Here is a 57,671-nt window from a genome sequence, read left to right as displayed (position 1 = left end):
ACGCCCTGGTGGCGGCGAGCATGTGGCCAGCCTGGTCGATGCTGCGGTACGGCCTCGATCTCGGTGTGGACCAGGCTCGCGCGGTGATGACCCGGACGGTGGGCGCCCTGTTGGCGGAGGTCGCGGCCGACTGAGATCGGCTTGGTTCGATGTCGCAGCCTCTTTCCATCCGGATCCCAATGGGTGACACTGGCAGGCATGGTTACTGCATCAAGAGTGCAACTAACCGTGCTGCGTGGCCGGGACGACGAGTGCCGGTCGGTCCGGAGCCTGATCGACGACGTGACAAGCGGTGGCGGTGCGGTGCTGCTGCACGGCGAACCCGGATCGGGTCGGACGGCGCTGGTCGGGTACGCCCACCGGCACGCCCAGCACTGCACCGTGCTCGCCGGTAGCGGACTCGCCGAGGAGGCCGCTCTCCCGTACGCCGGCCTGCAACGTCTGGTCGATCCAGTGCTCGACCGGGCCGCCGCCCTGCCGGAGGAGCAGCGCCGGCTGCTGTGGCGCGCGCTCACCGGCGACGGCTGCCCGGCCGACCGCCGGCTGACGCTGTCGATGGCGGTGCTCGGGCTGCTCGGCGCCGCTGCCGGGGACCGTCCGCTGCTCGTCACCATGGACGACGTCGACAGGGGTGACCCGCAGACCGCCGAGGTGTTGGCCTTCGTCGCCCGCCGGTTGCGGCCACTGCCCGTCGCCGTCCTGCTCACCGCGGGCGTCACCGCCGCTGTCGACGGGATACCCGCGTACCGACTGCGCGCGTTGACCGAGCAGGAGAGCGCGGCCGTCCTCACCGACCGGCTGCGGTCGTCCGCCGGATCGGAGGCGGCCGCCCGCTTCCCCGAGCGACCCGCCCCGTCGGTCCTGACCGCGTTGGCCGTCGTCGGAGGCGGCAACCCGCAGGCGTTGGTGGACCTCGTCGCGGTCCTCACTCCGGGTCAGTGGCGCGGGGAGGAGGCGCTGCCCGCGGCGCCACCGGCGGACGGCGTCCTGGGCCGTGCGTACCGGGCCCGACTGGACCGACTGCCGCCGGAGACCCGACGGGTGCTGCTGCTCGCCGCGCTCGACGAGGGCGGCGGGCCGGGAACGGTCCGGGCCGCCGGTGGCGAGGTCGAGGCGCTCGCTCCGGCGGAGATGGCCAACCTGGTCCGCGTCGAACCCCGAGGCGTCACCTTCCCCCAGCCGCTGGTGCGCACGATGATCGCGGCCAGCGCGCCGCTCGCCGAACGACGCGCGGCGCACCGACTGCTCGCCGGGGCGCTGGTCGCCGACGGGCAGCGGCTGCGCCGGGCGATGCACCTCGCCGCCGCCGCGGCGGGTGTGGACCCGGCCCTCGCCGACGAGCTGGAAGAGGCGGCGGCCGGTGGCGTCGACGGCTGGGCCACCGCGTCGGCGGCGCTGTGCTGGGCCGCGGAACTCAGCGACGACCCGACCCGTACGGCCGCCCGGCTACTGACCGCCGCCCGCTATGCCTGGGCCGGGGGTCAGCCCGACGTGGCTCGACTCCTCCTCGACCGCCTCCGCCCGTTGTGCACCGACCCGGACGTCCGGAGTCGCGCCGACCTGCTGCTCGGTGAGCTGGAGCTGCGGTGCGGCGACGCGGCACGGGCGTCGGCCAGGATGCTCGCCGCCGCGGCGGCGGTGGCCGGCACCGACCGCGTGCTGGCACTGTCCGGGTTGGTCCGAGCCGGCGAGGCGGTCTGCTTCGCCGGCGACCAGTACCGCTACGCCGAGGTCGGCCGGCGGGCGTCGGCGTTGCGCCGGCCGGACGACCCTCCCGCCACCGAGTTGATGAGCAGCCTGGTCGCCGGGGTGGCGGCGACCCTGCGCGGGGACCACGAGCGGGCCGGTCCCGCGCTGCGTCGCGCCGTCGTGCTGGGTGGACGGCTGACCGGACCGGCGTCGACCCCCACCGCGCTCAGCTGCGCCGCGGCAGCGGGCCTGGTGGTCGCGGTGGATGGCGCGGCACATCGACTCGCGGACCGTGCCGCCACCGTGGCCCGGGATCGGGGCGAGCTGTCCATGCTGTCCCGGGCGCTGGAGTTGCGGGCGGTCGCCGAATACTGGCTGGGTCGACACGAGGCGGCGGCGGAAACCTCCCGTGACGGGCTGCGGGTCGCCCGGGCCACCGGCCAGGTCAACTGCGCCAACGTCCATCTCGGCATGCTCGCCGTGCTCGCCGCCGTACGGGCCGACCGGGACGCCACCCTGGCGCGGATCCGCGAGATGGGCGAGGCGCCGACGGCGGGCAGCCGTCCGCACGCGCTCGCCGGTTGGGCACTGGCCGTGCTCGACCTGGTCGACGGCCGACACGCCGAGGCCGCCGACCGGTTGGCGTCGTTGGCCCGGCTCGGCACCGGGCGGGGTCAGGTGCTCGTGCAGGTGATGGCCACCCCGTACCTGGTGGAGGCGGCAGCGCACCTGCCCTGCCGACCGGCGGCGACGGCGGCGCTCGCCGTGTTCGACAGGTGGGCCAGCAGCACCGCGAGCCCGTTGCGTCGGGCCCTGTCCGCCCGGTGCCACGCGTTGCTCGCGCCTCGCGGCGGACCCGAGGCCGAGCAGGAGTTCCAGCGGGCGCTGCGGCTGCACCCGACCGATGCCGGCACGTTCGAGCGGGCACGCACCGAGCTGCTGTTCGGTCAGGAGTTGCGTCGCCGTCGACGCCCGCGCGACGCGCGGACGCACCTGCACCAGGCCCGCGAGATGTTCACGTTGCTCGGGGTCGGTCGCTGGGCCGAGCAGGCCACCACGGAGCTGCGGGCGGCCGGCGAGTCGGTCGGTCCACCGGACCTGCCGGCGGCGCGGTTGCTGACCGGGCAACAACTACGGATCGCCGAGCTGGTCGCGGAGGGCGCCACCAACCGGGAGGTCGCCGCCCGGATGTTCCTCTCCACCCGTACCGTCGACCACCACCTGCGCAACGTGTTCCACCGACTGGGCATCCGTTCACGTACCGAGTTGGCCCGTGCGTTCGCCACCGAGCGGCACGTCGGGCTGGTCTCCGACCGGTGACGGTCCGGTCTGGACGCCGTTAACTATCACCGCTAGTTTAATGGCCATGGAGCTCACCCTCTCCGCCGAGCAGGCTGCGGTCCGCGAACTGGCCGCCGACTTCGCCGACCGGGAGCTGTTACCGCACGCGGCCACCTGGGACCGACGCGAGTCGGTCGACCCCGCCGTGGTCGGCATGCTGGGAGACCTGGGCTTCCTGGGGTTGACCATCGCCGAGGCCGAGGGCGGCTCCGGTGGCGACCACCTCGCGTACTGCCTGGTCCTGGAGGAACTCGGCCGGGGCGACTCGGCCGTGCGCGGCATCGTCTCGGTCTCGCTCGGCCTGGTCGCGAAGTCGATCGCCGCCCACGGGTCGGCCGGCCAGCGGGCCGAGTGGTTGCCCCGACTGTGCGCCGGCACCGCGCTCGGCTGCTTCGCGCTGACCGAACCGGACAGCGGCTCGGACGCCGCGGCGCTGCGGACCCGCGCGGTCCGCGACGGCGCCGACTGGCTGCTCACGGGCACGAAGACGTTCATCACCAACGGCACCACCGCCGACGTCGCGCTGGTCTTCGCCCGCACCGGCGGCCCCGGGCACCGAGGGATCACCGCGTTCCTGGTGCCCACCGACAGCCCAGGGCTGACCCGACAGGAGATCCACGGCAAGCTGGGCCTGCGCGGCCAGGCCACCGGCGAGTTGCGCTTCGACGGGGTACGCGTGCCCGACGCGGCTCGCCTCGGGCCCGAGGGCGGCGGGTTCCGCCTGGCCCTGGCCACCCTCGCGAAGGGTCGGATGTCGGTGGCCGCCGGGTGCGTCGGCATCGCCCAGGGCTGCCTCGACGCGGCGGTCGGCTACGCGGGGCAGCGGACCCAGTTCGGCAAACCCATCGCCGGGCACCAACTCGTCCAGCAACTCCTCGCCGCCATCGCGGTCGACACCGCCGCCGCCCGGCTGCTGGTGTGGCAGGTCGCCGACCTGATCGACCGTGACCAGCCGTTCGCCACCGAGGCGTCGATGGCCAAGCTCTTCGCCAGCGAGGCCGCCGTCCGCGCGGCCAACAACGCGGTCCAGGTGTTCGGCGGGTACGGCTACATCGACGAGTACCCGGTCGGCAAGTACCTGCGGGACGCGCGGGTCGCCACCCTCTACGAGGGCACCAGCCAGATCCAGCAACTCCTCATCGGACGCGCACTCACCGGCGTCAACGCCTTCTAGCTGCAGGGAGAGCAGGCATGAGAGTCTTCAGCTCGTTCGAGGAGTTGGCCGCCGCGGTCGGCGAGACCTTCGGGCCCGGGCCGTGGCGACCTGTCGAACAGAAGCGCGTCGACCTCTTCGCCGACGCCACCGACGACCACCAGTGGATCCACCTCGACCCGGCCCGAGCCGCGGCGGGACCGTTCGGCGGCACCATCGCCCACGGGTACCTGACCCTGTCGCTGCTACCGACGCTGGCCGGCCAGCTCTACCGGGTGGACGGGGTGACGATGGGGGTCAACTACGGCCTGAACCGGGTGCGCTTCCCCGCGCCGGTCCGGGTCGGCACCGCCGTCCGGGCCACCGCCACCATCGCCGAGGTGACTCCGGTGAGCGGCGGGGTCCAGGTGGTCGCGACGGTCACCGTGGAGAGCGACGGCGGCGGCAAGCCCGTCTGCGTCGCCGAGACCGTGAGTCGTCTCTACCGCGCCCCGGATCAGTGATCGGCTAGACGGTACGTCCTCGCTCAAGACAGGGCTGCGGGCACAGCCGAGGGCTCTCGCCATCCGCGTCGGCCGGTCCGCCAGGTCGATGTGTTGTTGAGCGATATACCTCAGAGTCATAGTTATGACCCTGAGGTATATCGCTTTCCGCCGCGATCCGCCCCGGCCGCGCACAGCCCGCGCTCACCACCGCAGTCGTACTTTGGGACGATCTGGGTTCGCACCACCGTTCGTACGATGGCCTCATGCTCTCCCGCCTGCGCGCTGTGTTGGCCGAGCCGCGCGTCCCAACCACCCCGCCCCGGGGGTGGCGTGACTGGGTGTTGATCGCGGTCCTCGCGCCGGCGGCCCTGGTGGAGGCGCTCCTCCGGCCCGATTTGCCGTGGTCTGTGGGTTGCCTCGTCGTCGTGCTCGCCCTGCTACCCACGCTGCTGTGGCGGCGTACGCGGCCGTTGACGATGGTGGCGATCGCATTCGGTTCCGCCACGGTGGGCCCGTTCGTGCTGCCCGGCGATCCCTGCCAGATGTTCACGGCGAGCTTTCTGGTCCTGCTGGTCTCCGCGCTCTTCCGCTGGGGTTCCGGCCGGGATGCCGCGATCGGTTCGGTACTGGTGGTGGCCAAGGTGACCGCCGCCGGTCTGGCCGGTTCGGTCGACGGCGGTGAACTGGTGGCCGGCTTCGCGGTGATGTTCGCCGCCGCCACACTGGGCACCGCGACCCGCTTCCGCGCCACCGCGCGGACGCGCGAGCTCGACCAGGTGAAGCTGTTGGAGCGTGAGCGGTTGGCCCGCGACCTGCATGACACGGTGGCCCATCATGTGTCGGCGATGGCGATCCGCGCCCAGGCCGGTATCGCCGCCTCGGCGAGCCAGCCGAACGCCGCCGTCGAGGCGCTGCGCGTCATCGAGGCCGAGGCGTCGCGCGCGCTCGCCGAGATGCGCGCGATGGTCCACGTCCTTCGCCGCGACCAGACCGCCGACCGGGTGCCCGTCCCACGGGTCGCCGATATCGAGAGCCTCGCCGGCCGCTTCCGCAGCGGGCCGGAGGTCGACGTGGATCTCCGCGGCGACCTTGGCGACCTGCCGCCCGCGGTCGGCTCCGCGCTCTACCGCCTGGCGCAGGAATCGGTCACCAACGCCCGACGCCACGCCCGCCACGCCACCCGCATCGAGGTCAGCGTCACGGCTGACGAGCGTTCGGTGCGGCTGCGGGTCAGCGACGACGGCGAGGCCGGTGCCGCACGACCGAACGGCTCGTCCGGGTTCGGCCTGGTGGGCATGTCGGAGCGCGTCGACCTGCTCGGCGGCACCTGCGAGGCGGGCCCCAATCCCGACCGGGGATGGACCGTCACGGCCGTGCTCCCGCGCGAGGGGGTCGGCGCGTGACCATCCGCGTGCTCGTCGCGGACGACCAGGAGATCGTCCGTACCGGTCTCACCATCATCCTGAACACGCAGCCCGGCATCGAAGTCGTCGGTGGCGCCGGCGACGGACGCCGGGCGGTCGAACTCGCCCGGCGGCTCCGCCCCGACGTGTGTCTCTTCGACATTCGGATGCCGGGCATGGACGGCATCGAGGCCACCCGCGCGCTCGCCGGGCCCACTGTCGCGGAGCCGCTCGCGGTGGTCGTCATCACGACCTTCGACCTCGACGAGTACGTGTACGCAGCTCTGCGCGCCGGCGCTCGCGGCTTTCTGCTCAAGGAGGCCGGTCCCGACCTGCTCGGCCAGGCCGTTCGCGCGGCTGCCAACGGGGACGCGCTGATCGCGCCGAGCGTCACCACTCGGCTGCTGAAGGCGTTCGCGGACACGGGTCCCGCCGCGCCACGTCAGCAGCCCGTCGAGCCTCTCACCGACCGGGAGGAACAGGTGCTCGTCGCTGTCGCGCGGGGGCGCACCAACAAGGAGATCGGCGACGAGTTCCACATCACGTTGAGCACCGTCAAGTCGCACGTCACCAGCCTCATGACCAAGCTGGGAGTGCGTAACCGGGTCGAGGTGGCGATGTGGGCGTACGAGACCAACCGCATCGGGACGCGGTGGTGACGACTGCGCTGACCGGCGGAAGTACGACGACGGCGTCCGACCATGGGCCGACACGATCGCGGCCCATGTGCCGATGAGCCGGGGCGGGTGCGGCACCCACCATCGGTGGCATGACGTTCCGCGAATGGCGGCTACCGGCCGCGTTGATCCTCCTGGGCCTGATACCGATGGTCGCCGGTGCGGGGCGGCTCACCGAGTTGAGCACCGGACCGGTTGTCACCCCGGCGAATGCTCGCTTCGTCGCCGATCCGCTGCCGGTGATGCTGCACGTCGTCGGCGCGGTGGTCTACACGATCCTCGGCGCGTTCCAATTCGTGCCCAGCCTGCGCCGCCGCCGATGGCACCGTCGCGCCGGCCGGTTGCTCGTGCCCTGCGGACTGACTGTCGCGTTCACCGGGCTCTGGATGGCCTTCGCCTACGACCTGCCGGCGCATGACAACGACGTGCTCGCCGGTCTGCGGCTCGTCTTCGGCTCGGCCATGGCCGTCTCGATCCTGCTCGGCCTGGCCACCGTGCTCCGCCGCGACATTGCCCAGCACCGCAGGTGGATGGTGCGCGGCTACGCGATCGGCCTCGGTGCCGGCACGCAGGCGTTCACGCACGCGCCGTACCTCATCGCGGTCGGCGAGCAGCCGGACGGGAACGTCCGGGCCGGGCTGGTGCTCGCCGGCTGGATGATCAACCTCGCCGTGGCCGAGTGGTACCTGCGTCGTCCGGACCACACCACGCGTTCTCGACCGGCTCGGCAGCCGAGTGCTGACGCCCGCTGAGAGCACGCGGCGCCGGGCCACCGAGACCCGGCACCGCGCGGTTGCTCTCAGGCGACCGTGCAGGCGGTGCCGTTGAGGGTGAACGCGGACGGGCGGCCACTGTTGCCGGTGTGGGTCGCCTGGAAGCCGATGTCGACCGACGTGTTCGGCGCGATGGTCGCGTTGTACGAGACGTTGCGGGCGGTGACCGCGCCACTGGACGGGGAGTAGCCCGCGTTCCAGCCGCTGGTGATGCTCTGCCCGCCGGGCAGCGTGAATGCCAGGGCCCAACCGTTGACCGGCGTGCTGCTCGTGTTGGTCACCGAGATCGAGGCGGTGAGACCACTGTTCCAGGCGTTGACCGTGTACGCGACGCGGCAGTCACCCGACGGCGGCGGCGTCGTCGGCGGGGGAGTGGTGGGTGGGGGAGTGGTCGGAGGTGTGTCGCCGCCGATGCTGCCGGGCACCGTCCTGAGTGCGTCGTACCAGGCTGCGGCCATCTTGCGGTAGCCGGTGGCGTTGGGGTGCACGCCGTCGGCCAGGTCGCTGAGCGTCAGGGCACGGTACATGTCGACCAGGTGGACACGCTTTCCGGCGGCGGCGCGGCTCTGCACGATCCCGGGGATGGCGTTGTTGTATCCCCGGACCTGGTTGTCCGCACCGGACTTCGGGATGATCGTCGCGACGAACACGTCCGCGTTCGGGGCGGTGCTGGTGATCCGGTCGACGAGGGTGGCCAGTCGACCCGGTGCGCCGGACGTGTCGCCGTACATGTCGTTGGTGCCGATGTGCAGCAGCACGGTCCGGGGGTTCGTGGCCCGCAACCAGTTGACCACGTTGGCGTCGATCTGGGCGATCGTCCAGCCGGAGTGCCCCTGGTGGTCGTGGTCGCCGAGGCTTGCCGGGCCGTTGAACTGCGAGCCGACGAAGTCGATCCGGTAACCGCCGGCCGTGAACCGTTGCCACAGCTCGATCCGGTAACCGCCGGGGACGTTGAACCCGTCGGTGATGGAGTCACCGAGCGGCATCACGCGTACTCCGCCGTTGGACTCTGCGCTCGCCGGACCGGTCGCGATCGGTATGGCGGCGATCAGGGCGGCGACGGCGGTCAGGGCGACCCACCACAGGCGGGCGCGTCGGGGCCGCGACGTCGTAGCGATGGCGGTGGGTGCGGGAGGGACGGGAGTGGCGAGCATCGAACTGCTCATGGGACTTCCTCTGGTGGGGTGCGCGACAGGCAGCGGCCGCCGAGGGGACGGCTGCTGCCCTGACGCGGCACGCGGAGGTGGGCGTCGCGTTACGACCAGGAGCCCGGACATCGTCACTGGTGGTCGTGGCGCGGTGGCTCGCATCGGTCGGGTGCGGCGAACCGGTGAGCCGTGGCGGAGGTGTGCCCTGCACCTCGCCGACGCACCATAGCGTGTTGTCGCTAACAGCAGCAATGCGCCGCCGAGCCGGCTGAAAGCTCGCGCGACGGAGTCGTGGCTGCCTATGTCAGAGGGCGGAAGTAGTGCCGGACCGCATAGCGGTAGACCTCCTCGCCGATCTTCGCCCCCTCGACGTCGGCGGTCCGGAAGTGGACGCCGCCCCAGACCCGCGCGCCGATGAGTTCGTCGAGCGCTTGCGAGAAGCTGGTGAACCGCCTGGTCGTGCCGGAGTCGGCGCTGGACCCGCTGAACGCGATGTCGTCCCGGCCGAAGAAGTGTCGGTACAGCGACATGCGCGCCCCGGTGCCGCAGGCGTGGCCGGAGGGGTACTCGGGGAAGGGCGGCGTGACGAGCAGCGACTGCCAACCTGGGTCGGCGGCCGTCCTCGGGTTGCCGTCCGTGTCGGCCTGGTGGATCGCGGTGACCGGACGCCAGTAGCTCCAGAAGTCCTTCTGGCTGAAGCACGCCACGCCTGAGTCGGCCACGATGAGGTCGGTCATCGCGAAGAAGCGCGCGGTCTGCAGGGCGTCCAGCTGTTGGGTGGTGGCGAGCTGTCGCTTGATCTCCCAGGAGCCGGATCGTCGGTCGTGCCACCAGATCGCGGCCTCCGTCTGGTCCTGCGTGCGCGCCGTGCTCGTCGCCGAGCCGAACTCCTTCACCTCGTTGAGGTCGCGGGTGTAGGCGCTGCTGGTCAGCCGGGGCGGCTCGGGTGTGCGGAACATCGAGGCACGGGGGACGAGGAACGGCCGCATGTGGCCGGTCCATGCGCCCTGGGACAGGAACAGCGGCGGTGTGGGTCGCCACTGGCCGGGCCCTGTCCCGTGGCTCCACTGCTGATCCCCGAACGCGCCGTCGTCCTGCCGTGCGGCGACCATCGCGGCCGCGGCTCGCGCCCCGATCCTGATGCCGCCCTGCTTCGACCGCCCGTCGCGAATCGTGGCGAGAGCCGCGTCGTACTGTGCCCGAAGCCGCTCCCGCTGATCGGGGAAGAGAGCGGCGAGTACGTCATGGGCGGCGGTGGCGACGGCAGCGTCCACCGACTCGGTCCCGCTCGACGGCGGTGCGGCGAGGTACGGCTGGTACGGGGTGCCGGCGATCGCGTTCAGCGCGTCGTAGACGGCCCCGTTCACCATCGCGAAACTGCGCACCTGCTCGTTCGGTTGCTGGGCCGCGACATCCCAGATTGCCGTCTGGGCGTTCAGGTCCCAGGTGACCACCGGATTGGCGCGACCGGTGCCGGAGGCCGCAGCTGCGGGTGCCGGCCCGGTCATCGTGGAGACGACCAGCGTGCCGAGCGCGATGGTTGCGGGAATGGTGCGTAACCAGATCAGGCGACGTGATTGCTGACGACTCGTCATGATCTCCCCGTCAGTCGAGTGTCGATGCTGGCTGCCGTACGCAGGCGGCGTACGAAGCGCAACCGATGACGACCGAAAGTAACATTGTTGAGCCTCGATGGGTGGTGCCTACACCGTGGACGCGTGAGCTGGATGGAGTGCCGAGTCGAGCCAGCGCAGCTGACGTCGGACGTGGACCGCTTCGCCGCCCTCGTGGCCGTTGAACGGGTACACGTGGATCTCCCGCTCGGGCGGGACGGGCCGACCGTTCGCGGCGCCGTAGTGGTTGTAGGCGGCGAAGGCGGTTCGTGGCGGGCAGACGGTGTCGCGTCGGCCGACCCCGAACTGCACCGGTGCCGTCGCCCGTCGGGCGAAGGTGACCGCATCCACGTAGGACAACGTGCGCCACACGGCCTCCTCGCCCTCCCGGTGCACGGCGAGGTAACGGGCGATCTCGCCGTACGGCGCGAGGTCGGTGAGCTGGACGGCGCGTCGCATGTCGCAGAGGAACGGCGCGGTGGTCAGCACCGCGGCGAGGTCGTCGACGAGGCCGGCCACCGCCAGGGCGAGGCCGCCGCCCTGGCTGTTGCCGACCACGCTGACCCGGTCACTGTCGACCCCGGGCAGAGCGCGGACCGCCTCGACCGCCCGGACCGCGTCGGTGACCAGACGACGGTAGTGGTAGTCGTGCGGGTCGAGGATCCCCCAGGTGACCGGCGAGGGCCCGCCGGGGGCGCCGTGCGGGTCGGGGGTGTCCCCGGCGCCGTACTGCCCGGCCTGACCCCGGTTGTCCATCAACAGGTGCGCGTACCCGGCCACCGGCCAGGTCAGCCGCTCGTGCGGCAGGCCGCGGCCGCGACCGTAGCCGGCGTACTCGACCACGGCCGGCAGAGGTTCCCGAACGCCGGCCGGGCGGGTGTACCAGGCCCGCACGGGGTCGCCGCCGAAGCCGCTGAACGTGACGTCCCAGGAGTCGAGCAACAACAGGTCTGTCGGCTCCGGGCGGACGTCGACGAGCACCGGGCGGGCCGCCGCGTCGACGAGGGTGTCCCGCCAGAACTGGTCGAAGTCGTCGGGCTCGGCGACGTCCGGGGCGTACCGCTGAAGTTCGTCGATGGTGGGGGCGGAGTCAGGCACGGGTCCTCGCAGGGGCCGGGGTCAGCGCGGGTCGGTGGGTGGCGCGGTGCTCTCCCGGACGACCAACTCGGTCACCAGGTCGATCCGGCTGGTCGCCGGCTCGTTGCCTCTGGTCAGGTCGAGCAACATCTGGGTGGCGATGCCGGCCATGTCGCGTAACGGCTGGTTGATCGTGGTGAGGGCCGGGTCGGTCCAGGCGGAGACCGGCAGGTTGTCGTACCCGATCACCGACAGATCCTCGGGCACTCGGAGGCCGCACTGGCGGGCGGCCCGGAGCACCCCCATGGCCTGGATGTCCGAGCCGGCGAAGATCGCCGTGGGTCGGTCCGGTCGGCGCAGGAGTTGCAGGCCGTGAGCGTGGCCGGCGCCGGCGGAGAAACTGCCGTAGCGGACCAGTTCCCGGTCGACCACGATCCCGGCCTCGTCGTGGGCCGACTGGAAGCCGGCCGCCCGGGCGCGGCTGCACAGCACGTCGGGCGGCCCGGAGATGACGGCGATCCTCCGGTGCCCGAGATCCAGGAGGTGCCGGGCGGCGAGCAGGCCGCCGTTCCAGTTGTTCGAGCCGACGGTGGGCACGGAGGCCGAGGTCGCGCTGTCGGTGTCGACGACGACGAACGGTATGCCCTGGCGGCGCAGGTGCTGTTGCTGGGCCTCGGCCAGGTGGGAGAGGACGAACACCACACCCAGGGGCCGGTCGGCGAGCAGCGCCTCCAGCCATCGGGCCGGCGGGCGGTGGGCGCCGTCGAGTTGGGCCACCGACAACCCGACGCCGGCCGCTGTCGTCGCCGCCTCCACACCGCGCAGGATCTCCATCGCCCAACCGGTGTCGAACTCGTGGAACACGAGCTCGATGCGACCGCTGCCGGTGGAGGATCGCCGGGCGCGGCGCTGGTACTGGTGGCGGTCGAGGCTCGCCTCCACGCGGGCTCTGGTGCCGGGGGCGACATCACCACGTCCGTTGAGGACCTTGGACACCGTCGCGACCGAGACGCCGACGTCGTTGGCGATGGTCGCGATGGTGGTGGAGGCGGGTGGGTCGAGTGGGCGGTGCTCCGTCATCGCAGCCTCACGCAACATCCGAAAGTTTCGGCAGACCCTAACACGATCATCCATTCTCGCCAGTCGATGCTGCCCCCCGCCTCGTCGGCTCCGCTCGCCATACGGCTGATGCGCTGGGATGACTCGGGGGTGCCGGCGACGATCGGCGGAGGTCCATGCAAGCCCTTGACACTCATCGATGGGGCACTTAGGTTGCCGAAAAGGTTACGCGGGATTCCGGAAAGTTTCGGATCGTGGGAAAAGTCGGCTGCGAACCGGGCGCGGGATGTGGCCGGAGCTGAGGGGTCTTGGCATGAGAAGTCAGTTGCCCGGGGACAGCGGCGACGCGCCATGGCGCGATTCACGGTTGTCGCCGACCGAACGGGCCGAGGCGCTCGTGCCGATGATGTCGCTGGAGGAGAAGATCGCCCAGCTCGTCGGGGTCTGGGTCGGCGCCGAAGCGACCGGTGAGGGCGTCGCACCGCACCAGTCCGACATGATCAGCGAGACGCCGCAGTGGAGCACCGTCATCCGGTACGGGTTGGGCCAGCTCACCCGACCGTTCGGCACCGCGCCGGTCGACCCGGTGCTCGGCGCCCGGTCGCTGGCCGCCTCGCAGGCGCAGATCGTCGCGGCCAGTCGGTTCGGCATCCCGGCGCAGGTGCACGAGGAATGCCTTACCGGGTTCGCGGCGTGGCGGGCCACCGTCTACCCGACTCCGCTCAGCTGGGGCGCGTCCTTCGACCCCGAGCTGGTCGAGGCCATGGCCGACCGGATCGGGCGCTCCATGCGGGCCGCCGGTGTGCACCAGGGCCTCGCCCCGGTCCTGGACGTCACCCGCGACTACCGCTGGGGGCGCACCGAGGAGACGATCGGCGAGGACCCCTATCTGGTGGGGACGACAGGAGCCGCCTACGTGCGGGGCCTGGAGCGGGCCGGCGTGGTGGCCACGCTGAAACACTTCGCCGGTTACTCGGCCTCCCGTGGGGGACGCAACCTCGCGCCGGTGCCGATGGGCCCCCGGGAGTTGGCCGACGTCATCCTGCCGCCGTTCGAGATGGCGCTGCGCCACGGTGGTGCCCGCTCGGTGATGAACTCCTACGCGGAGATCGACGGTCTGCCCGTCGCCGCCGACCCCGGGTTGCTGACCGGCCTGCTACGCGACGAGTGGGGCTTCACCGGCACCGTCGTCGCCGACTACTTCGCCGTCCGTTTCCTGGAGACGCTGCACGGGGTCGCCGCGGACGCCGCCGACGCCGCCCGGCTCGCCCTGCGCGCCGGCATCGACGTCGAGCTACCCACGGTGGACACCTTCGGTGCGCCGCTGGTGGAGGCGGTACGTCGCGGCGACGTCGATGAGGAACTGATCGACTGCGCGCTGCGGCGGGTCCTGCGCCAGAAGATCGAGCTCGGTCTGCTCGACGAAGGCTGGAAGGAACTGCCCGACGACGTGGCGTCCCTGCGGTTCGACGACGACGTCAGCCAGGACGTGGCCGTACGCCTCGCCCGGCAAGCCGTCGTCCTGCTGCGCAACACCGGTGTCCTTCCGCTGGCCACCGGCGGGCGGGTGGCCCTGGTCGGCCCGCTCGCCGACGATCCGATGGCCATGCTCGGCTGCTACTCGTTCCCCAACCACGTGGGCGTGAACCACAGCGAGTTCGGGATGGGTCTGGACATTCCCTCGCTGCGCGACGAGTTGGCCCGACGCGTCCCGCTGCTCACCCACGAACCCGGCTGCGCCATCACCGGCGAGGACACCTCGGGCATCCCGGCCGCGGTCGCCGCGGCGGCCGACGCCGACGTGTGCGTGCTCGCCGTCGGCGACCGCGCGGGGATGTTCGGCCGGGGCACGTCGGGTGAGGGCTGTGATGCCGCCGACCTGCGGCTACCCGGTGTGCAGGCCGACCTGGTCCGGGCCGTCCTCGCCACCGGCACCCCGGTCGTCCTGGTGCTGATGGCGGGCCGCCCCTACGCGCTCGGGCCGGAGTTCGACGCCGCTGCGGGCGTGGTGCAGGCGTTCTTCCTCGGCCAACTCGGCGGGCAGGCGCTCGCCGAGGTGCTCACCGGCGCGGTCAACCCGTCCGGGCGGTTGCCGGTCAGCGTGCCCCGCGACGCGGGCGGCATGCCGAGCACCTACCTGGCGCCGCCGCTCGGTCGACGCAACAAGGTCTCCTCGATCGACCCGACGCCGAGCTACCCGTTCGGCCACGGGTTGAGCTACACCACCTTCGAGTGGTCCGACGCCAGCATCGTCGAGGCGGCGGACGACGAGCCGGCGGCCTGGCCGGTCGACGGCGAGGTGCGGGTCCGGATCACCGTGGCCAACACCGGTGACCGGGACGGAGCCGAGGTGGTGCAGCTCTACCTGCATGATCCGGTCGCGCAGACCACCCGTCCGGTGGTCCGGCTGGTCGGCTACGCCCGCCTGCCGTTGGCGCCCGGCGAATCGGCACACGTGACGTTCGGGGTGCCGGCCGACGTCGCGTCGTTCACCGGGCTCTCCGGCCGGCGCATCGTCGAGCCCGGCGACGTCGAGCTGCGGTTCGGTCGGTCCAGCGGCGACGTGGTGGCGAGTCTGCCGCTGCGGTTGACCGGCGCCGAGCGCGAGGTCGGCCACCAACGGGAACTGCTCACGTCGGTGCGGATCGAGCCTCTCGTGGCCGTTTCGCAGTCCGCGTAGGGGGCGGCTGTGACATCCACGTTGCGGCCACCCCCGCCGGCGTCGCCGCGCTCGCCGGCGGTTGCCAGCCCCGCCCCCCGCTCGCCGCGCCGCGGCCGGACCTGGCGGCAGGCGCTTCGCCGAGACTGGCAGCTCTACTCTCTGGCGGTCCTGCCGCTACTGTTCTTCCTGATCTTCCGGTACCTGCCGATGCTCGGGAACGTCATCGCCTTCCGGCGCTTCAAGCCGGGCGGCAGCATCTTCGGTGAGTACTGGGTCGGGCTGCGCTACTTCCGGATGTTCCTCACCGACCCGACGTTCTGGGAGGTGTTCACCAACACCCTGGTGCTCGGGGCGCTGACCCTGCTGTTCTGCTTCCCGCTGCCCATCGTGCTGGCGCTGCTGCTCAACGAGGTACGCGCCCGCCGGTTCAAGCGCTTCGTCCAGTCCGTCTCCTACCTGCCGCACTTCCTGTCGATCGTGATCGTGGCGGCGATGATCATGCAGTTGACCTCGATCGAGGGCACGGCCAACCAGATCGTCAGCCTGTTCGGTGGCGACCCGGTGGCGTTCCTCCAGCAACCGGAGTGGTTCCGCAGCATCTACGTCTCGTCCGAGGTCTGGCAGACCGTCGGCTGGGGCACGATCCTCTACCTCGCCGCACTCACCACCATCGACGAGGACCTGTACGAGGCCGCCCGGATCGACGGCGCCGGCCGGCTGCGCCAAACCTGGCACATCACGTTGCCCGGCATCCGCCCGACGATGATGACCCTGCTGATCCTCAACATCGGCAGCTTCCTTGCCGTCGGGTTCGAGAAGATCCTGCTGCTCTACAACCCGTTGACGTACCCGACCGCCGACGTGGTCTCCACCTACCTGTTCCGGATGGGCTTCCAGTCGAGCAACTTCAGCTACGCGGCGGCCATCGGTCTCTTCGAGGCGGTGATCGGGCTGATCCTCGTCCTGTCGGCGAACCTCATCTCCCGTCGCACGGTGGGGACGAGCCTGTGGTGACCTTCGGTACGAAGATCGACGCCCCGAAGACCCGCGGACCCGACGACAGCCGGGGTTACCGGATATTCCGCGTCGTCAACACTGTCGTCCTGCTCGGCGTCGTGGTCGTGACGCTGTACCCGTTCCTCAACATCGTGGCTCGCTCGCTCAGCGAAGAGGCGTACATCATCGCCGGAAAGGTGACCATCGTCCCGCGCGGGTTCGACCTGACCGCGTACAAGCTGGTGATGTCGGACGATCTGTTCTGGACGAACTACCGCAACACAGTGGTCTACACGGTGGTCGCCACGCTCATCTCCATCGTGCTGACCACCTGTTACGCGTACGTGCTGTCCAAGCCGCAGCTCAAGGGGCGCGCCTTCCTCGTCGGGGTCGCGCTGTTCACCATGTTCTTCTCCGGCGGTCTGATCCCCAACTACGTGCTCGTCACCAGCCTCGGCATGAAGAACACCATCTGGGCCGTGGTGATCCCCAACGCCATCAGTGTGTTCAACCTGCTGGTCATGAAGGCGTTCTTCGAGAGCCTGCCGACCGAGTTGGAGGAGGCGGCAGCGGTCGACGGGCTGAACACGTACGGCATCCTGTGGCGGATCGTGCTGCCGCTCTCGAAGGCGATCATCGCGACGATGGTGCTCTTCTACGCGGTCTCCTTCTGGAACTCGTGGTTCGCCGCGTTCCTCTACATGGACCAGCAGGACCTGCTGCCGGTCACCGTCTACCTGCGCAACCTGATCGCGGGTGCCACCGACGCACAGCAGTCAGGCGCGGCCGCGGCCGACGTCGTGCAGGCCGCGGCCACACTCCAGGCCGTGACGATCGTGCTCACCACCCTGCCCATCCTGGCGGTCTACCCCTTCGTCCAGCGGTACTTCGTCCGCGGCGTGATGCTCGGCGCGGTAAAGGGATGACGTCGGACTCCGCACCGCTTCCACCGAAACCCCACCACCGAAAGGACGAGCCATGCTCCACAAGCCGTGGCGCCGCGTGGCGGTAGCCACCGCGGGTCTGCTCGCGCTCACCCTCATCTCCGCCTGTTCCGAGGACCCCGGCGAGTCGAAGGACCTGTCCGAGAACCGGGTCGGCGCGATGGAAAAGTACGGTGTCGGCGACCAGTTCAAGGCCACCGAGGCGCTCTCCTTCTCCACCCTCTACAACAACCACACGTTCTACCCGCTCAAGGAGGACTGGCTGTTCTGGTCCGAGTTGACCAAGCGGACCAACGTCAAGATCGATCCGGTGGCGGTACCGCTGAGCGACTACGAGCAGAAGCGCAGCCTGCTGATCGGCGCCGGCGACGCCCCGCTGATCATTCCGAAGACCTACCACCCGCAGGAGGACGCGTTCGTGTCCTCCGGGGCGATTCTCCCGGTGAGCGACTACCTGGACCTGATGCCCAACCTCAAGGACAAGATCACCAAGTGGAGCCTCCAGCCGGAGATCGACAACCTGCGGCAGGCCGACGGTAAGTTCTACCTGCTGCCCGGCCTGCACGAGAAGCCCACCCAGGACTACACGGTGCTGGTCCGCACCGACATCATGCAGGAGCTCAACCTGCCGACCCCGAAGACCTGGGACGACCTGTACGCGGTGCTCAAGGCGATGAAGGCGAAGTACCCGAACGTCTACCCGTACTCCGACCTCTTCAGCAAGCCCAACCCGACCGGCGCCCTGCTGGGCATCCTCGGCTCGTCGCACGGCACCTACGCGGGCTGGGACTTCCAGCACGCCACCTGGGACCCGACGGCGAAGAAGTTCACCTACACCGGCTCGTCGGAGCAGTACAAGCAGGTGGTCACGTACCTGCACAAGCTCGTCTCCGAAGGGCTGCTCGACCCGGAGAGCTTCACCCAGACCGACGACCAGGCACGCCAGAAGCTCGCCAACGGCAAGTCCTTCGTGGTCACCGGCAACGCGCAGACGCTTGTCAACAACCACCGTCCCGACCTGGCCAAGACCCTGCCGAACGCGAAGATGGCCAAGATCCCGTTGCCGATCGGCCCGGCCGGCGAGGTCAACCCGTTCCCCCGGTTGGAGAACGGCATCATGATCTCCTCGAAGGCCCGGGAGAGCAAGAACTTCGTGGCCATGATGCAGTTCATCGACTGGTTGTGGTATTCGGATGCCGGCCTGGAGTTCGCCCGCTGGGGCATCGAGGGCACCACCTTCACCAAGGACGCCTCCGGCAAGCGCACGCTCGATCCCGGCATCGACTTCCTCGGCCTCCACCCGAAGGCGCCCAAGCACCTGCAGAAGGACTTCGGCTTCCACAACGGCGTCTTCGCCTACGGCGGCACGCCCGACCTGGTCCGTGGGTTCTTCTCGCCGGAGGAGCTGGAGTTCCAGAAGGTGATGGACGCCCGCAAGCCGAGGGCGGTCCCGCCGCCGCGCCCGTTCACCGACGAGGAGCGCGAGCAGGTGTCGCTCTGGGAGACCCCGCTGAAGGACTTCGTCACCCAGAACACGTTGAAGTTCGCCCTCGGCCAGCGGCCCCTCAGCGAGTGGGACGCGTACGTGGCCGAGCTGAAGTCCAAGAACTCCGAGCAGTACATCGACCTGGTCAACAAGGCATACGAGAGGTTCCAGAAGAACAACGGCTGATCGACGCGGTGTCCGGTCGGGCGGTGTCACCCGCCCGACCGGACACCCGGCGACCACCGGCCGATGCGAGGGGCGTGGCCCGCCCGCTCCCCGGCGGAACGACCAGAAGGAGCGACAGTGAGTGGGGCGGCCCAGACCTGGCGACAGTTCGGCGACGGACCACTGTCGCGGATCACCTCACGCGTCTACATCCTGCTCGTGGTCGAGCTGCTCCTGCTGCTGACCACACTGCCCGGCCTGCTTCCGCTGCTGGTACTCGGTCGCGACCCCAGCAACCTGCCCCTGGCCGCGCTGTTCCTGGTGCCGGTCGGCCCGGCGATCTCCGCAGCCCTGTACGCACTGCGGCACCAGCGGACCGACCTCACCGACCTGCGTCCCGCCGCACTGTTCTGGCGCGGTTACCGGACGAACGTGTCCGGCGTGCTGCGCGTCTGGGTGCCGACGCTGGTGTGGCTGGCCGTCCTCGCCATGAACCTCGCCTACCGGGACGCTGTCGGCCTCGCGAGCTGGTGGTCGGTGCCGCTGGTACTGCTCGCGGTGGGGGTGACACTCTGCGCTGCCAACGCTCTGGTGATCACCTCGCTGTTCGACTTCCGCACCCGTGACGTACTCCGGCTGGCCGTGCACTTCCTGGTGCGTACCCCAGCTGTCACGGTCGGCACCGCGTTGCTGCTGGCGGCGGCGACCGGCGTCACCGCGGTCTTCTCCGAGGCGGTGCTGGCGATGCTCGGTTCGGTACTGGTCCTGGCGCTTCTGCGCGTGGCTGACCCGATGGTCGACCTGATCCGGAAGGAGTTCGCCGAATGAGCCTGCCCGTCACCGCCAAGGTGCCCTTCGGAGGCGACTACAACCCGGAGCAGTGGCCCGAGGACGTGTGGAAACAGGACCACCGCCTCTTCGACAGCGCCCGGATCGACCTGGTCACCCTCGGCGTGTTCGACTGGGCGCTCACCCAGCCCGCCGAGGACGTGTACGACTTCTCGCTGCTGGACCGGATCGTGGAACGGGCCGCCGCCGAGGGGCGCGGCATCTGCCTGGCGACCGGCACCGGCGCCCACCCGGCCTGGTTGGCGAAGGCGTACCCGGAGGTGACCCGCACCGACTTCGAGGGTCGCAAGCGCCGCTTCGGTCAGCGACACAACTCCTGCCCTAGCTCCCCGGTCTACCGCCGACTCTCGGTCGAGTTGGCTCGCCGGGTCGCCCGCCGCTACGCCGAGACCCCGGCGGTCGTCGCGTGGCACGTGGGCAACGAGTACGGCGGCGCCTGCTACTGCGATCTGTGCGCGGCGGGCTTCCGGGGCTGGCTGCGTAACCGCTACGGCACCCTCGACGACCTGAACGCGGCCTGGTACACGACCTTCTGGTCGCACACCTTCACCGACTGGAACCAGATCGAACCACCGTCGGCGTTGACGGAGCACTGGCGCGGCCCGGATCACACGGCGTTCCAGGGCATCACCCTGGACTACCTGCGGTTCTCCTCCGACGCCATGCTGACCAACTTCCACGACGAGAAGGCGGCCATCCGCGAGTCCAGCCCCACGCTGCCGGTGACGACCAACTTCATGGGCATGTACCGGCCGATCGACTACCACCGCTGGGCGGCGCACCTGGACTTCGCCTCGTGGGACAACTACCCGCCGGACGACGAGTCCGCGGCCCGGATGGCGTTGACCCACGACCTGATGCGAGGGCTCAAGGGCGGCCAGCCGTTCTGGCTGATGGAGCAGTCCCCGGGCGTGACCGCGTGCCGCGACGTCAACCCGCTGAAGCGGCCCGGCCTCATGCGGCTGTGGAGTTGGCAGGCGGTGGCGCACGGCGCCGACGCGGTGCTGTTCTTTCAACTGCGCGCCTCCCGGGGCGCCAGCGAGAAGTACCACGGCGCGGTCATCGGCCACGCCGGCCGCTCCGACACCCGCGTGTTCCGGGAGGTCGCCGAGTTGGGTGCCGAGCTGGACCGCCTCGGCTCGGCGTCGTTGGGCGCGCGGACGCCGGCCCGGGTGGCGCTGCTCTTCGACTGGGACAGCTGGTGGGCGTTGGAGATCTCCGACGGGCCGTCCCGGCTGGTCCGCTACCAGGAGGTGGTGCTCGCGTACCACCGGGCGCTCTGGGACGCCGGAGTCGACCTGGACGTCGTCGCGGTGACCGCCGACCTGTCCGGCTACGACGTGGTCGTCGCGCCGGCCCTGCACATGCTCAAGGGCGACCTGCCGCAGCGCCTGGAGGACGTGGCGGCGCGCGGCGGGTCGGTGCTGACCACCTACCTGTCGGGTCGGGTGGACGAGAACGACCAGGCCTTCCTGATGGACGTGCCGGGCCCGCTCGGGCAGCTGATGGGTGTCCGGGTCGACGAGTGGGACGCGCGGGGGCCGGAGGTGGTCAACCCGGTCCGCCTCGGCGACGGCGACGGGCAGGTCGACGTCGAGGCGCGACTGCTGTTCGAGCTGGTGATTCCGCAGGGCGCGCAGGTGGTCGGCACCTACCAGGCCGACTTCTACGCGGGCACACCTGCGGTGACCCGCAATCCCTTCGGCGCGGGCGACGGCTGGTACGTGGCGGCCGGCCTGGACCAGGTGGGGGTGTCCTGGGTGGTTCGGCAGGTGCTCGCGCGGCACGACGTGCTCGGGCCGTACCCGGACGTCGCGGACCTGGAATCCGCCGTCCGGGTCGCGCCGGACGGGTCGCGGCTGCTGTTCCTGCTCAACCACCGGGCCGACCCGGTCGAGGTGACCGCCCGTCGCGGCGGGGTCGACCTGCTCACCGGTGACCAGACCGTGACCGGCTCAACCCTGCGCCTGCCGGCGTACGGAGTCGTGGTGCTGAAGGAGGACCTGTGAACGCCGACGAGTCGGTCCACCTGGAGCAGCTGATGTTCGTCGACGATCCGATGGAACCCAACGAGCCACGCGTGCACCCGGCCTGGCTGCCTCCGGAGGCGTTCCGGTCGCTCGGCGCACGCCGCGTCCTGGTCCACGGCGACGGGCTGCTCGTCGACACCGTGCTGCACGAGGTATCGCGCGCCTGCGCACGCTACGGCGGGCGAGTGTGGCACTCCCCGTCCTGGGACGTCGACGTGGACCTCGTGTTCGCCCTCCGCGGCGCCGACGAGTCACCCAGCTCGGCGGTGCGGGCGGCACGGTCGGCGGGGGAGGTGGCGTTGACCGAGATCGGCGACGGGGCGTCGCTCGGCGACGAGGGGTTCCTGCTGGCCCGCGACGGCGACGTGACGGTGGTGCTGGCCGACGCGCCCGCCGGCCTGCTCTACGGACTGTTCCACGTGGTCCGGCTCTGTGCGGCCGCGTTCGACCCCGAGCGCCCACCGGAGCGGCACCGGCCGGCGCTGCGCCGGCGGATGCTGGACCACTGGGACAACGTGGCCGTGCATCCGGTGATGGGCCAGGTCGAACGGGGGTACGCGGGCGGTTCGATCTTCTGGCGGGACGGCCGCCCGCGCGGTGACCTGGCCCGGATCCGGGAGTACGGGCGGCTGTTGGCCGCCAGCGGTGTCAACGCGATCTCGGTGAACAACGTCAACGTCGCCCGGACCGAGGCGCTGCTGCTCACCGACCGGCTCGGCGACGTCGCCGAGATCGCGGACGTGCTGCGTCCGTACCACATCCGGGTGCACCTGTCGGTCACCTTCGCCGCGCCGGTGGTCCTCGGCGGCCTGTCGACCGCCGACCCCCTGGACGAGGGGGTGCGGGCCTGGTGGGCCGCGACCACCCGCACGGTGTACGACCGCATCCCGGACTTCGGTGGCTACGTGGTGAAGGCCGACTCGGAGGGTCAACCGGGCCCGTTCACCTACGGACGTGACCACGCCGACGGGGCGAACATGCTGGCCGAGGCGCTGGCTCCGCTCGGGGGAGTGGTGCACTGGCGGGCGTTCGTCTACAACCACCACCAGGACTGGCGGGACCGGTCCACCGACCGGGCGCGCGCCGCGTACGATCACTTCGCCCCCCTCGACGGCCGCTTCCGCACCAACGTGGTCGTGCAGGTGAAGTTCGGTCCGGTGGACTTCCAGACCCGGGAACCGGTCTCCCCGGTGATCGCCGCGATGCCGGCCACCCGGATCGCCGTGGAGTTGCAGGTCACCCAGGAGTACACCGGCCAGCAACGGCACGTCTGCCACCTCGGCCCGTGGTGGAGCGAGGTGCTGCGGTTCGCGCCCTGGGGTCCGGACGGACGGGCGCTGGCGGACGTGGCGGCGGGCGAGTCGGGCGTGGGCGGCGGCCTGGTCGCGGTCGCCAACGTGGGCGACGACCTCTTCTGGACCGGGCATCCGTTGGCGCAGGCCAACCTGTACACGTTCGGCCGGCTGGCCTGGGATCCCCGGCGGGACCCCACTGCCGTCCTCGACGAGTGGATCACGCTGACCTTCCCGCCGTCGGCGACCGCCGACCCGGACCTGGTGCGGCGGGCGCTGCACGAGATCATGGACGACTCCTGGCGCACCTACGAGCGGTACACCGCACCGCTGGGCGTCGGCTTCATGGTCAACCCCGGCGACCACTACGGCCCCGGCGTCGACGGGTACGAGTACACGCGGTGGGGCACCTACCACTTCGCCGACCGGGACGGTGTCGGTGTGGATCGCACCCGCGCGTCGGGCACCGGTTTCACCGGCCAGTACCCGCCGTACTGGGCGGAGGCGTACGAGTCGCTGGAGACCTGCCCGGACGAGCTGTTGCTCTTCTTCCACCACGTGCCGTACGGGCACGTCCTGCACAGCGGGTCGACAGTCATCCAGCACATCTACGACACCCACTTCGCCGGCGTCGAGGAGGTGACGGCAATGCGGCGGCGGTGGCTGACCCTGAACGGGATGATCGACCCGGCCGTGTACGAGCGGGTGGCCGAACGCCTGGACGAGCAGGTGCGGTGTGCCACCGAGTGGCGTGACCAGATCAACACGTACTTCTACCGGAAGTCCGGGGTGCCCGACGAGCGGGGGCGGGACATCTACTGACCCGAGCGGGGAGCCCTCCGGCACGTTCCGAGAACGTGCCGGAAACTGCTCGCCGGCAGCCGGCGGCAGTGGTCTCCGCCGAAAGCCATCGACGCGCAGGTGACCCCGGAAACCGTTGCGGCGAAAGGTTTCCGGAAGTCTTGACAATCGAGGTGCCTCGATTGAAGCTGGCATGGTCACGCGAGCCGCGGTCAAGGTCGGGCGAAGGGCAGTCCTCGACTTAAGTCCCCTTCCACGCGCCTTTTTCGCAAGGGATCGCGCCCATGACACTGAAGACCCGGATGCTTGGCGTCCTCATGGCGGCCGTGACACTGGCCGCCGCCGCGCTGACGTTCGCCGCGCCGGCGTCGGCGGCGACGCTGACGCAGGTGACCAACTTCGGCACCAACCCCACCAACCTGCAGATGCACCTCTACGTCCCGGACCGGGTGGCGTCCCGGCCGGGGATCCTCCTGGCCCTGCACTACTGCACCGGCACCGGCCCGGCGTTCCACTCGGGCACGCAGTACGCGTCCCTCGCCGACCGGTACGGGTTCATCGTGATCTACCCGTCGGCGACCCGCAGCAGCAAGTGCTGGGACGTGTACTCGCCCCAGGCGCTACGCCGTGGCGGCGGCAGCGACCCGGTCGGCCTCATGTCGATGGTCGACTACGTGCGGCAGCGGTATTCCGCCGACCCCACGCGGATCTTCGCGACCGGCACCTCGTCGGGGGCGATGATGACCAACGTCATGCTCGGCGTCTACCCGGACGTCTTCGCGGCCGGCGCGTCCTTCGCCGGGGTGCCGTTCGCCTGCTTCGCCACCGGCGGCACCTCCGAGTGGAACAGCCAGTGCGCGAACGGGCAGCTCATCAGGACCGCACAGCAGTGGGGTGACCTGGTCCGCGAGGCGTACCCAGGCTACAGCGGCCAGCGGCCCCGGATGCAGATCTGGCACGGCACCAACGACGACACGCTGCGCTACCCGAACTTCGGCGAGCAGGTCAAGCAGTGGACCAACGTGCACGGGCTGAGCCAGACCCCGACGTATACCGACTCGCCGCAGTCCGGCTACACCCGCACGCGGTACGGCAGCAGCGGCCCGATGGCCCCGGTCGAGGCGATCAGCATGCAGGGCGTCACGCACAACATCCCGGTCGACGCGGCGCAGGTGATCCGCTTCTTCGGCCTGGACGGCACCGCCCCGCCGACGACGCCGCCTCCGACCACCCCACCGCCGACGACGCCACCCCCGACCACTCCGCCTCCGACGACGCCGCCCCCGAGCGACGGTGCCTGCCGGGTCGGCTACACGGTCAACGCCTGGAACACCGGTCTCACCGCGAGCGTGACCATCACCAACACCGGCTCCGCTGCCGTGAACGGGTGGGCGTTGACCTTCACGCTGCCCAGCGGACAGCGCATCACCAGCGGCTGGAACGCCCAGTACGCGCCGACGAGCGGAGCGGTCACCGCCCGCAACGTCTCCTACAACTCCACGATCGCCCCGAACGCGTCGGTCGAGATCGGCTTCCAGGCCACGCACGAAGGCGGCAGCGGCAAGCCCTCGTCGTTCGCCCTCAACGGTGCCGCCTGTTCGGTGTCCTGATTGTCCTTCCCACCCACCACACAGAAGGAGTCGCCCGAGATGAAGAGAACCAGATGGAAGGTGGCATCGAGAGCCGCCGTGGCGCTGACCGGAGTGGGCGCCCTCGCCGCCGGCATGGCGCTGTTCATGACGGCACCGGCCGCCGCCGGGACGACACTCGGCGCGTCCGCCGCCGAGAAGGGTCGGTACTTCGGCGCGGCGGTGGCGGCGTTCAAGCTGTCCGACTCGGCGTACACGACGATCTTGAACCGTGAGTTCAACTCGGTGACGCCCGAGAACGAGATGAAGATGAACGCCACCGAGCCCCAGCAGGGGCGCTTCAGCTACACCGACGCCGACCGGATCGTCAGTCACGCCCGCAGCCGGGGCATGAGCGTGCGGGGTCACACCCTCGCCTGGCACTCGCAGCAGCCGGGGTGGATGGAGAGCATGAGCGGCAGCGCGCTGCGCTCGGCGATGCTCAACCACGTCACCCAGGTGGCCACTCACTTCCGTGGTCAGGTGGTCGCGTGGGACGTGGTGAACGAGGCGTTCGCCGACGGCAGCTCCGGTGGCCGCCGCGACTCCAACCTCCAGCGCACCGGCAACGACTGGATCGAGGCGGCGTTCCGGGCCGCCCGCGCCGCGGACCCGGGCGCGAAGCTCTGCTACAACGACTACAACACCGACAACTGGACGCACGCGAAGACGCAGGGCGTCTACAACATGGTCCGCGACTTCAAGGCGCGCGGCGTGCCGATCGACTGCGTCGGGTTCCAGTCGCACTTCAACAACGACTCCCCGTACGTCAGCAACTACCGCACCACCCTGTCGAGCTTCGCGGCGCTCGGTGTGGACGTGCAGATCACCGAGCTGGACATCCAGGGCGCGTCGCCGAACACGTACCGCAGCGTGGTGGAGGACTGCCTCGCCGTCTCGCGCTGCACCGGGATCACGGTGTGGGGCATCCGGGACAGTGACTCGTGGCGTTCCAACCAGACCCCGTTGCTGTTCAACAGCAACGGCTCGAAGAAGCCGGCGTACGACGCGGTGCTCGCCGCTCTGAACAGCGGCACCACGCCGACCGACCCGCCGCCCACCACCACGCCGCCGCCGACCGACCCGCCGCCCACCACGCCGCCCCCGGGCTCGGGTGACTGCACCGCGACGGTGTCGGTGAACCAGTGGAACGGTGGGTTCGTGGCGAACGTGCGGGTGACCGCCGGCTCGTCGGCGCTCAACGGCTGGACGGTGACGATCGCGCTGCCGTCGGGCGCGTCGGTCACCAACGCGTGGAGCGCCGACCGCAGCGGTAACACCGGCACCACGAACTGGCGCAACGTGGCCTACAACGGTCAGGTCGGTGCCGGGCAGTCCACCGAGTTCGGGTTCCAGGCCAACGGCACCGCCGGCAGCCTGAGCCCCACCTGCTCCGCAGGGTAGAACCCAGTGGGCCGGTGCGGAGGCGGTCCCGCCCCCGCACCGGCCCCACCTCTGCCCCCGGTGATCAAGAGGTTTGCGTCACGACACGCCAGGCGGGATGACGCAAACCTCTTGATCACCGGGGTTGCGGGGCCGGGGGTGCGGGTGGGGCCGGGGGTGCGGGTGGGGCCGGGGGGGGCACCGAGTTCCGGTGTCACGCCTGGGCGGCGACGAGGAACATCGGCACGGCGACGAGGATCCGGTTCGTTAGGGCGCGCTCGGCCTGCTCGGCGAGCCAGGTCTCCTCCCCGGTGATCCGTTGCAACAGGCCGAGCGCGGTGTCGTCGGTGAACACCGTGGTGTGCACCTCGACGGTCGGGTCGGTGAAGCCGGCGTCGAGGAGCAGGCTGCGATACCTGCGGGCGATGCGCGGCGACGGGAGCGAGTCCGCCTTCGCGTGGACCAGCCGACGGGTGGTCTCCGGCTGGTCCGAGTCGATGGCGATCAGGTCCCAGTCCTGGCCGAGCAGTACGGCCCGGCCGCCCGGTGTGAGCACCCGCCGTGCCTCGGCCACGGCCCGCTCCGGGTCGTCGAGCACGTGCAACACCTTGTCCGCCCGGTAGTACGTGGCCGACCCGGTTGGGAACGGCAACTCGCTGGCGTCGCCGACATGGAACTCGCCGGCAGGCCAGCGCTCCCGCGCCACGGCGATCATCTCGGGGTCGACGTCGACGCCGAGCGCGTGGGCGCCGCGCTCGGCCAACTCGGCGACGGCGCGGCCACTGCCACAGCCCATGTCGATGACGGTTCGGCCGGTGAGGTCGCCGAGCAACTCGTAGGAACGGGCACGCAGGGCGACGGCCGCGGGTTCGTTCTCGATGGCATCGAGGACAGCTAAGAGACTGGACATGCCCGTCAGGGTGGGACCTAATGTCGACATGAAGTCAAGCCCGATGACGATCGGCGAGGTGGCCGACCACTTCGGCCTGCCAGCGCACGTACTGCGGCACTGGGAATCGGTGGGACTGCTGTGCCCCGCTCGGGTCACCGGCGGTCGTCGCCGCTACACCCACGACGACCTGTTCAGAGTGGCCTCGATCCTGCGGGCGAAGCAGGCCGGCCTGTCGCTGCCCGACATCCGGGCGTTCCTCACCGCGAGCGACCCCGCCGCCCGTAAGGACGTGCTGCGCCGCAACCACGACGCGGTGCGGGCCAGGATGGCGGCGCTGCGGTCGGCGCTCGATCTGCTCGCGGCCGGGCTGAACTGTTCACACGAGGATATTTCGACCTGCCCGAACTACCGCAGTCGGCTTGCGGAGCTGGTCGAGGTCGGCGGTAGTGGCTAGCCGTCGATGCGGGTGATGTTGCGGATCTTGTTGGCGGCGTCCAGGGCGGCCACCTTGTACGCCTCGGCCAGCGTCGGGTAGTTGAACACCGCGTCGATCAGGTAGTCGATAGTGCCACCGCAGCCCATCACCGCCTGCCCGATGTGGACGATCTCGGTGGCGGCGGTGCCGAACACGTGCACCCCGAGCAGCCGGCCGTCGCTGGGGGAGACGAGCAGCTTCAGCATGCCGTACGAGTCGCCGACGATCTGGCCGCGGGCCAGTTCCCGGTAACGCGCGATGCCCACCTCGAACGGCGTCGAGCTCTCGGTGAGCTGCGCCTCGGTCTGCCCGACGAAGCTGATCTCCGGGATCGTGTAGATGCCGATCGGTTGCAGGCCGTGCATCTCCCGGATCGGCTCGCCGCAGGCGTGCTGCGCGGCCAGCCGACCCTGTTCCATCGAGGTCGACGCCAGGGCGGGGAAGCCGATCACGTCGCCGACCGCGTAGATGTTGTCCACCGCCGTGCGGTAGTTGGCGTCCACAGCGATCCGGCCACGCCGGTCCGCCTCCAGCCCCGCCGCCTCCAGCGCCAGGTCGTCGGTCTGGCCCTGTCGGCCGGCGGAGTACATCACGGTGTCCGCGACGATCTTCTTGCCGCTCCTGAGGATGCACAGCGCCGCGGTCTGGTGTTTCTCCACGGCGGCGACCTCCTCGCCGAAGCGGAACGCCACGGACAGGTCGCGCAGGTGGTACTTCAGCGACTCGACGATCTCCTCGTCGCAGAAGTCGAGCATCCGCTCGCGCCGTTCGACGACAGTCACCTTGGTGCCCAGGGCGGCGAACATCGAGGCGTACTCCATGCCGATCACACCGGCGCCGACAACGACCATGCTGCGGGGTACGGCCTGGAGGTTGATGACGCCGTCGGAGTCCACGATCGTGCGGTCGTCGAAGTCGACGCTGTCCGGGCGGGCCGGCCGGGTGCCCGCCGCGATGACGATCTTGTCGAAGGTCACCTTGGACTCCCGGCCGGACCCGCCGTCGACCCAGATCGAGTGCGCGTCGGCGAACCGGCCGGTGCCGGTGATCATGGCGACCCGGTTGCGGGCGAGCTGGTTGCGGATGACGTCGGTCTGCCTGGTGATGACGTGCTGGGTCCGGGCGGCCAGGTCGCTGACCGTGATCTCGTCCTTGACCCGGTAGCTGCTGCCGTACAGGTCACGTTGGCTCAGACCGGTCAGGTAGAGCACTGCCTCACGCAACGTCTTGGACGGGACCGTGCCGGTGTTGATGCACACCCCGCCGATCATGTCGCGGCGGTCCACGATGCCGACCCGCCTGCCGAGCTTGGCGGCGGCGATCGCCGCCTTCTGACCGCTGGGCCCGGACCCCAGCACCACCAGGTCGTAGTCATACATATCGGCTAGCGTCGCAAGATGTCGCGGCGCGCGCCAGACTTCGTACGTGAGCGTTACTCGTCTGCCACCTCGCAGAGGCCGCCGTTGAGCGTGACCTCCTGCGGCAGTTGCGTGCCGGAGGCGACGAGGCCGAGCGAGACGCTGCCGCCGGGCGGGATCACCGCGTTGCGACCGGTGTTGCCCACCCGCAGGTAACTGTTGGTGGGACGGTCGACCACCTTCGCGCCCCAGATGCCGTGGACCTGCTGGCTCGCCCAGAACCGCCACGTCATCGTCCACCCGTCGACCGCGGTGGTGCCGGTGTTCCTGACGGTCAGGTGCGCCACGAAACCGTCCGACCACTGCCGCGCGACGGACCGCACCTCGCAGCTCGGCGGCGGTGGCAGGGTGGTGACGGTGATCGGCGCGGACAGTGGGGACAGGAGGCCGACCTCGTCGCGGGCGCGCACCACGAAGGTGTACGTGGTGTTCGGCGTCAGCCCGCTGATCTGGGCACTGTTGTTGGGCGGGTACTGGGAAACGTCGCGGACGACTGTGAGAGCGCCGCCGGCGTCCACCCGGAACACCTCGTACCGTTCGAGCACCACGTTGTCCAGCGAGTGCGCCCAGCGCAGCCGAACCACCGTGGCGGTGACGTCGAACGCCACCGGTTGACCCGGAGCGCCCGGCGGTTGGTCGTCCCCCGGTGGCATGGTCAACCGTAGGGGCCCGCTCGACGGCGAGCTGTTGCCGGCCGCGTCCAGCGCCGACACGAAGAAGGTGTACGTGCGCGACGGCCGCAGGCCGGTGACCCGAATGCTGTTGGTGTCGGTCGACCAGGTCAGGCCGTTGTCCTCGAACCGCGCGGAGACCGGGTAGCGGACCACCCCCACGTCGTCGGTCGAGGCAGCCCAGGTCAGCTCGACCCAGGTGGTGTCGATGGCGGCGACAGTGATCGGGCCGGGGGCGGTGGGGGGCTGGGTGTCCGCCGCCGCGTACGCCGGGGTCGCGCCCGTCGCCACCACCGCCGCGGTGAGCGTGCAGACGGCCAGTGCGGCTGCCCTGGATCGGACGCCGCGCCACGGATGATCGCGCATGGTTGATCGCCTCGCCTTCGGGTGAGCGCAGCGGACCAGTCATCGACTGATGACGATGGTAGGCGAGTGGCTGTCGCGCCGTTGTCCCCTCAACCGACGAGGCGGCGTTCCCAGGCCCAGGCGGCGATCTCGACCCGGTTGCGGGCCGCGAGCTTCGTCTGCACGCTGGCCAGGTGGGTCTTGACGGTGCCGACGGCGATGAAGAGCCGAGCGGCGATCTCGGCGTTGGTCAGGCCTCGGGCGACGAGCTTCACCACGTCGAGTTCCCGTGGGGACAGCGCGGCGTCGTCGTAGGCCGGAGCGGGTGAGCTGAGATGCTCCAGTAGCCGGACCGTGATGGACGGGCTGATCAGCGCGTCACCGGAGACGGCCGCGCGCACCGCCTCGATCAGCAGGGCGGGGCCGGAGTCCTTGAGCAGGAAGCCGCACGCGCCGTTGGAGAGCGCGGTGTGCACGTACTCGTCCAGGTCGAAGGTCGTCACGACGACCACCCGGACCGGGTCGGCGACGCCCGACCCGGCGAGCAGCCGCAGCGCCTCTAGCCCGTCGAGGAGGGGCATCCGGATGTCGAGCAGCACCACGTCCGGGCGGAGCCGTCGGGCCAGTTCCACGGCGACGACCCCGTCGGCGGCCTCGCCGACGACTGTCATGTCCGGCTGCGCCCCGATGATCATCCCGAAGCCCGTGCGGACCATCGCCTGGTCGTCGGCTATCAGTACCCGGATCATCGACCCACCTGCAACGGGAACGCGGCGTCGAGCACCCAGCCGCCGGCGACGCCCGGTCCGGCGCTGATCGTGCCGCCGAGGGCTCGTACCCGTTCGGTCAGGCCGATCAGGCCGAAGCCGTGCCCCCGCGCCGGGGCGGTGCGCGGCGACGCGCCGTCGTCGGCCACCCGGACCAACAACCAGTCCGGGGTACGACGCACTGCCACGTCCACCGACCGGGCGTCCGGCGCGTGCTGGCGGGTGTTGGTCAGCCCCTCCATCACCACCCGGTACGCCGAGGTCGAGACCTCCACCGGCAACCCGTCCAGGTCGCCGTCGAGGTGCAGCCGTGCCGGCCCGTTCGCCGTGCCGTTGAAGCCTGTCACCAGCGGCGCCAACTCGGTCACCCCGGCCAGTGGGGCCAGCGGGGCGTCCGGCGGGGCGTCGGGGTTGCGCAGGACGCCGACCATCCGCCGCATCGAGGCCATCGTCTCCGCGCCCGCCCGCTCGATCTGCTCCAGGGCGACGATGACCCGGCGCGGGTCCTGCTCGGCGACGAACCGGGCGCCCTGCGCCTGCACCACGATGCCGGTGACGTGGTGGGCGACGAAGTCGTGCAGGTCCCGGGCGAACTCCGCGCGCTGCTCAGCCCGCACCAACGCGATTGCCCGCTCCCGGCCGGCGGCCACGATCCGCAGGTAGAGCCCCACCCCGGCGGCGCCGGCCGCGGCGATCACCTGGAGCAGACCGAAGATCACCAGCAGGTTCTCGGTGCCGACACGCAGCGGCAACGCGGCGACGGCCAACCCGACGGCCAGCGCCGCCCACGGAACGAGTCGAGCCGCGCCCCACCGGGTGACCACGAACGCCACACCGATCAGACCGGCCGACTCGGCGAGACCCCAACTGCCGCCGATCAGGTAGCTGCCGTCGGAGAGGACGACGATCGCGGCGGTCACGGCCAGTGAGGCGCAGGAGAGCACCAGCGCGGCCCACGGCAGCAGGCGGGAACCCAGCCGATGCACCGGTAACCAGAGCGGCACCGTCGCCACCGCCAGCCCCATCCGCACCGCCAGGAGTACGAGGGCGGCCAGGCTCTCGGGCATGCCGAACCGGAGGTCGAAGACGGCGAGCAGGCCGATGGCCACCAGGCCGGCGGCCTGGGCCAGGCGTACCCACAGACGTCGAAGACCAGGCGTGCTCACGATGACCCAGCGTAGCCAGCCCTGTGGGGTCGGCAGATCGGCCGAAAGGCAGACCCGGCGCCGGCGATACCCGGCCCCGGGCGGATGCGCCGACCCGGCGCAGGCGGCGAGGCTTCCGGGGCGCCACATCGCAGCCACTGGAGGAACAATGACAACCCACGCCCCGCCGGGAACCAGCCACGCCGCGGTCGCCGCGGTCGACCTGGTGAAGGTGTACGGCAGCGGCGACACCGCGGTACGTGCCCTGGACGGCGTGTCGGTCGGCTTCGGCCGCGCCGAGTTCACCGCGATCATGGGTTCGTCCGGGTCCGGCAAGTCGACACTGATGCACTGTCTCGCCGGTCTCGACACCGCCACCTCGGGACGTGTCCTGCTCGGTGGAACCGAGCTGACCGGTCAGTCGGACCGGACACTGACCCGGGTACGACGGGAGCGCATCGGGTTCGTCTTCCAGTCCTTCAACCTGCTGCCGCAGCTCACCGCCGCGCAGAACATCACCCTGCCGCTGGACCTCAGCGGCCGTCAGCCCGACGCCGAGCTGCTGGCCCGCCTGGTCGACGAGTTGGGGCTCGCGCAGCGGCTCGGTCACCGGCCCAGTGAGCTGTCCGGCGGCCAGCAGCAGCGCGTCGCGCTGGCCCGGGCCCTGGTGGCGCGGCCCGAGGTGGTCTTCGCCGACGAGCCGACCGGCAACCTCGACTCCCGCTCCGGCGCGGAGGTGCTCAGCATCCTGCGCGACTCGGTACGCGACCTCGGTCAGACCGTCGTCATGGTGACCCACGATCCGATCGCCGCCGCGTACGCCGACCGGGTGGTGCTGCTCGCCGACGGGCGGATCGCCGGGGAGATCGACAAGCCGGACCAGGTGTCGGTCACCGACGCGCTTCGTGATCTGGCGGCCCGCGCATGAGAGCGACGGTGTTGCGTACCCAGACGAGCGCCGCGGCCCGGCGGCCCGGCCGACTGATCCTGACCGGTCTGGCGATCCTGGTCGCGTCGTTCGTCGTCTTCGGCACCGTGCTGGTGCAGCAGATCACCGAACGCACCGTGCGGGACAACCTCAGCGGCACCCCCGCCGCCACCGACCTGGTGATCGGCAGCGCCGACGCGCCGCCACCCACAGTGCGGGACGTACCGGCGATCCGGGCGGTGCCCGGCGTGGCCGAGGCGGTGGCCCGGGTGTCGACCGGGGTGGCGATCGGTCAGGGGTACCTCAACCTGCGGGCCGACCCGGGCACCGGCCCGCTGAGCACGCTCCGGGTGACCGAGGGACGCTACCCGCACCAGCCCGGCGAGATCGCGGTCACCCCGCGCACCGCCGAGCGGCTCGGCCTCTCGGTCGGCACCACGACCACCGGCACGGGCGGGGAACTCACCACGCCCACCCGGCTCACCGTGACCGGCATGGTCGACGCCGCCGACGACGCCGGCTACGACGCGTACGCCCCGGAGAGCGCCGTGATCTCCTGGGCGCGCCTGACCGCCGTCGAACGGGTCGACGTGCGCGTGGTCCCCGGCACCTCGACGGAGGTCGTCCGCCAACGGCTGACCGCGGCGGTCGCCGACCAGCCGATCAGCACCGGCGCGGAGGTGCGCCAGGCGGAGGCCAACGCGGCAGCCGAAGAGGTCGGAAAGCTCTTCATCCTGGTCGGCATCTTCGTCTCGATCGCTGTCGTCGCGGCGGCGCTGGTGGTCACCTCGACCTTCCGTATCGTCTTCGCCCAGCGGATGCGGCAACTCGCGTTGCTGCGGGCGGTCGGTGCGAACCGGGGCACCCTGGTGGGGGCGCTGACTGCCGAGGGAGCCCTGACCGGGCTGGTCGCGGGTGTCGTCGGGGTCGGCGGCGCCCTGGCCCTCGGGTACGCGCTGCCAGCTGTCCTGCGCGCGTCCGGCATGGCGGTCTCCTCGCCCGGCCTACCGATGACCACGGCGGTGTCGGTGGTGGTCGGCGCCATCGTGGTCACCGTGCTGGCCGTCCTGGCGCCCGCGTTCTCGGCCGCTCGGGTCTCTCCACTGGAGGCGCTTCGCGCGGCGAGCACCACCGCGGGGCGGCGTGGCATCGGTGTTCCGCGCCTGGTGTCCGGGCTGCTCCTGGCCGCCGGGGCTGGGCTGGCCGCCACGGGGACGATCAGTCAGCTGCCGACGCCGGAGCAGTCGACCTACGACCCGACGCTGCCGCTGCTCCTGCTGGTCGCGTCGGGCGGGTCGGCGTTCTTCGCGCTGGTGGCCCTCGGGCCGCTGCTGGTGCGGCCGGTGCTGGCCGTGGTGGGTTGGCCGCTCCGTCAGCTCGGGCCACTCGGGCGGATGGCGGTCGGCGGGATCGGCGGGGCGCCGCGCCGGGCGGCAGCGGTCTCCGTCGTGGTCGCGCTCGGCGTGACACTGATCTCCGGGGTGGTCATCGGCGGTGCGTCGCTCCAGGTGCTCACCGACCGCGAGATGGCGTTGTCCGCGCCGACCGACTTCGAGGTCACCAGCAACGAGGGGACCCTGCCGGCGGGTGTCGTCACCCGGGCCGAGGCGGAGCGCGCGGCGCTGGCTCGGGTGGTGCCGTACCGACGGCTCGACGACGTCACGCTGCTAAGCGGCCCGGACAAGATCGGCAACGTCGATTCCGGCTACCCGACCAACGACCTGGATCTGGCGGCGTTGCCGACCACCGGGGAACTGGACGTGGCACAGGGCTCGCTGGCCGACCGCGGCCCGGGGCGGATCGTGGTCAACAGTTGGGTGGCCCGGGACGCCGGTCTGCGGGCCGGTGACAGCGTCGCGCTCGCCCGCGACGGGCGCACCGTCGACGTGCGGGTGGCAGCGGTCCTACCCGGTGACGGCCCGCTGCACGCGGGCATCCTGGCCGACCGGGCCGACCTCGACCGGCTCGGCGCGCCGACCGCGTACACCGGTCTGCTGGCCGACGCGGCCGTTGCCGGCGAGGACGGCCGTACCGCCGGGGTGCGGGCGCTGCGACAGGCGATCGGGGGAGCCGACGGGGTGGGCCTCGCGGTGCTCGCCGACGAACGGGACCGCAACGACGCCCTGGTGGGCACCCTGGTCTGGATCGCTGTCGGTCTGGTCGGCCTGACCGTGCTGATCGCTGTCGTCGGAGTGGGTTCCACGACCGCGCTGTCCGTGGTGGAGCGCATCCGCGAGTCCGGCCTGCTCCGGGCGATCGGCCTGTCCCGAACCGGCCTGCGGACCATGCTGACCGTCGAGTCCGGCCTCTACGGGGTGATCGGAGCCACCATCGGTCTGCTGATCGGCGTCCCGTACGGCTGGCTGGCGATCCAGACCCTCGGGGTCAACGCGCCGCTGACCGTGCCGGTGCTGCCGCTGGTCGGGCTCTTCGCGGCACTGGTCGGCCTGACCGCGCTGGCCGGAGTGCTGCCGGCCCGCAGGGCGTCGCGGGTCAGCCCGGTGGCGGCCCTGGGAGCCGACGGCTGACCGCGACCACGGGTCGACGTCGGGTGTCTCGGCGCCGACCCGTGGTCGTACGGTCAGTTCGGGTTGTTGGCGTGCGTCAGCGTCTCCCAGGCGACGAAGAGGTTGTTGCTGCCGGCCGGTCGTTGTTGAGACGTCAGGGTCTGGGTGTTGGTCATGACGTTGCCCAGCCGGGTGCTCATCGCGTTGAAGCCGACCTCGGTGATCGGGCCGAGGCCCCGGGTGAGGCTGCCGCCGCAGAGCCAGGAGGGCGCCGCCTCGCCGAGCTGGTAGCGGGAGTGGAAGCCGAGCGCCTGCCGCAGCCGCTCACCGACCTGCGGGTACAGGTCCCGCCCCTGGATCCGCGAGGTTTCCGCGACGTGCGAGATGGCGGAGATTCCGTACCCGGTGTGGACGAAGTCGCGGCAGGTCTCCTGGGCGAGGCCGGCGACGAAGGTGGACTGGCCCTGCCAGTAGCCGATGATCTCGGAGCTGGTGTCCAGGCCGCTGCCGGGCACCGTGTACGGCAACGCGCCGTCGCTGGGCAGGTAGACGAAGGCCCGGGTGCGGTTGAGGAAGCGGGTCACCGCCGCGTCGTAGGCGCTGCGGTCCTCGAGGAAGACGGCGATCCCCACGGCCGCCTCCATCATGGTCAGTTCCCAGTTGCCGTTGCTGTTCGAGCCGCTGCGCACCACCGGCAGGTAGACGTTGCGCAGCATGGTGGCGAACCGGTTGGCGTTGGGCCAGCTCGTGTACGTGTACTTGATGATCTCGGCGGCGCGGGGCCAGACGGAGGCGGCCCAGCCGGTCTGCAACGGGGCGTTGCTGCCGGTGTGCGACGTGATCGTGGCCGACCACGCGTCCATGATCTGGATCGACTTCTGCGCGTACCGGGCGTCTCCGGTGAGGTACCAGGCGAGGGCGTCGGTGTACGCGGCGATCGCGTCCTCGCGCTCGTCGGTGCAGCCGTTGTTGGGGTTGGAGTAGGACCCGCACTCGACCACCGCCCGGGGTGCCGGCGTCCGCGAGAGGGAGGCGTACCGGCTGCCCATCATCTGGTTGTAGGCCGACGCCCACGGCTGCGCGCCGGCCTGCACCCGACCGCGTACGAAGTCGAGTTGTCCCCGGCTGACCAGCACGCCGGGGTGGGTGAATCCACTCGACGGCGGTGGTGTGGTGCCACCGGTGGGCAGCGTCCAGGTCTGGTTGGCGGTGCCGGTGCAGCTCCAGATCTGCAGCGGAGTGCCGTCGGCGGAGCTGTTGCCCGTCGCGTCGAGGCACTTGCCGGAGGTGGGGTTGACCAGCTGCCCGGCGCTCGCGGACCACTGCTGCGCCCCGGTGCCGTTGCAGTCGTAGATCTGCACCCGAGCACCGTTGGCGGTGCTGGCGGCGGCGATGTCGAGGCACTTGCCCAGTGCCCTGATCGTGCCGTCGTCGCCCACCGTCCACTGTTGCGCCGTCGAACCGTTGCAGGTGTAGAGCTGGACTGCTGTGCCGTTGGTCGGGTTCGCGGCGGCCACGTCGACGCACTTGCCGCCGTACCCGGTGATGGCGCCGGTCGCGGCGGCTGCCGCGGGTGACGCGCCGACGGCCAGGGCGGCCGGTACGGCGAGCACGACCACGGCGAGCGCGGAGGTCAGGCGGATGCGGGGGAGGGTTCCGCCCAGTCGTCGTGTCATCTCGTCGTCCTCCAGGTGCCACAGCATTTGTAAAGTGTGTTAATTATTACAGCGCTGCTCATTGATATCAATGTCCTGCCATCGCCGGTCCCCCCGTGCGAACGCGACGACCCCCGGCGCGAGCGCGCCGGGGGTCGTTCGGAACAGAGGTGTCAGCGCAGGCCAGGCACGTCGATCACGATCAGCTCCGTGTCGTCCGGGTGCCCCGGGACGCGACCGTCGTTGCCCGGGAAGTTGTTGTCGTTGGCCACCAAAACCCGGTCACCGCCGAGCGGCAGCACCGACTCGACCGACTGCAAGGGGAACGAGAAGAGCGGGCCGACCCCGTACTCGCCCGGGCGGGCCGGCGTGGAGACACCCTTCGGGTCGGCCACGCGCATCAGGTCGACCACCGTGCGCCGCGGCAGGTAGCCGTCCGCGCCCACCTCGTCCAGATCGGTCACCACCAGACGCTTGACCACCGACTGCTGGCCCATGCCGTTGTCCCGCTCGATCAGCAGCAGCCGGTGACCGTCGAGCACCGCCGCGTCGCCGACCAGCAGGGACGGGTCGTCCACCCGGAACGACCAGGTGCGGTTGGTGTACCGGTTGTGCCGCACGTCGAACTCGTAGACCACCCGGCGACGCTGGTCCGGGTCGTCGACCCGGGCGCCCTCCAGGATCGGGTAGAGCGTCCAGCCGTCCGCGCTGGTCGCCATCGCCTCGAAACCGTTGCTGGCACGAAGGGTCGGCGTCTCGCCCGGCGCGAGATCCGGCGACTGCGGAGACCTGGTGCCGTCCGGCAGCGGGATCGGCGCCTGCAGCACCTTTCCGGTCCGGTCGGTGCGCACCAGGTACGGGCCGAACTCGTCGCCGATCCACAGGTCGCCCCGCGCGTCGCGGGCCAGCGACTCGATGTCGAAGTCCGCACCGGTCAGCAGACGCTCCCGGGTGTCGCCGTTGACGATCGGGAACGGCACCCTACGGTCGGGGTCGCGGAAACTGATGTGCCCGCGGACCGTCACGCCGTGCCGCTGGTAGTTCGGTTCGATCTCGTACGCCCGCAGCAGGAAGTCGGCCGAGTTGGTCTTCGCCCCGAACCCGTTGTCCGGCATGGCGAGCAGCCGCCGGCCGGACCTGTCGCCCGGCTGGGCCGGAATCACCGCGGAGAACCCGGGAATGGGCTGCCCGGGGAAGGGTGCGGTGATCCCGTTGACCGGGGTCGTGGCGAGCTGGGTGCCGGAGACCGGGCCCGGCTGGTACGCGGTCGCCGACAGCAGCGCCCGGTCCCGCAGCGTCACCTCGGGACGCAGCGTCACCGACAGCGCGTACACCCGGGTGGTCTGGGTGGCGCTGCCGTTGTCGTCGCTGATCAGGTACAGCTCACGGCGACCGCCCGGCAGGTCACGGCCGAGCGCGGCGCCCTCGATGTTGTCCAGCAACGGGTTGGGCTGCGGTTGCTTCGTGGTCGCGCCGGACGGCGGGCAGTCGGCGATGTCGACCAGCAGCTCCTTACCCAACCAGGAGCGCGGGTCGGTCGCCGTCGACAGGGACGCGACGGTGGACACGTCGGGCGCGCCGGTCGCCGAGACCCGGTACACCCGGACGGTGTTGCCCACCCCGGTCGTGAAGCCCCGCTCCACCGAGAGCAGCTGGTCGTCGCCGAGCGCGATCAGCTCGACGAGGCCGAGGTTCGGGTCGGTCCGGTAGGCGTACTGAGCGGTCGGGGCGTACGCGCCGCCGTCACGGCCGTCGTACCGGATGATCCGCTGCCGGCCGCGGCCCTCGGCGTCGCGGCCGTCCGCCGCGAGCGGGCCCTCCATCCCGGCGTAGAGCACCCGGTGGTCCCCGGTGGCGGTCAGCGACTCGAAGGTCTGGTTGACGGCCGCCTCGCCGGCCGGGGCGACCTGGAAGCGGGCCGGTACCGGCAGCGAGCCGATCTCCCGGCCGTCGGAGAGCCGGAACCGGCGGATCGACGGCTCCCGCTCCGAGCTGGCCAGGACGGTGTCCCCGCCGCGCTCGGCGACGAGCCCTTCGCCGTCGAAGTCGGCCCCGGTGTACGGCGTGCCGTCGGGCCGGGTGAGCAGTGTGACGTCACGGACACCGACGTCCACACCACGCCGTCCGGTGTCCAGCCCCAACTCGTAGACGCGGGCCGGAGTGGTGCCGATGTTGTCCACCAGCGCGAGGGCACGCCCGGGGCGGGCGAACGACAACGCGGACAGGCCGGCCACCGGAGTGCCCCGGAAGGTGGTCTTGTCGAGAGCGTCGGAGAAACCGAGCAGCGACGCGTCCGGCGCGCAGCTCGCGCCCGCACCCGGGTGCCCCGGGGTCGGGTGCGCCGGCGCGCCGAGCGCCGGCGCCGCCGCGAGCAGCGAGATCGCCGCCGCGGCGGACGCGACGGCCCGGGCCCTTCTGGAAGTGGTACGCACATTGCCTCCAGCATCGAGTCGACGGCTGTTGCCGCCGGCCCGATGCAAGCGCCCGCCGCTCACCACAGTGGAACCCTGACCGGAACGTGGGTTGAACAACCAGTGCACGATCCCGCGGGCCGCCACCCGGTGTGCTCAGGGGTGCATGGTCGTACCCTTGAGCACCTTGTCCACCACGGCGCGGGGCGCGTGCAGCGCCAGGCCCACCAGGTCGAGTTTCTCCCGACCGACCGCCTGCACGGCGGCGCGGTTGTCGCGGTCGTTGCCGGTGGCGAACAGCTCGGCAGTGAAGATGGACAGACGCAGCCCGCGGGAGAGCCCGCGCGAGTGCGCGGCGACCAGCGCGGCCCGATCGCCGACGAAGACCAGCACCGGCTGGCCGAACATCGGCAGGTACCGGGTGCCGTCCGCGTCCCGGTACTCCTCGCCCAGCAGCTCCGGTACGGCGTTGGCGATGCCGCTGACCAGGAACGCGGTGACGTTAAGGCGCTGCCAGCTCACCAGGTCGTCACGGAGCAGCACAGCGATCTTGGTGGGAAATCGGATGGGTTCGGTCATGGCGTCGAGCCTGCCCGCGTACCGTCGCCCGGTCTTGTACGTTCTTAGCGTGGCCACCCGCCCGGCGGGCTCGCACGTCAGCGCCTGGCGACCCGCGGTAGCCGGTGTCGCCGAGGTCTTCCACGCCCATTTCGTCGACCACGCCTACCCCCGGCACATCCACGACGTCTGGACGCTGCTGATCGTCGACGACGGCGCGGTCCGCTACGACCTGGACCGGCACCGGCACGGCGCGCTGCGTACCTCGGTCACCCTCCTGCCACCGCACGTGCCGCACGACGGTCGCGCCGCCACCGCCGACGGCTTCCGCAAGCGGGTCCTCTACCTCGACACCTCGGCTCTCGACGCGGAGCTGACCGGCCGGGCGGTCGACCAGCCGGGCATCGTCGACCCGCAGCTGCGTGACCGGATCCACCTCCTGCACCGGGCGCTCGCCGCGCCCGGAGACGAGTTCGAGGCCGAGGGCCGACTCGCGCTGATCCTGGACCGGCTGCACGCGCAGCTTCGCCGACGAACCCCGGTCAGCGTCGTACCGGCGACCCGTGGTCTCGCGGTCCGCCTACGGGAGCTGCTGGACGCCCGGACCATCGAGGGCGTCACACTGCGGGAGGCCGCCGCGCTGCTGCACGCCCACCCGACCCACCTGGTCCGGACGTTCACCACGGTGCACGGGGTGCCGCCGCACTCGTACCTGACCGGTCGCCGCGTCGAAATGGCCCGTCGTCTGCTCCTCGCCGGGCAGCGGCCCGCCGAGGTCGCGGTCGCGACCGGCTTCTTCGACCAGGCGCACCTCACCCGCCACTTCCGGCGGTACCTGGGCGTCAGCCCGGCCCGCTACCTCGGCCCGCCTCCCAGGATCAGACCCGCTGGGCGCCGATGACGGAGAGCAGCCGCAGCTTCTCGTCGCTCGACGAGCCGGGCACGGCGGTGAAGACCAGCAGTGTCTGGGACTGGTCCGGGTCGACGAGCGTCTGGCAGTGCAACTCCAGCGCACCGACCTCCGGGTGCAGGAAGTGCTTCGCCGGGCAGTAGCCGGCCGGCACCGGGTGTTCGCGCCACAGCTGTGCGAACTCCGGGCTCCTGGCCAGCAGGTCGTCGACGAGCGTCGCGGCCCGCGAGCCGCGCCCATCCCGGGTGTACGACGCGTGCAGGTGCCCCACGAGCAGGCGGCTCTGCGTGTGGTGGTCCTCGACCGGGTGCAGCCGCCGGACCGCCGGGTCGGTGAACCAACGGTGGTGGGCGCTGCGGGCCAGCCCGGTGTACCGGGTCTCGTCACCGAGCAGGGCGACGGCCGGGGCGGTCTGCGCCAGGGTCTCGCCGAGGTGGTTCACCACCTGGGCCGGGGTGTCGTGCATCCGGTCGAGGATCCGCATCATGCCCGGGTTGACGTGGTCGGCCCGTACGGTGCGGTGTGGAACGGCGTGCCCGGCGAGCTGGAACAGGTGGTCCCGTTCGGCCAGCGAGAGCCGCAGGCCACGGGCCAGTGCGGCGAGCATCTGCTCCGAGGGGTGCGGCCCGCGTTGCTGTTCCATCCGGCTGTAGTAGTCGGTGGACATACCACTCAACGCGGCTACTTCCTCGCGTCGCAGCCCACCGGTGCGCCGGCGCCGACCCCGGGGCAGGCCGACGTCCTCGGGTTGGAGCGCCTCGCGGCGGCTGCGCAGGAAACTCGCGAGTTGGGCGCGGTCCACGGTGTCTCCGTTCGGTGGTCGCCGACGGTGGCCGGCACGTCGAGTGCAACAGTCAAACCAGGTAACGGTGTTCCAGAACCCTCCACCGCGCCCTAGCCCTGTCGATCATGGAGCTGTCGTGATCGACAAAACATCTGAAATGGGTGTGAGTCGGCACCACAACTCCATGATCGACGAGGGCGGGAGGCGCGGTCAGCGTTGGATGGACTTGGTCTCCAGGAACTCCTCCAGGCCGAGGCGGCCGAACTCCCGACCGTTGCCGGACTGCTTGTAGCCGCCGAAGGGGGCGAGGGGGTTCCAGTGACCGGCGTTCACGTCGACCTGCCCCACGCGCAGCCGCCGGGCCACCGCCAGAGCGTGCTCCGGCTCGCCGAAGACACCGCTGGTCAGGCCGTACGGCGTGCTGTTGGCGATCGCCACCGCCTCGTCCTCGTCGGCGTACGGGATGATCGTCAGCACCGGGCCGAAGATCTCCTCCTGGGCGATGGGTGATGTCGGGTCGACGTCGGCGAAGATCGTCGGCTGGACGTACGCGCCGGTCGGCAGACCCTCCGGCCGGTCCGGGCCGCCGACCACGAGCCGGGCGCCGTCGGCGATGCCCCGCTCGATGTACCCGACGACCTTCTCCCGGTGGGCCTCGGACGCCATCGGGCCGATCCGGGTGGCCTCGTCGATCGGGTCGCCGACGGTGTACTGCTTCGCCGCCTCGACGGCCAGCGCAACCACTTCGTCCTGACGGGAGGCGGGCACCAGCATCCGCGGCCACGCGCCGCACACCTGGCCGCCGTTGGAGAACGCCATCATCAGCCCTCGGTTGACCGCCTCGGGCAGATCCGCGTCGTCCAGGATGATGTTCGCGCCCTTGCCGCCGAGTTCCAGCGCGACCCGCTTGACGGTCTCCGCGGCCACCGCGCCGATGCGCTTTCCGGCCCGGGTGGAGCCGGTGAAGGAGACCATGTCGATGTCCGGGTGCGCGGAGATCGCCTCGCCGACGACCGCCCCGGTGCCGTACACCACGTTGAACACGCCCGCCGGCACGCCCGCTTCGGCGGCGACCTCGGCGAGGATCCGCGCGGTCAGCGGGGCGTTCTCGGAGGGCTTGAAGACCATCGTGTCGCCCGCGAGCAGTGCCGGCGCCAGCTTGGAGACGATCTGCTGCAACGGGAAGTTCCAGGGGGTGATCGCGCCGACGACGCCGATCGGCTCGCGGACGATCAGCGAGTTGCCGACCTCCTCGGTCCAGGCGAAGTCGTCGGCCAGACCGGCGACGGATTCGACCACCGCGGCCGGAAAGGCGACCTGGGCGGTACGGGACATGCCGATCGGCGAGCCCATCTCGGCGGTGATCGCCTGGGCGATCTCCTCCTGCCGGGCGCCGAGACCGGCGCCGAGGCGACGCAGCACGTCCGCCCGGTGCTGCGGCGTGGTCGCCGACCAGGCCGGGAAGGCCGCCCGGGCCGCGGCGACCGCGCGATCGACGTCGGCGGCGGTGCCGGCCGGGGTCTCGGCGACGACCTCGCCGGTCGCCGGGTTCACGACGGGAAGGCTGCCGGCCGTGCCGGCGACGGTCTCGCCACCGATCCAGTGGCCGGTGACGGTGTAGGTGGAAGGTGTCATGCACCGACCGTGGCACCGGCCCGGAACCCCAACCAGGTGCGCCTTGTCCAGGGTTTCGTGATCCCTGGCTGGGTCGACCGTCCGGTCCCCATCCGACGGCCGTTCGGACGCGAGGCCCGGCCGTCACGAAAACCGGCGGTCAATCGTCACATCCTCCGGTTAGTCTTCCTCCGCGCGTCGTCGTCCTGGTACGACGCGCCCCGCGCCTGGTCGGCGCGGCATCGCCGCCACCGCCCACCACTGGCCGGCTCATTCGACTTCAGGAGAGTGTGTGACACAGCAATCCCTCGCGACATCGGACAAACTCGACGCCGCGGTGCTCAAGGTGGCGGGCGTCGTCGTCCTTGGCGCGATCATGTCGATCCTCGACGTGACGGTGGTCAGCGTGGCGCTGCCCACATTCCAGAGCGAGTTCGACGCGTCCTACGCCCGCGTCGCCTGGACCATGACCGCGTACACCCTGGCTCTCGCCACCGTGATCCCGCTCAGCGGGTGGGCGGCGGACCGGTTCGGCACCAAGCGCCTCTACATGGTGGCGTTGGCCCTGTTCACGATCGGGTCGGGCCTGTGCGCCACCGCCGACACGATCGGCGAGCTGATCGGCTACCGCGTGCTGCAGGGCCTCGGTGGCGGCATGCTCATGCCGCTGGGCATGACCATCATGACCCGGGCGGCCGGCCCGCACCGGATCGGCCGGCTGATGGCCGTCCTCGGCATCCCGATGCTGCTCGGCCCGATCGGCGGCCCGATCCTCGGCGGTTGGTTGATCGACACCGCGAGCTGGCACTGGATCTTCCTGATCAACATCCCGATCGGCATCATCGCGCTGATCTACGCGCAGATGGCGCTGCCGAAGGACGCCCCCGAGCCGTCCGAGTCGTTCGACTTCGTCGGCATGATCATGCTCTCGCCGGGTCTCGCCCTCTTCCTCTACGGCGTCTCGTCCCTGCCGGAGACGGGCACCTTCGCCGAGACCAAGGTATGGGCCCCGATGCTGGTCGGCGGCGCGCTGGTGGTGGCGTTCGTGCTCTACTCGTTCAAGCCCCGACACCCGCTGCTCGACCTGCGGCTGTTCCGCAACCGCAGTTTGACCATCGCATCGGTGACGATGTTCGTGTTCATCATCGCGTTCATGGGCGCCGGCCTGCTGTTCCCGAGCTACTTCCTCCAGGTGCGCGGTGAGTCGACGCTGGCCGCCGGTCTGCTGATGGCCCCACAGGGCATCGGCGCGATGATCACCATGCCGATCGCCGGCACGCTGGCCGACCGGGTGCCGATCGGGCGCACCGTCCCGTTCGCGCTGGGGCTCATCGTCGTCGGGTTCTTCGGCTTCACCCAGGTCGACCCGCAGACCTCGTACTGGCTGCTCGGCGGGTCGCTGTTCGTCATGGGTCTGGGCATGGGCGGCACGATGATGCCGATCATGACGTCGGCGCTGCGGACGTTGCAGGCGCAGGAGGTGGCGCGCGGCTCGACGCTCGTCAACATTCTCCAGCAGATCGGCGGGTCGGTCGGCGCCGCCGTGATGTCGGTGATCCTCACCAACGAGCTGAACGGCTCCCGGCCGATCCCCGGCCTGGTGGACGAGAGCGGCAAGCCGGTCACCGAGGCCGGGCTGGCCATCGCCTCCCAGCAGCGGCCGGAGCTGCTCCAGCAGATGCCGGTGGACCGGTCGCTGATCGAGCGCGGGCTCGACTTCGCCGCCACGTCGTTCGCCAACACGTTCTGGGTCGCGTTCGCGCTGGTCGTGCTCACGATCATCCCGGCGTTGTTCCTGCCGCGCCGACGTCAGCCGGCGCAGCTCGACGACCCGCAGGGCGAGCAGGTCAGGACGCCCGTCCCCATCCACTGAGCAACCCGCCCGCCGCGCCCACCATCCACCGATGGTGGGCGCGGCGTTGTCGGGTGGTCGTCAGCGCAGCGGGCCGTCGCCGGGCCCGTCCGGGTCCTCGATCACGTGGATCGCGGCTTCCTCGGCGCTGGCCGCGCCCGCGTCGATCCCGGCGTCCCACGCCACCGACTCGGCCTCGTCGTCCTCGCGGACACCCTCGTCGTACTCGACCAGACGGCCGGCGCGAGCCTCGGCCTCGTACCCCCGACGGGTCAGCTCGTCCTCGTCGTCACCGTCCTCGGCGTACGGGTCGACGTCCGGCACCTCCTGGGCGAGGTGCTGCTCCAGGGACTCGCCCGCCCGCTCCTCGGCCGGCGTCGTGCCGAACCGGTTCGCCGCGGTCCAGTGGTCCGCGGCGACGATGCCGGTGTCGAGAGGGTCGCCGACCCGGTCGTCATCAAGCGTGTCGGAGGCGTCCAGGACCCCGTCGTCCTCGGCAACGTTCCACTCGTCCACGGAATCCATCCGTTCGGTCTGGCTCACGGCGGTCTCCTCCTCGTCAGGGTTCAGCAGGCGGTCAGCCTATGACCGTGCAACGCGCCGGCGCCCCGAGGCCTGCCCGCTGTGACGAACCGACCTCGGGACGCGCGCCGGGCGCGGGCGCTACGGCGCCGCGTCAACGCTTCAGCAACTCCACCACGGCCTCGGTGAACTCCACCGGCTGCTCGATGTGCGCGAAGTGCCCGCTGCGCTCCAGCCGGACCAGCCGCGAGTCCTTGAGGCCCGCGTGCAGCTGCTCGGCCCACCGCGGGCCGCAGATGAAGTCGTACTCCCCGACGATCACCACGACGGGCACGGTGATCTCCCCGAGGTTGTCCCGCACGTCGAAGGGCGTGGGGTCCTGCGCGCCCGCCGGTGCCGCCGAGATCCGTACCGCGGCCTGGAACGGGGCGAATTCGTCCTGTCGACCCCAGAAGTCGGCGAAGTACACCGGCACGGCGGCGCGCAGGGCGGCGCTCAACGACTCGTCGTCGGTCGCGCCGCCGATCTGCGCGAACGCGGCCGGGACCGCCGCCGCCTCCGGCCGGTCCGGGTGCCGCTGCGGGTACGCGGCCAGACCGGCCATCGCCTCGGCCCAGAACTCGGCGCCGGTCACGGGCGAGGTGTCGTACAGGGCGAGGCCGGCGATCCGGTCCGGGCGGTCGAGGGCGTAGCGCTGGGCGACGAAACCGCCGTGCGAGTGCCCGAGGAGATACACCCGGGGTACGCCGAGGTGCTCGACGACCGCGTCGAGGAACCGGACATACGTGTCGAGACGGTAGTCGGCGGGGTCGTCGAGTCGTCCCGACGCGCCGGTGCCCACCGGTTCGACGTACACCATCGTGAAGTGCTCTTCGAGGCTGGGCGTCCGCAGGTAGGCCCAGTCGATGCCGGGGCCGCCGGAGTGCGCCACGCACACCGGGCCGGTGCCGGCGACGTGGTAGACCTGCCGGACGCCGTCGACGGTGAACGAGTGGGCACCCGGTGCGAGGGTGCCGACGTCGTGGCTGGTGGAACCCATGAGCTTTCTCCCGATTCGAGATCCGTGCGGCGTCCGCCGGCACGGCACTGATGTAGGACGCACCACCAGATGCATGGTGCGACGGGAAAGTTCGCTCGATCGGGAAAGTTTTTCTCAGAGCAACGCCGGCTGACGGATCTCCCGTGCCGGGACGGGGTGGAAGAGGGTGAGCTGGCGCACCCGCCCCTCGCGCAGCACCTGCAACCACAGCGCCGACGGCGGGCAGTGCTCCGGGTCGTCCGGTGGGCTGATCAGGTCGGTCTCCCAGAGCAGCACGTCGCCGCTGGACACCACGTTGCGCAGCCGTTGGCGTACCCCGGCCGCCAGGTCGCAGTTCATGCCCTCGACGGCCAGGTCACGGCCGACGCGCAGGCCACCCGGAACGACCAGCTCGGCATCCGGCCACCAACTGTCACGGACCACCCGGTCGAAGTCGCCGTCCATCGCGGTGGCGATCATGTCGCGACCCTCCCGCCACCGCGACTCGCTCGCCGCCGTGACGTCGGCGTGTGCCGCGCTCGCCGCCGTCCGGAGGCCGTCGGAGAGCGCCCGGCGGGCGTGGCTGAGGCGGCTGCGGACGGTGCCGACCGGAATGCCGCAGACGGCCGCGATCTGCTCGTACGACGACGCGTCGCTGAAGTACCGCAGCAGGGTGACCAGCCGGTCCGGCTCGGACAACTGCCCGATGGCGTGCCACACCCAGTCGCGCATCGCACCCTGCTCCAGAGCCTCCTCTGGGGTGGGTGTGTCGGCGGGACGAGCGAACCACTCCGGTTCGGCCACCGGGACGGCTCTGGACCCGCGCACCGTCGTCCGGCTGTTGTTGCGGACGATGGCACGCAACCACGGGCCGACGGCGGACGGGTCGCGCAGCTCACCGATGCGACGTAACGCCACCACCATCGCGTCCTGGACCGCGTCCTCGGCGTCCGGGCCGTAGCCGAGGATGCTCACCGCGACGGCCCGCATCCCGGCCTCGTGCCGGGCCAGCAGCGCGCCGAGCGCCGCCGCGTCTCCCGCCTGCGCCAGCGCCACCAGCTCTACGTCACCGTGCGTCACGCGACTGTCCTCCCGTAACCCCCGGAGCGTCCTGTTCGAGGCGTTTCGGGGTGAAACTCGATGCCGCCGTCGACACCAAGCCTACGGCGGGTGACGGGCGCAGCCGCCGGGCGGTGGGCGCGCGTGCACCCTGGTCGATCAGCTGGTCGACACCCCGAACCGGCCAGGGGTGCGGAAAGTGACAGACGTCGGTCGTAGCGTGAGCCGCATGAGGACCTGTGCTGCCGGCGTCGGGCGCGCATGCCCGAGCGACTCCGGCGGAGCCCCGCGATGACCGAGCTGAGCTGGGCGCGGGTGTCCGCCCGGCGTCTTCGCCGGCACCGGCTCCACACACCGGCGGCGGACGCGGCACCGGACGCGGGACACGTCGCCGACGTCGTGTCGGCGATGTGCGGCGCGCACGCCCAGATCGCGTCGGCCGCCGAGCTGTCCGTCGGCCTGCGGGTGCCGGGCGCGACCCGCGCCCTGGTGCGCCGGGCACTGTGGAGCGACCGCACGCTGGTCAAGACCCGTGGGCCGCGCGGCACCGTGCACCTGCTCGCCGCCGCGGACCTGCCGATGTGGATCGGCGCGCTGAGCGCGTTGCCGGCTCCGTCGCTGGAGCGGAGCGTGGCCCTGCTGACGCCCCGGCAGACCGAGCAGGTCCTCGCGGCCATCGCCGAAGCGGTTGCCGACGCCGACCTGACCACCGCCGAGTTGACCGAGGAGATCGTCGCTCGTACCGGCCCGTGGGCGGGTGACCTCGTCATGGAGGCCTTCCAGGACAGGTGGCCCCGGTGGTTCGCCGCGATGGCCGCCGCCACCCGGGCCGGGGTGGTCTGCTTCGGCGCGAATCGTGGCCGGGCCTCCACCTACACCAGCCCGACCCGGTGGCTGCCCGACTTCGCGCCGATGGCCGGGCGCGCCGCCCTGGCCGCCCTCGTCCGCAGCTACCTGTACGCGTACGGTCCGGCCACTCCGGCGCAGTTCGCCAGGTGGATGGGGGTGCCCCCGGCATGGGCGACGTGGCTGTTCGACTCACTCGACCTGACCGAGGTGGCGGTGGAGGGGGCCCGGGCATGGGTGACCGCCGACGACACCGAGTTCCCCGACGACCGGCCGTCCGGGCTGCGGCTGCTGCCCTACTTCGACGCGTACGCGGTCGGCTGCCACCCCCGCGAGCGACTCTTTCCCGGCGCCGCCGCCGAGCGGGCGCTCGCCCGTGGGCAGGCCGGCAACTATCCGGTGCTGCTGGTGGACGGGGTGGTCGCCGGGGTGTGGCACCAACGCCGCTCGGGCCGCGCGATCCACGTCACCGTCGAGCCGCTGCGGCCCCTCGACGCCGGGCGGCGGCGGGAGCTGGACGAGGAGGTCGAACGGCTCGGCGACATATTGGAGGGCAAACCCACGTTGACCATCGGCACGGTGAGTGTCGGCCCGCACGCCTGAGCCAGGATGGGAGCGTGGACATCGAACCCGTCGACCACGAACCCCGACAGTCGTTCTCCTGGGCTGTTCTGCGCCAGCGCTGGGAGGATCTCACGTTCCTGCACTGGGCCGTCGACCCGGAGGTCGTCGCACCGCTGCTGCCCGCCGGCACTCGCCCGGACACGTTCGACGGCGTCAGTCACGTGGGCCTGATCGGCTTCCGGATGGTCGGGCTGGGCTTCGGCCGGGGCCCCGGGGTGCCGTACTTCGGCACGTTCTGGGAAACCAACGTCCGGCTCTACTCAGTCGACGACGCCGGCCGGCGAGCTGTGGTGTTCCGGTCGCTCGACGCGTCCCGCCTGGTGCCGGTGCTGGTGGCGCGGGCGACGTTGCGACTGCCGTACCTCTGGTCGTCGATGCGGCTGGATCGCGACGGCGACCGACTCACCTACCGCTGCCGACGGCGCTGGCCCGGGCCGGCGGGCGCGACGAGCCGGATGGTGGTGCGGGTGGGGGAGCGGATCGTCGACCCGACTCCGCTCGACCACTTCGTCACCGCTCGTTGGGGGCTGCACACCCGGGCGTACGGGCGCACGCTGCACCTCCCGAACTGGCATCCGCGCTGGCCACTGCACCGGGCCGAGGTGCTGCACCTGGACGACGAGTTGGTTGCCGCCGCCGGGCTGCCGGCGCCGGTCGGGCCGCCGGTGAGCGTGCTCTACTCGCCCGGGGTCGAGGTCCGGTTCGGCCGGCCGGTGGCGCTCCGGCGGCCCGGCTGAGTGCGGTCGGCCCGCCGGTGGCGGCCCGGCCGCGTGGCGCCGGGCCGCCGGAGCGTCAGTAGCGGCCACCCTCGGGGGCGGGCAGCGCGTCCAGGTCGGCGAGGTCCTCGGCGCTGAGCCGTACGTCGCCGGCGGCGCAGTTGTCCGCCAGGTACGTCGGGGTCTTGGTGCCGGGGATCGGGATGACCTGGTCACCCTGGGCGACCACCCACGCGAGAGCGACCTGCGCGGGGGTGACGCCGACCCGGTCGGCGATCTCCCGGACCCGGGCGACGATGGCGAGGTTCGCGCGTAGCGCGTCCTGCTGGAAACGCGGCAGGCCACGGCGGAAGTCGTCGGCGGGCAGGTCGTCGAAGGACGTGAACCGCCCGGCGAGGAAACCGCGACCGAGTGGGGAGAACGGCAGGAAGGCGATGCCCTGCTCGGCGCAGTACGGCAACACCTCCGCCAGCGGATCACGGGTCCACAGCGACAGCTCGGACTGCACCGACGCCACCGGGTGCACCGCCTGGGCCCGCGCGATCTGGTCGACGGTCACCTCGGACAGCCCGATCTGGCGCGCCTTGCCCGCCGCCACCACCTCCGCCATCGCACCCCAGGACTCCTCGACGGGCACGTCAGGGTCGACCCGGTGCAGTTGGTAGAGGTCGACGTGGTCGGTGCCGAGCCGGCGCAGGCTCGCGTCGATGGCCGCGCGGATGTGCTCCGGGCGGCCGTTCCTGCCGATTTTCGGCAGGTTGCCGTCGGTGGGGGAGGTCGCGACCAGGCCGACCTTCGTCGCCAGGACGGCCCGATCCCGGTGGCCGTCGGCCAGCGCCCGCCCGACCAGCTCCTCGTTGGTGTACGGCCCGTACACGTCCGACGTGTCGATCAGCGTGGCGCCCAGGTCGAGGGCCTGGTGGATGACCGAGATCGAGGTGTCGTCGTCGCGGGGCCCGGTGATGTCGTAGGCGTGGCTCATGCCCATGCACCCGAGGCCGATGACGCCGACCTCGGGACCTGCGCTGCCCAGCGTGGTGGTTCGCATGTGCCCCACGCTACGCCGGACGGCACGCGTGATCGGAGGGCACGTAGCGTCACGACCCGCAGACCGTTGATCGCCGAGCGATGTGGGAGGGCCGTCATGCCGCACATTCGCGAGTTCGCCTGGCCGGACTACGACAGTGTCGTGGCACTGTGGACCGCTACCGGGCGGGACGTGCTGGGTCGCGCCGAGTTGACCGCCAAGCTGACGCGGGATCCGCAGTTGTTCCTGGTCGCCGAGGTCGACCAGACGCTCGCCGGGGTCGTGCTCGGCACGTACGACGGCCGGCGCGGGATGATCCTGCGGCTGGCCGTGGGTCCGGAGCACCGGCGACGCGGTCTCGCCAGTCTGCTGGTCGCCGAGTTGGAGAAGCGGTTCGCGGCGCTGGACTGCCCACGGGTGAACCTGCTGGTCCTGCCGGAGGACACGAGCGCGTTGCGGTTCTGGCAGGCGCTGGGCTACCTGCCCCAGCCGGATGTGCTCTGTACCAAGCCGATGGGGGTCACCCGGCCGTCGGGCGCAGCGCCCGACACCTTGCTCACATAGGCATTGATCGATATTGTGCGCGAAGGCGCCGCCCCGCCTCAGACCACCACCGTCGATCCGAAGCGGGTTCCGCATGCGCACACTGAGACTTGTCACGACCCTGGCCGTCGCCGGCCTGTTGGCCGCAGGGGCGACCCTGGTCGCCGCCACTCCCGCCAGTGCGGCGACCGCCGTGTTCTCCGTGACGAACAGCTGGGGCAATGGTTACCAGGGTCAGGTCACCGTCACGAACGACACGTCCACGCAGATCACCGGCTGGCGGGTCGAGTTCGACCTGCCGTCCTCGTCGAGCGTCAGCCAGTCGTGGAACGCGCAGCAGACGACCTCCGGCAGCCGCTACACCTTCACCAACGTGTCCTGGAACGGCACCCTCGCCGCCGGCGCGTCGACGTCGTTCGGTTTCCTCGTCAACGGCACCGGCACGCCGCTGAACTGCACTGTCAACGGTGCCTCCTGCGCCGGCGGCACACCCCCGACGACCCCGCCTCCCACCACGCCGCCCCCGACCACGCCGCCGCCGGCCACTGGCACACCTGTCGAGCGGCACGGGCAACTGCGGGTCTGCGGCACCACCATGTGCGACAGGTCCGGCGCGCGGGTGCAACTGCGCGGCATCAGCAGCATGTGGCTCAACTGGGAAACCGCCCCGTACGCCGAGAACCTCTCCGCGCTGCGCTGGATGCGGGACAACTGGAACCTCCAGGTGATCCGCGCGGCCATGGGCGTCGAGCCGGCAGGCGCGTACCTCAGTGACCCGAACAAGGCCCGTACGCAGGTGGAGACCATCATCAACAACGCGGTCACCGCCGGGGTGTACGTGATCGTCGACTGGCACGCCCACGAGGCGCAGAACAACCAGTCCCAGGCGGTGGCGTTCTTCGGCGACCTGGCCCGCCGCTACGGTCACCTGCCCAACGTCATCTGGGAGCCCTACAACGAACCGTTGCAGGTGAGCTGGACCAACGTCATCAAGCCGTACCACCAGGCAGTGGTGTCCGCGATCCGCGCCGCCGACCCGGACAACATCGTGGTGCTCGGCACCCCCACATGGTCGCAGGACGTGGACGTGGCGGCGGCGAGCCCGGTGTCCGGCACCAACCTCATGTACACGCTGCACTTCTACTCGTGCACGCACGGCTCGGCGCTGCGCGCCAAGGGTGATGCGGCGATCCGCGCCGGACTGGCTCTCTTCGTCACCGAGTGGGGCGCCAGCAACGCCGACGGCGGCCTTGACGGGCGGTCCTGCCTACCCGAGGCGCAGTCCTGGATCGACTGGATGAGGGCGAACGGCATCTCCTGGACCGCCTGGAAGCTCGACGTCGGCACGGACACCACCAACCTGCTCAGCCCCGGCGCGCCGGTGACCGGCGGGTGGAACAACTACCTGCACGGCCACGCGCCGTTCGTGGTGGCCAACATGAAGTAACCGCAGGCCGCCCTCAGTTCGCCGATGTCGGGGTGTCCGCATCAACGGGATGCCCCGACATCGGCGACACCGTGTCGATCAGCGGTGCCTCGGCCGTTCGGTGCCCGTCCGATGTCCGGCTGGGCAGAACAGCGCGTCACCTTAACGCGCCGGAAACGCTCCCGGTACCAACCCTGGGAACGCTCGTCGGACAGCCACGACCACCGACATGTGAACCGGGGTGACCATGGCCGACAACACCACGAACGCGCCCACGTTCGACGAGCCGCTGGGCCGGTCCGGCAACGGCCGGGCCCTGCCCACGCCCCGTCCCAAACCGGTCCCACCGCTGGACGACAGTGACCCGGCGGACCTGGCCACCATCGGGGTGGAGGAGGAGTTCCACGTCGTCGACCTGCACACTCGGGAGCTGGTGCCCCGGGCCGGCGAGCTGCTCGATCGGCTTCCGGCCAGCTCGTTCACCGCCGAGCTGCACCAGAGCGTGGTGGAGACCAACACCGCGGTCTGCCGCACCCTGGACGAGATCCGCGCCGAGCTGACCCGGCTACGTCAGGCGGCGGTGCAGGTCGCCGACCGGCTCGACCTGGGCATCGTGGCGGCCGGTACGGTGCCGCTGCGCGCCGACGGCGACCCCAGCGTCACCCCCACCTCCCGCTACCGGCGGATGCTCGACGAATACCAGATGCTCGCCCGGGAGCAGCTGATCTGTGGTGCGCAGGTGCACGTCGGGGTGTCCGACCGGGACCTGGCCGTCGCGGTCACCCGCCGCGTCCAACCGTGGCTGCCGGTGCTCCTCGCCCTCTCCACCAGTTCGCCGTACTGGATGGGTCAGGACAGCGGGTACGCCAGCGTCCGCTCGCTGGTCTGGCAGCGCTGGCCCACCGCCGGTGACCCGGGCGAGGTGAGCAGCGCCGCGGACCACGAGGCGCTGGTCGCCGAGCTGATCTCCTCCGAGACCATCACCGATCCCGCCATGATCTACTTCGATGTCCGGCCCTCCGCGCACGTGCCCACAGTGGAGCTGCGGATCACCGACGCCAACGCCGACGTGGAGACCATCGTCCTGCTCACCGGCCTGTTCCGGGCGCTGGTACGGCGGGAGGTCGCCGCGCTACGCGCCGGGGTGGACCGCACCGCGGTGCGGCCACCGGTGCTCCGCGCCGCCGTGTGGCGGGCCGCCCGGTCCGGCCTCGAAGGCGACCTGCTCGACCTGCCCCGGTCGGCCCGACCGGTGCCGGCGGCCGAGGCGGTCCGCCGACTGGTGACCGACCTGCGCCCGCAGTTGACGGCGACCGGGGACTGGGAACAGGTCAGTGAGCTGACCCGGTACGCGCTGGAACGCGGCAGCTCGGCGGCGCGGCAGCGGCGGGCGTACGAGCGGCGCGGCCGGTTGGCGGACGTTGTCGACCTGCTGCTCGACGAGACCCGGGGGCGGGTACGGGGGCAACTGCCCGGAGCGCCGACCGCACCGGCCCTGCCCACGTACGCCCAGGCCGACGACGAGGTCTTCGGCCCGGCGGGACCGGAGCGCGCGTACCGGCCGTTGCTGGCCGCCCTGCGCGGCCTCGGCGCCGACGAACTGCGTCACCGCGAGCACGACCGGGACGAGGAGCAGCGCGCCCGAGGCGTGACCTTCAGCGTGGCCGGCGAGGCGAGCACAAGACTCTTCCCGGTCGACCTGGTGCCCCGGGTGGTTCCCGCCGCCGACTGGCGCACCCTGCGCACCGGCCTGGTGCAGCGCGCCCGCGCGCTCGACGCCTTCCTGTGCGACGTCTACGGAGACCGGGCCGTGGTCGCCGACGGCGTGGTCCCGGCGTGGGTCGTCGAATCCTCACCCGGACTGCGCCCGACCGGGGCACTCATGGGCCGGCGGGGCACCCGCGCCCAGGTGTCCGGCACCGATCTCGTCCGCGACCCCGACGGCGGCTGGTACGTGCTGGAGGACAACCTGCGGGTGCCCTCGGGCATCGGCTACGCCGTGCAGAACCGTCGACTGACCCGGGCGGTGCTGCCCGAGCTGCCCGTCCCCGACGATCTGCTGCCCGCCGACGAGACACCGGCGATGCTGCACCGGGCACTGGTAGCCGCCGGGCCCGCCGCCGCCGACGACCCCGCCGTGGTGGTGCTCAGCAGCGGTCCGGGCGACCCCGCCTGGTTCGAACACCGGCTGCTCGCCGACGAGATGGGCGTACCGCTGGCCGGGAGCGGCGACCTGCTCGTGGAGGAGGGCCGTGTCCAGCTCATCCGGGAGGGGCGCCGCAGCCAGGTGGACGTGATCTACCTGCGGATGGACGAGGAGGCGTTGCTGCACGCGCCCGGGGCCGACGGCGTGCCGCTGGGCTGGCCGCTGCTCGCGGCGGTGCACGCCGGCCGGTTGACGTTGGCCAACGCGCTGGGCAACGGCGTCGGCGACGACAAGGCGTTGTACGCGTACGTGCCCCGGCTGATCGAGTACTACCTCGGGGAGAAGGCGCTGCTTGCCGACGTGCCGACGTACCTGTGCGGCCTCCCCGAGCAGCGCGCCGACGTGCTGGGCCGGCTCGATCAGCTGGTGCTCAAACCGGTCGACGGGTACGGCGGCGACCGGGTGGTGATCGGTCCACGGGCGGAGGCGGAGGAGTTGGACGCCGTCCGCGAGCAGATCCTCGCCGCCCCGCACCGGTGGATCGCCCAGGAGATGATCGCGCTCACCACCCATCCGGTCTTTGACGGGACGGCACTCGCGCCCCGCCACGTCGACCTGCGGGCCTTCGTGTTCATGGGGGAGACCGCCGAGGTGGCGCCGGTGGCCCTGACCCGCGTCGCGCCGGCCGGCAGCATGATCGTCAACTCGTCCCGGGGCGGCGGGTCGAAGGACACGTGGCTGCTCGGTGGAGCCGACGAGCCGTCGGCGTAACCCACGCTTGACCCCCGCGTCATCGGGGCGCAACCCGGTCCGCCAAGCCTGGACCGGTCAGCGGCCCCGCGTCGATGAGAGGTGGATGCCATGTGCGGTATCGGAGGTGAGTTCCGCCTCGACGGGTCGCCACCCGACATGGCGGCCGTCGAGCGGATGCTGCCCGCCCTGGCCTCCCGAGGCCCGGACGGCGAGGGCCGGTGGCAGCACGGCCCGGCGGCGCTGGTGCACCGCCGACTACGCATCATCGACCTGTCCGACGCGGGCGCCCAACCCATGGTCGACAGCGAACTGGGGCTGGCCCTGGTCTTCAACGGATGCGTCTACAACTACCGGGAGCTACGCGACGAGCTGACCGCCGCCGGCTACTCGTTCCGGTCCACCTCGGACACCGAGGTGATCCTCAAGGCGTACCACAGGTGGGGCACCGCCTGCGTCGAGCGGTTCTACGGCATGTTCGCGTTCGCCCTCGTCGAACTGGCCACGCGCACCCTGGTGCTGGGCCGCGACCGGCTCGGCATCAAACCGCTCTACCTCGCCGAGGGACCGGGCCAGATCCGCTTCGCGTCGACGCTTCCGGCCCTGCTCGCCGCCGGCGACGTCGACACCGACCTCGACCCGGTGGCGCTGCACCACTACATGACGTTCCACTCGGTGGTGCCACCGCCGCGCACCATCCTCGCCGGCATCCGCAAACTCCCACCCGCCACCGTCCGGGTGATCACCGCCGACGGGCGGAGCACCGACACGGTGTACTGGCGGCCGGAGTTCACCCGCGCCGCCGCCGCGCCGATGTCCGCCGGGGAGTGGCAGGAACGGATCATGACGGCGTTACGCACCGCCGTACGTCGCCGCATGGTCTCCGACGTGCCGGTCGGTGTGCTGCTCTCCGGTGGCCTCGACTCCAGCCTGATCGTCGCCCTGCTCGCCGAGCAGGGCCAGACCGGACTGGCGACGTTCAGCATCGGCTTCGAGGCGGCAGCCGGGGAGACCGGCGACGAGTTCCACTACTCCGACCTGGTGGCCCGTGAGTTCGACACCGACCACCAGCAGATCCGCGTCGGCGCGGCCCGGTTCGTGCCCGCCGTGCACGAGGCCGTCGCGGCGATGAGCGAACCGATGGTCAGCCACGACTGCGTCGCCTTCCACCTGCTCTCCGAGGAGGTCTCCCAGCGGATCACCGTGGTCCAGTCCGGGCAGGGCGCCGACGAGATCTTCGCCGGCTACGACTGGTACCCGCCGATGGCGAACGTCGCCCGCGCGGACGCCGTCGAGGCGTACGCCCGGGTGTTCTTCGACCGTCGGCACGACGCGCTCGCCGGGCACCTGGCGCCGGAGTGGATGCTCGATCACGACGCCAGCCTGGAGTTCGTGGCCGCGCACTTCG

45 protein-coding genes (2 of these 45 only partly in view) are annotated in these 57,671 nt (G+C 71.3%); 27 read left to right on the top strand and 18 right to left on the bottom strand.

Translation table 11 applies throughout. From position 1 onward, the window contains the following. The 7 genes from O3438_RS07905 to O3438_RS07875 form a co-directional block, all read left to right on the top strand. Window positions 1-134: the 3' portion of a TetR/AcrR family transcriptional regulator gene (locus O3438_RS07905; RefSeq protein ID WP_269679320.1), read on the top strand. The gene continues 478 nt to the left of window position 1, outside the view; the window shows 134 of its 612 coding nt (coding positions 479-612); its start codon lies beyond the left edge, outside the window; its stop codon occupies window positions 132-134. Between the two features lie 64 nt (window positions 135-198). Further along, a complete protein-coding gene (locus O3438_RS07900; RefSeq protein ID WP_269679319.1) occupies window positions 199-3,009 on the top strand; it encodes an AAA family ATPase in 2,811 nt (936 codons plus the stop codon). Between the two features lie 46 nt (window positions 3,010-3,055). After that, window positions 3,056-4,204: an acyl-CoA dehydrogenase family protein gene (locus O3438_RS07895; protein ID WP_269679318.1), complete on the top strand. Its 1,149-nt coding sequence runs from the start codon at window positions 3,056-3,058 to the stop codon at window positions 4,202-4,204. Between the two features lie 17 nt (window positions 4,205-4,221). Continuing rightward, a complete protein-coding gene (locus O3438_RS07890) occupies window positions 4,222-4,686 on the top strand; it encodes a MaoC family dehydratase (RefSeq protein ID WP_269679317.1) in 465 nt (154 codons plus the stop codon). A gap of 245 nt (window positions 4,687-4,931) precedes the next feature. Then, on the top strand, window positions 4,932-6,071 hold the full coding sequence (locus tag O3438_RS07885) for a sensor histidine kinase (RefSeq protein WP_269679316.1): 1,140 nt from the start codon (window positions 4,932-4,934) through the stop codon (window positions 6,069-6,071). Beyond that, window positions 6,068-6,730, top strand: coding sequence for a response regulator (locus tag O3438_RS07880; protein WP_269679315.1), 663 nt, complete (start codon window positions 6,068-6,070; stop codon window positions 6,728-6,730). Before O3438_RS07885 ends, O3438_RS07880 begins: the two co-directional genes overlap by 4 nt. A 110-nt stretch (window positions 6,731-6,840) precedes the next feature. Continuing rightward, a complete protein-coding gene (locus O3438_RS07875) occupies window positions 6,841-7,500 on the top strand; it encodes a DUF2306 domain-containing protein (RefSeq protein WP_269679314.1) in 660 nt (219 codons plus the stop codon). Between the two features lie 47 nt (window positions 7,501-7,547). On the opposite strand, the gene O3438_RS07870 is transcribed toward O3438_RS07875, so the two are convergent. The 4 genes from O3438_RS07870 to O3438_RS07855 all read right to left on the bottom strand — a co-directional run bounded on the left by O3438_RS07870 (window position 7,548) and on the right by O3438_RS07855 (window position 12,439). After that, window positions 7,548-8,687 (bottom strand): cellulose binding domain-containing protein, encoded by a 1,140-nt coding sequence (locus O3438_RS07870; RefSeq protein ID WP_269679313.1) that lies wholly within the window; start codon window positions 8,685-8,687, stop codon window positions 7,548-7,550. Window positions 8,688-8,968: 281 nt separating this feature from the next. Continuing rightward, window positions 8,969-10,264, bottom strand: a complete 1,296-nt coding sequence (locus tag O3438_RS07865) for a vanadium-dependent haloperoxidase (protein WP_269679312.1) — start codon at window positions 10,262-10,264, stop codon at window positions 8,969-8,971. 108 nt (window positions 10,265-10,372) lie between these two features. Then, window positions 10,373-11,380, bottom strand: coding sequence for an acetylxylan esterase (locus O3438_RS07860; protein WP_269679311.1), 1,008 nt, complete (start codon window positions 11,378-11,380; stop codon window positions 10,373-10,375). Between the two features lie 21 nt (window positions 11,381-11,401). After that, a complete protein-coding gene (locus tag O3438_RS07855) occupies window positions 11,402-12,439 on the bottom strand; it encodes a LacI family DNA-binding transcriptional regulator (RefSeq protein WP_269679310.1) in 1,038 nt (345 codons plus the stop codon). 292 nt (window positions 12,440-12,731) lie between these two features. On the opposite strand from O3438_RS07855, the gene O3438_RS07850 reads away from it, so the two are divergent. The 9 genes from O3438_RS07850 to O3438_RS07810 all read left to right on the top strand — a co-directional run bounded on the left by O3438_RS07850 (window position 12,732) and on the right by O3438_RS07810 (window position 26,675). Further along, the gene (locus O3438_RS07850) at window positions 12,732-15,098 is read left to right on the top strand and encodes a glycoside hydrolase family 3 N-terminal domain-containing protein (protein ID WP_269679309.1); all 2,367 of its coding nucleotides are present in this window, start codon (window positions 12,732-12,734) and stop codon (window positions 15,096-15,098) included. Window positions 15,099-15,107: 9 nt separating this feature from the next. Further along, the gene (locus O3438_RS07845) at window positions 15,108-16,094 is read left to right on the top strand and encodes an ABC transporter permease (RefSeq protein ID WP_269679308.1); all 987 of its coding nucleotides are present in this window, start codon (window positions 15,108-15,110) and stop codon (window positions 16,092-16,094) included. After that, window positions 16,091-17,002: a carbohydrate ABC transporter permease gene (locus tag O3438_RS07840; RefSeq protein ID WP_269679307.1), complete on the top strand. Its 912-nt coding sequence runs from the start codon at window positions 16,091-16,093 to the stop codon at window positions 17,000-17,002. Before O3438_RS07845 ends, O3438_RS07840 begins: the two co-directional genes overlap by 4 nt. Before the next feature lie 52 nt (window positions 17,003-17,054). Further along, complete coding sequence (locus tag O3438_RS07835) at window positions 17,055-18,692, top strand: ABC transporter substrate-binding protein (protein ID WP_269679306.1); 1,638 nt, start codon at window positions 17,055-17,057, stop codon at window positions 18,690-18,692. Window positions 18,693-18,809: 117 nt separating this feature from the next. Next, complete coding sequence (locus tag O3438_RS07830) at window positions 18,810-19,499, top strand: DUF624 domain-containing protein (RefSeq protein WP_269679305.1); 690 nt, start codon at window positions 18,810-18,812, stop codon at window positions 19,497-19,499. Next, window positions 19,496-21,529, top strand: a complete 2,034-nt coding sequence (locus O3438_RS07825) for a beta-galactosidase (protein ID WP_269679304.1) — start codon at window positions 19,496-19,498, stop codon at window positions 21,527-21,529. The genes O3438_RS07830 and O3438_RS07825 overlap by 4 nt, the downstream gene beginning before the upstream one ends. Then, window positions 21,526-23,664 carry an alpha-glucuronidase gene (locus O3438_RS07820; protein ID WP_269679303.1) on the top strand — a complete coding sequence of 713 codons (2,139 nt, stop codon included), beginning with the start codon at window positions 21,526-21,528 and terminating at the stop codon, window positions 23,662-23,664. Before O3438_RS07825 ends, O3438_RS07820 begins: the two co-directional genes overlap by 4 nt. A 263-nt stretch (window positions 23,665-23,927) precedes the next feature. Next, window positions 23,928-25,253, top strand: a complete 1,326-nt coding sequence (locus tag O3438_RS07815) for an extracellular catalytic domain type 1 short-chain-length polyhydroxyalkanoate depolymerase (RefSeq protein ID WP_269679302.1) — start codon at window positions 23,928-23,930, stop codon at window positions 25,251-25,253. Window positions 25,254-25,292: 39 nt separating this feature from the next. Beyond that, window positions 25,293-26,675, top strand: coding sequence for an endo-1,4-beta-xylanase (locus O3438_RS07810; RefSeq protein WP_442929577.1), 1,383 nt, complete (start codon window positions 25,293-25,295; stop codon window positions 26,673-26,675). A 193-nt stretch (window positions 26,676-26,868) separates the two neighbouring features. Here O3438_RS07810 and O3438_RS07805 read toward each other — a convergent pair whose 3' ends face one another. Further along, window positions 26,869-27,564: a methyltransferase domain-containing protein gene (locus O3438_RS07805; RefSeq protein ID WP_269679301.1), complete on the bottom strand. Its 696-nt coding sequence runs from the start codon at window positions 27,562-27,564 to the stop codon at window positions 26,869-26,871. A 28-nt stretch (window positions 27,565-27,592) separates the two neighbouring features. Here O3438_RS07805 and O3438_RS07800 point away from each other — a divergent pair, with 28 nt between their 5' ends. Then, a complete protein-coding gene (locus O3438_RS07800) occupies window positions 27,593-28,000 on the top strand; it encodes a MerR family transcriptional regulator (protein ID WP_269679300.1) in 408 nt (135 codons plus the stop codon). Here O3438_RS07800 and sthA read toward each other — a convergent pair. The 4 genes from sthA to O3438_RS07780 form a co-directional block, all read right to left on the bottom strand. Further along, window positions 27,997-29,400, bottom strand: coding sequence for a Si-specific NAD(P)(+) transhydrogenase (gene sthA / locus O3438_RS07795; RefSeq protein ID WP_269679299.1), 1,404 nt, complete (start codon window positions 29,398-29,400; stop codon window positions 27,997-27,999). The genes O3438_RS07800 and sthA overlap by 4 nt on opposite strands. A gap of 53 nt (window positions 29,401-29,453) precedes the next feature. After that, complete coding sequence (locus O3438_RS07790) at window positions 29,454-30,476, bottom strand: fibronectin type III domain-containing protein (RefSeq protein ID WP_269679298.1); 1,023 nt, start codon at window positions 30,474-30,476, stop codon at window positions 29,454-29,456. An 89-nt stretch (window positions 30,477-30,565) separates the two neighbouring features. After that, a complete protein-coding gene (locus tag O3438_RS07785) occupies window positions 30,566-31,204 on the bottom strand; it encodes a response regulator (RefSeq protein WP_269679297.1) in 639 nt (212 codons plus the stop codon). Next, the gene (locus O3438_RS07780; RefSeq protein WP_269679296.1) at window positions 31,201-32,388 is read right to left on the bottom strand and encodes a sensor histidine kinase; all 1,188 of its coding nucleotides are present in this window, start codon (window positions 32,386-32,388) and stop codon (window positions 31,201-31,203) included. Before O3438_RS07780 ends, O3438_RS07785 begins: the two co-directional genes overlap by 4 nt. Before the next feature lie 148 nt (window positions 32,389-32,536). Here O3438_RS07780 and O3438_RS07775 point away from each other — a divergent pair, with 148 nt between their 5' ends. Both O3438_RS07775 and O3438_RS07770 read left to right on the top strand, forming a co-directional pair. Then, a complete protein-coding gene (locus O3438_RS07775) occupies window positions 32,537-33,295 on the top strand; it encodes an ABC transporter ATP-binding protein (protein WP_269679295.1) in 759 nt (252 codons plus the stop codon). Then, window positions 33,292-35,823, top strand: coding sequence for an ABC transporter permease (locus tag O3438_RS07770; protein WP_269679294.1), 2,532 nt, complete (start codon window positions 33,292-33,294; stop codon window positions 35,821-35,823). The genes O3438_RS07775 and O3438_RS07770 overlap by 4 nt, the downstream gene beginning before the upstream one ends. 53 nt (window positions 35,824-35,876) lie before the next feature. Here O3438_RS07770 and O3438_RS07765 read toward each other — a convergent pair whose 3' ends face one another. From O3438_RS07765 to O3438_RS07755, 3 genes are all read right to left on the bottom strand, one after another. Then, window positions 35,877-37,505, bottom strand: a complete 1,629-nt coding sequence (locus O3438_RS07765) for a lectin (RefSeq protein ID WP_269679293.1) — start codon at window positions 37,503-37,505, stop codon at window positions 35,877-35,879. A 125-nt stretch (window positions 37,506-37,630) separates the two neighbouring features. Beyond that, window positions 37,631-39,889, bottom strand: a complete 2,259-nt coding sequence (locus tag O3438_RS07760) for an esterase-like activity of phytase family protein (protein ID WP_269679292.1) — start codon at window positions 39,887-39,889, stop codon at window positions 37,631-37,633. 135 nt (window positions 39,890-40,024) lie between these two features. After that, the gene (locus tag O3438_RS07755) at window positions 40,025-40,447 is read right to left on the bottom strand and encodes a DUF2000 domain-containing protein (protein WP_269679291.1); all 423 of its coding nucleotides are present in this window, start codon (window positions 40,445-40,447) and stop codon (window positions 40,025-40,027) included. 49 nt (window positions 40,448-40,496) lie between these two features. Here O3438_RS07755 and O3438_RS07750 point away from each other — a divergent pair, with 49 nt between their 5' ends. After that, a complete protein-coding gene (locus tag O3438_RS07750) occupies window positions 40,497-41,327 on the top strand; it encodes an AraC family transcriptional regulator (protein ID WP_269679290.1) in 831 nt (276 codons plus the stop codon). Here O3438_RS07750 and O3438_RS07745 read toward each other — a convergent pair. Then, window positions 41,305-42,138 carry a helix-turn-helix transcriptional regulator gene (locus O3438_RS07745; RefSeq protein ID WP_269679289.1) on the bottom strand — a complete coding sequence of 278 codons (834 nt, stop codon included), beginning with the start codon at window positions 42,136-42,138 and terminating at the stop codon, window positions 41,305-41,307. The genes O3438_RS07750 and O3438_RS07745 overlap by 23 nt on opposite strands. A 192-nt stretch (window positions 42,139-42,330) precedes the next feature. Then, window positions 42,331-43,755, bottom strand: coding sequence for an aldehyde dehydrogenase family protein (locus O3438_RS07740; RefSeq protein ID WP_269679288.1), 1,425 nt, complete (start codon window positions 43,753-43,755; stop codon window positions 42,331-42,333). Window positions 43,756-44,026: 271 nt separating this feature from the next. Here O3438_RS07740 and O3438_RS07735 point away from each other — a divergent pair, with 271 nt between their 5' ends. After that, a complete protein-coding gene (locus O3438_RS07735) occupies window positions 44,027-45,607 on the top strand; it encodes a DHA2 family efflux MFS transporter permease subunit (protein WP_269679287.1) in 1,581 nt (526 codons plus the stop codon). Window positions 45,608-45,667: 60 nt separating this feature from the next. Here the strand turns inward: O3438_RS07735 and O3438_RS07730 are convergent, their stop codons facing one another. The 3 genes from O3438_RS07730 to O3438_RS07720 form a co-directional block, all read right to left on the bottom strand. Next, window positions 45,668-46,129, bottom strand: coding sequence for a DUF5709 domain-containing protein (locus O3438_RS07730; RefSeq protein WP_269679286.1), 462 nt, complete (start codon window positions 46,127-46,129; stop codon window positions 45,668-45,670). 133 nt (window positions 46,130-46,262) lie between these two features. Further along, a complete protein-coding gene (locus O3438_RS07725) occupies window positions 46,263-47,147 on the bottom strand; it encodes an alpha/beta fold hydrolase (RefSeq protein WP_269679285.1) in 885 nt (294 codons plus the stop codon). Window positions 47,148-47,261: 114 nt separating this feature from the next. Continuing rightward, window positions 47,262-48,206: an RNA polymerase sigma factor gene (locus tag O3438_RS07720; protein WP_269679284.1), complete on the bottom strand. Its 945-nt coding sequence runs from the start codon at window positions 48,204-48,206 to the stop codon at window positions 47,262-47,264. A 270-nt stretch (window positions 48,207-48,476) separates the two neighbouring features. Here O3438_RS07720 and O3438_RS07715 point away from each other — a divergent pair, with 270 nt between their 5' ends. Then, complete coding sequence (locus O3438_RS07715; protein ID WP_269679283.1) at window positions 48,477-49,634, top strand: winged helix DNA-binding domain-containing protein; 1,158 nt, start codon at window positions 48,477-48,479, stop codon at window positions 49,632-49,634. 14 nt (window positions 49,635-49,648) lie between these two features. Further along, window positions 49,649-50,392, top strand: coding sequence for a YqjF family protein (locus O3438_RS07710; RefSeq protein WP_269679282.1), 744 nt, complete (start codon window positions 49,649-49,651; stop codon window positions 50,390-50,392). A 55-nt stretch (window positions 50,393-50,447) separates the two neighbouring features. Here the strand turns inward: O3438_RS07710 and O3438_RS07705 are convergent, their stop codons facing one another. Then, window positions 50,448-51,419 (bottom strand): aldo/keto reductase, encoded by a 972-nt coding sequence (locus O3438_RS07705; RefSeq protein WP_269679281.1) that lies wholly within the window; start codon window positions 51,417-51,419, stop codon window positions 50,448-50,450. Window positions 51,420-51,515: 96 nt separating this feature from the next. Here O3438_RS07705 and O3438_RS07700 point away from each other — a divergent pair, with 96 nt between their 5' ends. The 4 genes from O3438_RS07700 to O3438_RS07685 form a co-directional block, all read left to right on the top strand. Beyond that, window positions 51,516-51,962, top strand: a complete 447-nt coding sequence (locus tag O3438_RS07700) for a GNAT family N-acetyltransferase (protein WP_269679280.1) — start codon at window positions 51,516-51,518, stop codon at window positions 51,960-51,962. A gap of 73 nt (window positions 51,963-52,035) precedes the next feature. Then, window positions 52,036-53,388, top strand: coding sequence for a cellulase family glycosylhydrolase (locus tag O3438_RS07695; RefSeq protein WP_269679279.1), 1,353 nt, complete (start codon window positions 52,036-52,038; stop codon window positions 53,386-53,388). A gap of 226 nt (window positions 53,389-53,614) precedes the next feature. Beyond that, the gene (locus tag O3438_RS07690) at window positions 53,615-56,284 is read left to right on the top strand and encodes a carboxylate--amine ligase/circularly permuted type 2 ATP-grasp protein (RefSeq protein WP_269679278.1); all 2,670 of its coding nucleotides are present in this window, start codon (window positions 53,615-53,617) and stop codon (window positions 56,282-56,284) included. 90 nt (window positions 56,285-56,374) lie between these two features. After that, window positions 56,375-57,671, top strand: the 5' portion of a protein-coding gene (locus O3438_RS07685) for an N-acetylglutaminylglutamine amidotransferase (RefSeq protein ID WP_269679277.1). 482 nt of this gene lie beyond the right edge of the window; only the first 1,297 of its 1,779 coding nucleotides appear in the window; it begins with the start codon at window positions 56,375-56,377; its stop codon lies off the right edge, out of view.

Origin of the sequence: Micromonospora sp. WMMC250 (assembly GCF_027460215.1) — a bacterium.
Lineage (GTDB): Bacteria > Actinomycetota > Actinomycetes > Mycobacteriales > Micromonosporaceae > Micromonospora > Micromonospora taraxaci.
Note: the sequence above shows the minus strand (reverse complement) of the source record. Positions and strands in the feature narration are given on the sequence as shown.

What these genes read in the sequence shown, in the direction of transcription:
- O3438_RS07800 (WP_269679300.1), top strand. Translation starts at nt 27,593, where the DNA reads ATGAAGTCAAGCCCGATGACGATCGGCGAGGTGGCCGACCACTTCGGC.
- O3438_RS07815 (WP_269679302.1), top strand. Translation starts at nt 23,928, where the DNA reads ATGACACTGAAGACCCGGATGCTTGGCGTCCTCATGGCGGCCGTGACA.
- O3438_RS07835 (WP_269679306.1), top strand. Translation starts at nt 17,055, where the DNA reads ATGCTCCACAAGCCGTGGCGCCGCGTGGCGGTAGCCACCGCGGGTCTG.
- O3438_RS07895 (WP_269679318.1), top strand. Translation starts at nt 3,056, where the DNA reads ATGGAGCTCACCCTCTCCGCCGAGCAGGCTGCGGTCCGCGAACTGGCC.
- O3438_RS07785 (WP_269679297.1), bottom strand. Translation starts at nt 31,204, where the DNA reads ATGATCCGGGTACTGATAGCCGACGACCAGGCGATGGTCCGCACGGGC.
- O3438_RS07700 (WP_269679280.1), top strand. Translation starts at nt 51,516, where the DNA reads ATGCCGCACATTCGCGAGTTCGCCTGGCCGGACTACGACAGTGTCGTG.
- O3438_RS07850 (WP_269679309.1), top strand. Translation starts at nt 12,732, where the DNA reads ATGAGAAGTCAGTTGCCCGGGGACAGCGGCGACGCGCCATGGCGCGAT.
- O3438_RS07855 (WP_269679310.1), bottom strand. Translation starts at nt 12,439, where the DNA reads ATGACGGAGCACCGCCCACTCGACCCACCCGCCTCCACCACCATCGCG.
- O3438_RS07890 (WP_269679317.1), top strand. Translation starts at nt 4,222, where the DNA reads ATGAGAGTCTTCAGCTCGTTCGAGGAGTTGGCCGCCGCGGTCGGCGAG.
- O3438_RS07775 (WP_269679295.1), top strand. Translation starts at nt 32,537, where the DNA reads ATGACAACCCACGCCCCGCCGGGAACCAGCCACGCCGCGGTCGCCGCG.
- O3438_RS07715 (WP_269679283.1), top strand. Translation starts at nt 48,477, where the DNA reads ATGACCGAGCTGAGCTGGGCGCGGGTGTCCGCCCGGCGTCTTCGCCGG.
- O3438_RS07810 (WP_442929577.1), top strand. Translation starts at nt 25,293, where the DNA reads ATGAAGAGAACCAGATGGAAGGTGGCATCGAGAGCCGCCGTGGCGCTG.
- O3438_RS07805 (WP_269679301.1), bottom strand. Translation starts at nt 27,564, where the DNA reads ATGTCCAGTCTCTTAGCTGTCCTCGATGCCATCGAGAACGAACCCGCG.
- O3438_RS07825 (WP_269679304.1), top strand. Translation starts at nt 19,496, where the DNA reads ATGAGCCTGCCCGTCACCGCCAAGGTGCCCTTCGGAGGCGACTACAAC.
- O3438_RS07875 (WP_269679314.1), top strand. Translation starts at nt 6,841, where the DNA reads ATGACGTTCCGCGAATGGCGGCTACCGGCCGCGTTGATCCTCCTGGGC.
- O3438_RS07885 (WP_269679316.1), top strand. Translation starts at nt 4,932, where the DNA reads ATGCTCTCCCGCCTGCGCGCTGTGTTGGCCGAGCCGCGCGTCCCAACC.
- O3438_RS07765 (WP_269679293.1), bottom strand. Translation starts at nt 37,505, where the DNA reads ATGCTGTGGCACCTGGAGGACGACGAGATGACACGACGACTGGGCGGA.
- O3438_RS07740 (WP_269679288.1), bottom strand. Translation starts at nt 43,755, where the DNA reads ATGACACCTTCCACCTACACCGTCACCGGCCACTGGATCGGTGGCGAG.
- O3438_RS07900 (WP_269679319.1), top strand. Translation starts at nt 199, where the DNA reads ATGGTTACTGCATCAAGAGTGCAACTAACCGTGCTGCGTGGCCGGGAC.
- O3438_RS07705 (WP_269679281.1), bottom strand. Translation starts at nt 51,419, where the DNA reads ATGCGAACCACCACGCTGGGCAGCGCAGGTCCCGAGGTCGGCGTCATC.
- O3438_RS07790 (WP_269679298.1), bottom strand. Translation starts at nt 30,476, where the DNA reads ATGCGCGATCATCCGTGGCGCGGCGTCCGATCCAGGGCAGCCGCACTG.
- O3438_RS07725 (WP_269679285.1), bottom strand. Translation starts at nt 47,147, where the DNA reads ATGGGTTCCACCAGCCACGACGTCGGCACCCTCGCACCGGGTGCCCAC.
- sthA (WP_269679299.1), bottom strand. Translation starts at nt 29,400, where the DNA reads ATGTATGACTACGACCTGGTGGTGCTGGGGTCCGGGCCCAGCGGTCAG.
- O3438_RS07755 (WP_269679291.1), bottom strand. Translation starts at nt 40,447, where the DNA reads ATGACCGAACCCATCCGATTTCCCACCAAGATCGCTGTGCTGCTCCGT.
- O3438_RS07870 (WP_269679313.1), bottom strand. Translation starts at nt 8,687, where the DNA reads ATGAGCAGTTCGATGCTCGCCACTCCCGTCCCTCCCGCACCCACCGCC.
- O3438_RS07695 (WP_269679279.1), top strand. Translation starts at nt 52,036, where the DNA reads ATGCGCACACTGAGACTTGTCACGACCCTGGCCGTCGCCGGCCTGTTG.
- O3438_RS07770 (WP_269679294.1), top strand. Translation starts at nt 33,292, where the DNA reads ATGAGAGCGACGGTGTTGCGTACCCAGACGAGCGCCGCGGCCCGGCGG.
- O3438_RS07865 (WP_269679312.1), bottom strand. Translation starts at nt 10,264, where the DNA reads ATGACGAGTCGTCAGCAATCACGTCGCCTGATCTGGTTACGCACCATT.
- O3438_RS07690 (WP_269679278.1), top strand. Translation starts at nt 53,615, where the DNA reads ATGGCCGACAACACCACGAACGCGCCCACGTTCGACGAGCCGCTGGGC.